The organism is Nonomuraea sp. NPDC052116 (genome assembly GCF_040680035.1).
Classification (GTDB): domain Bacteria; phylum Actinomycetota; class Actinomycetes; order Streptosporangiales; family Streptosporangiaceae; genus Nonomuraea; species Nonomuraea angiospora_A.
Map to the genome: position 1 here is coordinate 337,218 of NZ_JBFAWA010000009.1, position 44,257 is coordinate 381,474.

At 70.3% G+C, this 44,257-nt stretch carries 45 protein-coding genes (1 of these 45 running past the window's edge); 17 read left to right on the forward strand and 28 right to left on the reverse strand.

What is annotated here, in order from left to right; translation table 11 throughout:
* Window positions 1-170: the end of a spermidine synthase gene (locus AB0L65_RS20110; RefSeq protein WP_355192399.1), read on the forward strand. The gene continues 1,867 nt to the left of window position 1, outside the view; 170 of the gene's 2,037 nt are visible here — the last part of the coding sequence; the start codon falls outside the window, past its left edge; its stop codon occupies window positions 168-170.
* 42 nt (window positions 171-212) lie between these two features.
* On the opposite strand, the gene AB0L65_RS20115 is transcribed toward AB0L65_RS20110, so the two are convergent.
* Entirely contained in the window at window positions 213-1,622 is a 1,410-nt protein-coding gene (locus AB0L65_RS20115; protein WP_364247342.1) for an LCP family protein, read from the reverse strand.
* Window positions 1,623-1,934: 312 nt separating this feature from the next.
* Entirely contained in the window at window positions 1,935-2,951 is a 1,017-nt protein-coding gene (locus AB0L65_RS20120) for a neutral zinc metallopeptidase (protein ID WP_364247345.1), read from the reverse strand.
* A gap of 577 nt (window positions 2,952-3,528) precedes the next feature.
* Between AB0L65_RS20120 and AB0L65_RS20125 the strand changes: the two genes are divergently transcribed.
* Window positions 3,529-4,398 (forward strand): LysR family transcriptional regulator, encoded by an 870-nt coding sequence (locus AB0L65_RS20125; RefSeq protein ID WP_364247347.1) that lies wholly within the window; start codon window positions 3,529-3,531, stop codon window positions 4,396-4,398.
* A 45-nt stretch (window positions 4,399-4,443) separates the two neighbouring features.
* Here the strand turns inward: AB0L65_RS20125 and AB0L65_RS20130 are convergent, their stop codons facing one another.
* Both AB0L65_RS20130 and AB0L65_RS20135 read right to left on the reverse strand, forming a co-directional pair.
* On the reverse strand, window positions 4,444-5,790 hold the full coding sequence (locus AB0L65_RS20130) for an ATP-binding protein (protein WP_364247349.1): 1,347 nt from the start codon (window positions 5,788-5,790) through the stop codon (window positions 4,444-4,446).
* Complete coding sequence (locus AB0L65_RS20135) at window positions 5,783-6,457, reverse strand: response regulator transcription factor (RefSeq protein ID WP_364247352.1); 675 nt, start codon at window positions 6,455-6,457, stop codon at window positions 5,783-5,785. The genes AB0L65_RS20130 and AB0L65_RS20135 overlap by 8 nt, the downstream gene beginning before the upstream one ends.
* 127 nt (window positions 6,458-6,584) lie before the next feature.
* Here AB0L65_RS20135 and AB0L65_RS20140 point away from each other — a divergent pair, with 127 nt between their 5' ends.
* The 3 genes from AB0L65_RS20140 to AB0L65_RS20150 are packed head-to-tail and all read left to right on the forward strand — an operon-like array spanning window position 6,585 to window position 9,740.
* Entirely contained in the window at window positions 6,585-7,751 is a 1,167-nt protein-coding gene (locus AB0L65_RS20140; protein ID WP_364247353.1) for a DUF2092 domain-containing protein, read from the forward strand.
* Window positions 7,748-8,746 (forward strand): ABC transporter ATP-binding protein, encoded by a 999-nt coding sequence (locus AB0L65_RS20145; protein WP_364247355.1) that lies wholly within the window; start codon window positions 7,748-7,750, stop codon window positions 8,744-8,746. The genes AB0L65_RS20140 and AB0L65_RS20145 overlap by 4 nt, the downstream gene beginning before the upstream one ends.
* Window positions 8,733-9,740 (forward strand): ABC transporter permease, encoded by a 1,008-nt coding sequence (locus AB0L65_RS20150; protein ID WP_364247358.1) that lies wholly within the window; start codon window positions 8,733-8,735, stop codon window positions 9,738-9,740. The genes AB0L65_RS20145 and AB0L65_RS20150 overlap by 14 nt, the downstream gene beginning before the upstream one ends.
* Window positions 9,741-9,791: 51 nt before the next feature.
* Here AB0L65_RS20150 and AB0L65_RS20155 read toward each other — a convergent pair whose 3' ends face one another.
* Together AB0L65_RS20155 and AB0L65_RS20160 are read right to left on the reverse strand one after the other, a co-directional pair.
* Window positions 9,792-10,517, reverse strand: coding sequence for a YcnI family protein (locus AB0L65_RS20155; RefSeq protein WP_364247360.1), 726 nt, complete (start codon window positions 10,515-10,517; stop codon window positions 9,792-9,794).
* Window positions 10,518-10,565: 48 nt separating this feature from the next.
* Window positions 10,566-11,135: an MFS transporter gene (locus tag AB0L65_RS20160; RefSeq protein ID WP_364247362.1), complete on the reverse strand. Its 570-nt coding sequence runs from the start codon at window positions 11,133-11,135 to the stop codon at window positions 10,566-10,568.
* Window positions 11,136-11,255: 120 nt separating this feature from the next.
* Here AB0L65_RS20160 and AB0L65_RS20165 point away from each other — a divergent pair, with 120 nt between their 5' ends.
* A complete protein-coding gene (locus tag AB0L65_RS20165) occupies window positions 11,256-11,738 on the forward strand; it encodes a hypothetical protein (RefSeq protein ID WP_364247364.1) in 483 nt (160 codons plus the stop codon).
* 7 nt (window positions 11,739-11,745) lie between these two features.
* Here the strand turns inward: AB0L65_RS20165 and AB0L65_RS20170 are convergent, their stop codons facing one another.
* The 4 genes from AB0L65_RS20170 to AB0L65_RS20185 form a co-directional block, all read right to left on the reverse strand.
* Window positions 11,746-12,492 (reverse strand): ATP-binding cassette domain-containing protein, encoded by a 747-nt coding sequence (locus AB0L65_RS20170; protein ID WP_364247367.1) that lies wholly within the window; start codon window positions 12,490-12,492, stop codon window positions 11,746-11,748.
* A gap of 2 nt (window positions 12,493-12,494) precedes the next feature.
* Window positions 12,495-13,283 carry an ABC-2 family transporter protein gene (locus tag AB0L65_RS20175; protein WP_364247370.1) on the reverse strand — a complete coding sequence of 263 codons (789 nt, stop codon included), beginning with the start codon at window positions 13,281-13,283 and terminating at the stop codon, window positions 12,495-12,497.
* A complete protein-coding gene (locus tag AB0L65_RS20180; protein ID WP_364247469.1) occupies window positions 13,276-14,061 on the reverse strand; it encodes an ABC-2 family transporter protein in 786 nt (261 codons plus the stop codon). The genes AB0L65_RS20175 and AB0L65_RS20180 overlap by 8 nt, the downstream gene beginning before the upstream one ends.
* A 125-nt stretch (window positions 14,062-14,186) precedes the next feature.
* Window positions 14,187-14,582 (reverse strand): hypothetical protein, encoded by a 396-nt coding sequence (locus AB0L65_RS20185; protein WP_364247373.1) that lies wholly within the window; start codon window positions 14,580-14,582, stop codon window positions 14,187-14,189.
* 106 nt (window positions 14,583-14,688) lie between these two features.
* Here AB0L65_RS20185 and AB0L65_RS20190 point away from each other — a divergent pair, with 106 nt between their 5' ends.
* The 3 genes from AB0L65_RS20190 to AB0L65_RS20200 all read left to right on the forward strand — a co-directional run bounded on the left by AB0L65_RS20190 (window position 14,689) and on the right by AB0L65_RS20200 (window position 18,326).
* The gene (locus tag AB0L65_RS20190; RefSeq protein WP_364247376.1) at window positions 14,689-15,666 is read left to right on the forward strand and encodes an alpha/beta hydrolase; all 978 of its coding nucleotides are present in this window, start codon (window positions 14,689-14,691) and stop codon (window positions 15,664-15,666) included.
* A 112-nt stretch (window positions 15,667-15,778) separates the two neighbouring features.
* Window positions 15,779-16,615: a siderophore-interacting protein gene (locus AB0L65_RS20195; protein ID WP_364247379.1), complete on the forward strand. Its 837-nt coding sequence runs from the start codon at window positions 15,779-15,781 to the stop codon at window positions 16,613-16,615.
* Window positions 16,616-16,826: 211 nt separating this feature from the next.
* Window positions 16,827-18,326 (forward strand): protein kinase, encoded by a 1,500-nt coding sequence (locus AB0L65_RS20200; RefSeq protein ID WP_364247381.1) that lies wholly within the window; start codon window positions 16,827-16,829, stop codon window positions 18,324-18,326.
* Here the strand turns inward: AB0L65_RS20200 and AB0L65_RS20205 are convergent.
* Window positions 18,313-19,509 carry a hypothetical protein gene (locus AB0L65_RS20205; protein WP_364247384.1) on the reverse strand — a complete coding sequence of 399 codons (1,197 nt, stop codon included), beginning with the start codon at window positions 19,507-19,509 and terminating at the stop codon, window positions 18,313-18,315. The two genes, AB0L65_RS20200 and AB0L65_RS20205, sit on opposite strands and share 14 nt — an antisense overlap.
* The gene (locus tag AB0L65_RS20210) at window positions 19,506-20,006 is read right to left on the reverse strand and encodes a SigE family RNA polymerase sigma factor (RefSeq protein WP_364247386.1); all 501 of its coding nucleotides are present in this window, start codon (window positions 20,004-20,006) and stop codon (window positions 19,506-19,508) included. The genes AB0L65_RS20205 and AB0L65_RS20210 overlap by 4 nt, the downstream gene beginning before the upstream one ends.
* A gap of 135 nt (window positions 20,007-20,141) precedes the next feature.
* Here AB0L65_RS20210 and AB0L65_RS20215 point away from each other — a divergent pair, with 135 nt between their 5' ends.
* A complete protein-coding gene (locus AB0L65_RS20215) occupies window positions 20,142-20,345 on the forward strand; it encodes a hypothetical protein (protein WP_364247387.1) in 204 nt (67 codons plus the stop codon).
* A gap of 249 nt (window positions 20,346-20,594) precedes the next feature.
* Here the strand turns inward: AB0L65_RS20215 and AB0L65_RS20220 are convergent, their stop codons facing one another.
* The 4 genes from AB0L65_RS20220 to aceA form a co-directional block, all read right to left on the reverse strand.
* On the reverse strand, window positions 20,595-21,182 hold the full coding sequence (locus AB0L65_RS20220; protein ID WP_364247390.1) for a maleylpyruvate isomerase N-terminal domain-containing protein: 588 nt from the start codon (window positions 21,180-21,182) through the stop codon (window positions 20,595-20,597).
* Window positions 21,183-21,296: 114 nt separating this feature from the next.
* On the reverse strand, window positions 21,297-22,130 hold the full coding sequence (locus tag AB0L65_RS20225; protein WP_364247393.1) for a hypothetical protein: 834 nt from the start codon (window positions 22,128-22,130) through the stop codon (window positions 21,297-21,299).
* Window positions 22,131-22,179: 49 nt separating this feature from the next.
* Window positions 22,180-22,689: a hypothetical protein gene (locus AB0L65_RS20230; protein ID WP_364247396.1), complete on the reverse strand. Its 510-nt coding sequence runs from the start codon at window positions 22,687-22,689 to the stop codon at window positions 22,180-22,182.
* A gap of 171 nt (window positions 22,690-22,860) precedes the next feature.
* Complete coding sequence (aceA, locus tag AB0L65_RS20235) at window positions 22,861-24,147, reverse strand: isocitrate lyase (protein WP_364247399.1); 1,287 nt, start codon at window positions 24,145-24,147, stop codon at window positions 22,861-22,863.
* A 279-nt stretch (window positions 24,148-24,426) separates the two neighbouring features.
* Here aceA and AB0L65_RS20240 point away from each other — a divergent pair, with 279 nt between their 5' ends.
* Window positions 24,427-25,866, forward strand: coding sequence for a helix-turn-helix domain-containing protein (locus tag AB0L65_RS20240; protein WP_364247402.1), 1,440 nt, complete (start codon window positions 24,427-24,429; stop codon window positions 25,864-25,866).
* A 33-nt stretch (window positions 25,867-25,899) separates the two neighbouring features.
* A complete protein-coding gene (locus tag AB0L65_RS20245; protein ID WP_364247405.1) occupies window positions 25,900-26,853 on the forward strand; it encodes a glucosyl-3-phosphoglycerate synthase in 954 nt (317 codons plus the stop codon).
* Here the strand turns inward: AB0L65_RS20245 and AB0L65_RS20250 are convergent.
* Window positions 26,825-27,409, reverse strand: a complete 585-nt coding sequence (locus AB0L65_RS20250) for a TetR/AcrR family transcriptional regulator (RefSeq protein WP_364247408.1) — start codon at window positions 27,407-27,409, stop codon at window positions 26,825-26,827. The two genes, AB0L65_RS20245 and AB0L65_RS20250, sit on opposite strands and share 29 nt — an antisense overlap.
* Before the next feature lie 86 nt (window positions 27,410-27,495).
* On the opposite strand from AB0L65_RS20250, the gene AB0L65_RS20255 reads away from it, so the two are divergent.
* The 3 genes from AB0L65_RS20255 (at window position 27,496) to AB0L65_RS20265 (ending at window position 30,666) form a co-directional block, all read left to right on the forward strand.
* Entirely contained in the window at window positions 27,496-28,698 is a 1,203-nt protein-coding gene (locus AB0L65_RS20255) for an MFS transporter (protein WP_364247411.1), read from the forward strand.
* Window positions 28,699-28,744: 46 nt separating this feature from the next.
* On the forward strand, window positions 28,745-29,953 hold the full coding sequence (locus AB0L65_RS20260; RefSeq protein WP_364247413.1) for an acyl-CoA dehydrogenase family protein: 1,209 nt from the start codon (window positions 28,745-28,747) through the stop codon (window positions 29,951-29,953).
* Between the two features lie 338 nt (window positions 29,954-30,291).
* On the forward strand, window positions 30,292-30,666 hold the full coding sequence (locus tag AB0L65_RS20265; protein WP_364247415.1) for a hypothetical protein: 375 nt from the start codon (window positions 30,292-30,294) through the stop codon (window positions 30,664-30,666).
* Here the strand turns inward: AB0L65_RS20265 and AB0L65_RS20270 are convergent.
* The 3 genes from AB0L65_RS20270 to AB0L65_RS20280 all read right to left on the reverse strand — a co-directional run bounded on the left by AB0L65_RS20270 (window position 30,630) and on the right by AB0L65_RS20280 (window position 32,040).
* Window positions 30,630-30,914, reverse strand: coding sequence for a hypothetical protein (locus AB0L65_RS20270; RefSeq protein ID WP_364247418.1), 285 nt, complete (start codon window positions 30,912-30,914; stop codon window positions 30,630-30,632). The genes AB0L65_RS20265 and AB0L65_RS20270 overlap by 37 nt on opposite strands.
* Window positions 30,911-31,192: a hypothetical protein gene (locus AB0L65_RS20275; RefSeq protein WP_364247421.1), complete on the reverse strand. Its 282-nt coding sequence runs from the start codon at window positions 31,190-31,192 to the stop codon at window positions 30,911-30,913. Before AB0L65_RS20275 ends, AB0L65_RS20270 begins: the two co-directional genes overlap by 4 nt.
* Before the next feature lie 203 nt (window positions 31,193-31,395).
* Window positions 31,396-32,040, reverse strand: coding sequence for a CAP domain-containing protein (locus tag AB0L65_RS20280; RefSeq protein WP_364247424.1), 645 nt, complete (start codon window positions 32,038-32,040; stop codon window positions 31,396-31,398).
* A 189-nt stretch (window positions 32,041-32,229) separates the two neighbouring features.
* On the opposite strand from AB0L65_RS20280, the gene AB0L65_RS20285 reads away from it, so the two are divergent.
* Window positions 32,230-32,640, forward strand: a complete 411-nt coding sequence (locus AB0L65_RS20285) for a hypothetical protein (protein WP_364247427.1) — start codon at window positions 32,230-32,232, stop codon at window positions 32,638-32,640.
* 170 nt (window positions 32,641-32,810) lie between these two features.
* Here the strand turns inward: AB0L65_RS20285 and AB0L65_RS20290 are convergent, their stop codons facing one another.
* The 6 genes from AB0L65_RS20290 to AB0L65_RS20315 form a co-directional block, all read right to left on the reverse strand.
* On the reverse strand, window positions 32,811-33,173 hold the full coding sequence (locus AB0L65_RS20290; protein ID WP_364247430.1) for a nuclear transport factor 2 family protein: 363 nt from the start codon (window positions 33,171-33,173) through the stop codon (window positions 32,811-32,813).
* A gap of 281 nt (window positions 33,174-33,454) precedes the next feature.
* Window positions 33,455-34,984, reverse strand: coding sequence for a sugar ABC transporter ATP-binding protein (locus AB0L65_RS20295; RefSeq protein ID WP_364247432.1), 1,530 nt, complete (start codon window positions 34,982-34,984; stop codon window positions 33,455-33,457).
* Complete coding sequence (locus AB0L65_RS20300) at window positions 34,981-35,979, reverse strand: ABC transporter permease (protein WP_364247435.1); 999 nt, start codon at window positions 35,977-35,979, stop codon at window positions 34,981-34,983. The genes AB0L65_RS20295 and AB0L65_RS20300 overlap by 4 nt, the downstream gene beginning before the upstream one ends.
* Window positions 35,976-37,037: an ABC transporter permease gene (locus AB0L65_RS20305; protein ID WP_364247438.1), complete on the reverse strand. Its 1,062-nt coding sequence runs from the start codon at window positions 37,035-37,037 to the stop codon at window positions 35,976-35,978. The genes AB0L65_RS20300 and AB0L65_RS20305 overlap by 4 nt, the downstream gene beginning before the upstream one ends.
* On the reverse strand, window positions 37,034-38,119 hold the full coding sequence (locus AB0L65_RS20310; RefSeq protein ID WP_364247440.1) for a mandelate racemase/muconate lactonizing enzyme family protein: 1,086 nt from the start codon (window positions 38,117-38,119) through the stop codon (window positions 37,034-37,036). Before AB0L65_RS20310 ends, AB0L65_RS20305 begins: the two co-directional genes overlap by 4 nt.
* Window positions 38,120-38,146: 27 nt before the next feature.
* On the reverse strand, window positions 38,147-39,205 hold the full coding sequence (locus tag AB0L65_RS20315; protein ID WP_364247443.1) for a sugar ABC transporter substrate-binding protein: 1,059 nt from the start codon (window positions 39,203-39,205) through the stop codon (window positions 38,147-38,149).
* Window positions 39,206-39,328: 123 nt separating this feature from the next.
* Between AB0L65_RS20315 and AB0L65_RS20320 the strand changes: the two genes are divergently transcribed.
* Window positions 39,329-40,003, forward strand: coding sequence for a GntR family transcriptional regulator (locus tag AB0L65_RS20320; protein WP_364247446.1), 675 nt, complete (start codon window positions 39,329-39,331; stop codon window positions 40,001-40,003).
* 49 nt (window positions 40,004-40,052) lie between these two features.
* On the opposite strand, the gene AB0L65_RS20325 is transcribed toward AB0L65_RS20320, so the two are convergent.
* Window positions 40,053-42,650: a ThuA domain-containing protein gene (locus AB0L65_RS20325; protein ID WP_364247448.1), complete on the reverse strand. Its 2,598-nt coding sequence runs from the start codon at window positions 42,648-42,650 to the stop codon at window positions 40,053-40,055.
* A gap of 6 nt (window positions 42,651-42,656) precedes the next feature.
* Window positions 42,657-44,257, reverse strand: a 1,601-nt coding sequence (locus AB0L65_RS20330; RefSeq protein WP_364247451.1) for a carbohydrate-binding protein, incomplete at its 5' end; no start/stop codon positions are given.

Genomic DNA, 44,257 nt, shown 5'->3' on the forward strand with positions numbered 1-44,257 from the left:
AGACGGCCGACGCGACCACCTCCTTCGGCGCGAACCTGCTGGGGGCCATGGTGGGCGGCTGCCTGGAGTACGCGGCGCTGGTGATCGGGTACAAGGGGCTGCTGATCGTGGCGGCGGTGCTCTACATCGGGGCGATGGTGCTGCTGCCCCGGAAGTCGGTCACCGCCTGATGGCACCGGCGGCGGGGGGATTCCCCGCCGCCGGCGCCGTGGTCACAGGCCGCAGAGCTCGTCGAGGGACTTGGCGCCCTTCTGGGTGTTCCTGGTCGGCGTCTGCGTGGGCGCCGCCGCCTGGCGCGTACGGGTCGGCGTGGCCGAGGACGTGACGCTCGGGGACGCGCTCACGTTGGCCGTCTGGGCCTGGCGGGCGGGCCGGCCGGAGTCGGCGATCGCCTTCCTGGAGGCCACGCGGATCTTCGCCCAGTCGGGCCGGCCCGAGTAGAACTCCGGCGGCACGAACTGCAGGCTCGTGATCCGGGCGTCCTTGACCTTGACGGCCAGCTCCACCAGCGGCTGCACCAGGTGCTGCGGGATGTTGGTCTGGGCCAGCCGCTTGGCCGCGCCGGCGATCCTGGTGAAGTTGGTGAGGATCACGGTGGGGGTGGCCTGCTGGGCGAAGGCGCCGATGACGCAGCGCTGGCGGGCCATGCGGGAGAAGTCGTCGCTGTTGACCCGGGAGCGGCCGTACCAGAGGGCCTGCTCGCCCGACAGCTTCCGGTAGCCCGCCTTGATGGTGCCCGCTGTGCCGAAGTGGCCGCCCCACTTGACGTCCTGCTCGACCCGGATCTTGAGGCCGCCGATGGCGTCGACGAGGTCCGCGAAGCCGTACATGTTCATCAGCATGTAGTAGTCGATCTTGAGGCCCAGCGTGTAGCCGATGGCGTCCATCAGCGCCCGGGGGCCCTTGTTCTTGCCGCCCATGAGCTGCGGGTTGTCGTTGGCGTACTGCCAGACCTCGTTGAGCAGGCCCCCGTTGGGGAGCTCGGCCATGTAGCCGTTCGGGAACTGCTTGTGCAGCGGCGAGGTCGGCGGGAAGCGCACGTGCTGCAGGTTGCGCGGCAGGCTGAACAGGACGGTGTTGCCCGTCTTGAGGTCGATGCTGGCCACGTTCATGCTGTCGGTGCGCACGCCGGTGCGGTTGCCGGCCGCGTCGCCGCCGATCAGCAGGAAGTTCACGCGGTCCTTGCCGCCCCACGGGTCCTCGCCCTCCTTGACCGGGGCGGGGGCCTCGGGGTCGGGCGTCGAGGGGAAGATCTGCTTGATCGCTTCCCGCGCGGTCAGCACGTAGTTGGCGGTCAGGGCGAACGGCGACATCACCGCCACGCACAGCACCCCGACGACGATGCCGGTCAGCACCTGGCCCTGCTGGTTGAGGCGGTTGGGCCCGAGCGCGACGTACGAGGTCACCAGCACCGCGAACCACAGCAGCGCGAGGACCGAGGCCACGACGACCACGGTCATCATCATCCCGTCGCCGGCGAACGCGGTGAGGTTCTGCATGTTCCGGGTCAGCCCGAAGGCCAGGGCCGCCAGGAGCAGCACCGCGTACACGCTGAGGAGGATCAGCCCGGTACGACGGCGCCCGGCGCGCAGATGTGCGGCGCCGGGCGCGATGGCGGACAAAGCGGTCCACCCGAGTACGGATCCGGTCGTCAGGGGCTTGGCGAAGCGAGGGGAGGAGGAGCCAGGGCGCGGACGGCGAACGGGCCGCCGTTTCTTGTTGCCCCCTGGCACGTTTTCTGCCCCATCGCGATTGCTCACACCCGGCTCCTTACACGCCTACCAGGCAAAACTGTCGTTGCCCCCCGTTGGGCACAAGATTGCCAGGATTCTAGTCCCCATATCTGGACATCAGAGACATGTGCCCAAGCTGAGATGAACACTACGTGCACGATGGGCCGCGTTTATGGGGTTTTGGGTAGGTCGTAACTTTTTTCAGGAGACGGTCGAGGACGGCGCCATCCAGGTGTTGCACTGGTACGTCTTGTCCCGCTCCCAGCCCTGCCGGAACCACCGGTTGTTGTTGGCGGGCGTGCCGTGGTCGCGCGGCCACCCCGGATAGTCGCCCACCTGGGCGTAGAACGAGAACAGGCGGCTGCGCAGGGACGTGCTCACCGGGTACGTCGCCGCCACCGACCGCATCCACATGGCGCCGAAGCAGGTCGCCTGCAGCTCGAGCCGCCTGCTGAGCGCCAGCTTGCCGCTCTGGCCGGAGGAGTCGAGGGTGGCGCGCCACCAGGAGTCCATCAGGCCGGTGATGTTCTGGATGTGGTGGCCGTACTCGTGGGCCATCATGCTGATGATGCCGCCGTGCCACTGGATGATCTGGCCGTACCCGCGGGCGTTGCCGTTGCCCCGGGACATCGCCGAGGTGGAGGCGTAGATCGTGTTGTTGCGCGGGCAGTAGTACGGCACCATGCTCCCGGCCGACGGATAGTCGCCGCACGCGCCCCGGCCCCGCTTGGCGGCGATGGCGTAGTTGGGCGCGCTGAACTGGATGCCCTGCTTCTCCAGGATCGGCCCCCATGCCCGGTCCATGCACTTGCCGGTCTTCAGGATCAACGCCTTGAGCTGACTGTGGTTGAAGATGTTGGCGCTCCCGCCGGAGCAGCTCAGCCTGGGCAGCGAGCCCGCCCGGTACATGGTGTTGCTCTTCAGGCTCGTGTTCAGCGTCACCCTGGGAGGCTGCGTCGGGGTCGTCTCCGGCTCCTGGGTCTCCTCCTGGGTGGGCTGCTGCGTCGGCGAGTCGGACTCCGCCGGGGTCGGCTGCCGCGTGCGGGTCGGGAACGGGTCGCTGGTGGCGCGCTCCGAAGGCTCATATGTCGGGATCGCGACCGGTGTCGTCGTCTCCGATCTCGACGCGCTCTTGAACAGCGCCGACGCGATGACGATCAGCACGAACAGCGCGGCGATCCCCCCGAGCACGCCGCCGATCACGCCGAAGACGCCCATGCCCGACTTCCTGCGCTGCGGCGGCCCCCACTGCGCCGGCGGCAAAGGGGGCGGCGGCGGTGGCGGTGGAGGCGGGGGCGGCGGTTGCCGGTATTGCTGCTGCTGCCCGTAGGGTGGCGGCGGTGGCGGGTACTGCGGGCCGCCCTGGGGATAGGCCTGCTGCGGGTACGCGGGCCCCTGAGGCGCCTGCTGGTACGGGTTCCCCTGCGGAGGCGGCGGGGGAGGCGGTGGAGGGGGCGGCGGAGGCGTCGGGTACGGTTGCCGGCTCGGCGGCTGCGGCTGGCGGTAGTTCGGCGGCGGCCACGGCAATGAGGGAGGCCTCTGTGGCTGCCCTGGCCCCTGTGGCGGGGGTGGATAATGCCCGTTCCCTGTCACCGTGTCTCCCCGTTCGCCCGGTTGTCTGGAATCGATGGCTTTGCGCCGCGACTTGCCGGACCCTTGCCAAATTTGGGGCAAAAGCATACTCATTTCTCACCCGTCACGGATGTAGCAGTGATCGGTTACGGTCCGAAATCATTCGAGGTGATCTCGGTTATCTCCCGGTCCGCGCGGCGGGCGTTGCCCTAGCTTCTTTGGCATGAATCTCCAGCAGCTCCGCTATGTGGTCGCGACTGCGGAGCACCGCACCATGACCGACGCGGCAAGATCGCTTTACATCGCGCAGCCTGCGCTGTCCCGCGCGATCCGCGATCTGGAGCGGGAGCTCGGTATGACGCTCTTCGCTCGTTCAGGCCGTGGCGTGGTCGTCACCGCGCAGGGCCGTCGCGTGGTCAAGCTGGCGAGGGAGGCACTCGATGCCGTTCGCGAGATCGAGGGCCTGGCCAACCACAGCGGCGTCACGGAAGCGGAGCTCCGCATCGCGTCCACGCCCAGCCTCGAACCCGGCCTGGCCGGGCGGCTGCTCCCGGCTTACGCGGCCGAGCATCCGGGAGTACGCGTGCACATCGTTCGCTGCGACGGCAGAGACGGCGTCGTCAGCGCCATCAGAGATCAGCGGGCCGACCTCGGGCTCACCGATCTCCCGGTCCCCACGGACCTGATCACCCATCCGCTCGAGCGCCAGGAGATCGTGCTGATCTCCCCGCCTGGGCTCGACCTGCCCAACCCGGTGCCGATGGGCAAGCTGCACGGCATGCGCCTGGCGCTGCCGGCCCGCGGCAGCATGCGGCGCAGGGAGCTGGACGCGATGTTCGGCAAGTACTCGGTGAGCCCCGTGGTCGTGCTCGAAACCGATGAGCGCAACGGCTGGCTCAACGCGGTACGCACGGGCCAGGCGTCGTTGCTCTGGTACCGCGGCCTGGCGGAACAGGCCAGTCGCGCGGGCCTGATCGTGCGCTCGCTCGAACCCGCCGTGCGGCGCGTCATCGCCGTCGTGCACGCCCGCCGCCGCCTGCCGCTGATCGCCCAGGACTTCCTGTCCACGGCGGAAAAGGGGACAGCGGCCTGACCCGATTAGGAACGATCCAGACCGGCGCTCCCTCACCCGAACCCCCTACCGGGAGACCGGCAACCGCACCACTGCTCGCAGTCCAGGCGCGGCGTCCTCCAGGACGACCGTGCCGCCGTGCGCACGCACGGTCTCACGTACGATCGCCAGCCCCAGCCCGGCGCCGCCCTCATCACGGCTGCGCCCGGAGTCCAGCCTGGTGAAGCGGTTGAAGACGCGCTCGCGATCCTGTTCGGGGATGCCGGGCCCGTCGTCGCTCACCGTCAGCACTCCGTCCGCGGTCAAGGCCACCTCGACCTTGGAAGAGGTGTGGCGTACCGCGTTGTCCATCAGGTTCGTCAGCACCCGGCTCAGGTCGAGGGCGTCTCCGCGCACCACGACCGGGTCGCACACCGTCAGGCGCGCCTCGGCGTACCTGTCGACGGTCTGGCGGACCACCTCGTCCAGCTCGACGGGTTCCCGCCTGGCGGGCACGCCGCCGCGCTCGTCCAGCCTGGCCAGCGCCAGCAGGTCCTCGGCCAGCCTGGACAGCCGCATCGTGTCCTCCAGGACGCCCTCGGCGGTCTCCCGCCAGTCCTGACCCTCCGGGTGTCCCAGCGCGACCTCGAGCTGCAGCCTGATGCTGGCCAGCGGGCTGCGCAGCTCGTGCGCCGCGTCGGAGACCAGCGCCCGCTGGCGCTGCTCGGCCTCCTCCAGCCTGGCCAGCATGCCGTTGAGCGTGGTGGCCAGCGAGTAGACCTCGTCACGCGACTGCGGCACCGGCAGCCGGCGCGACCTGGCCGTGTGCGTGATGTCCGCCGCGCCCCTGCGCAGGGCCGCGATCGGGCGCAGCGTACGGCCGATCATGAGCCAGCTCGCCACCGCGAGCAGCACGATCAGCGCGGGCGTGCCCACCAGCAGCACCCGTCCGGCCGTGACCAGGCTGGTCTGGATCTCGCTGATGGGCCGGGCCGCGATCACGGTCTGCCCGCGGTCCGCGCTGAGCACGATCACCCGCAGGAACCCGGGGACCGCGTACGGCCGCCCGTCCAGGAGCGTGGCCTGCCCCCGCTTGAGCACTTTGTCCCGGGCCTTGGCGTCCAGCAGCGGGACCAGCCGGTCGGTGCCGTACGTCACGTGCGTGATGCGCCCGCCGGCGTCGATGACCTGCACGATCGTGCCGTCGTGCGTGGTGATCGGGCTGGTCAGCGTCCCTGCGTCGGCCGCCACGCGCACGGCCTGCGCCGTCTGCCTGGTGGACTCGTCCACCGTGTCCATCAGCGCCCGTTCGAGCACGCTGACCAGCACCGACGCCGACACGGCCAGCGCCAGCGCGAGCACCGCGGCGGCCGCCACCGTGAGCCTGAACCGCAGCCCCTGCCGCCGCCACCAGACGAGCGGGGAGTCAGCCACCGTCGCCCGCCAGCCGGTAGCCCGCGCCGCGCACGGTCTGGAGCGCGTTCCTGCCGAACGGGGCGTCGATCTTGCGCCGCAGGTAGCCGACGTACACCTCGACCACGTTCGGGTCGGTGTCGAAGGTGTCCCAGACGTGCTCCAGGATCTCCACCTTCGACACGACCTCGTCCCGCCGCCGGATCAGGTACTCCAGCAGCGCGAACTCCCTCGGCGTCAGCTCGATCGAGCTCCCGTCCCGCTCGACCCTGCGCCGGGCAGGGTCGAGCGACAGGTCGCCGGCCACCAGCACCGACGGCCGCCGCCCCGCGTCGCGCCGCAGCAGCGCCCGGAGCCTGGCCACCAGCACCACGTACGAGAACGGCTTGGTCAGGTAGTCGTCGGCGCCCAGGTCGAGCCCGTCGGCCATGTCGTATTCGCCGTCCTTGGCCGACAGCATGAGGATCGGCACCCAGTTCTCCTCCGCGCGCAGCTGCTTGCACACGTTGTAACCCGAGAGCCGGGGCAGCATGATGTCGAGCACCACGATGTCGTAGTCACCCTGCCTGGCCGCGTGCAGGCCCTCCTCGCCGTCGTGGGCGAGGTCCACGGCGAACCCCTCAGCCTGGAGCCCCCGCTGGAGTGCGGCGGCCATCCGCCGCTCGTCCTCGACGACAAGTACTCTCATGTGGCAATTCTCCTGTTCCTGCCCTGAGACAACGCTGAGAAGGCTGAGAGCCGTCTCAGACAGTCTCAGGTCCGCCTAAGGATGCATCACGCAGGCTCTGAACATCGACATACCGTTAAGGAGTGAGATGCGCAGAGGCACGTTCGTGAGGTGGGGAGTGCCGATCGCGGCAGCGGCCGTGATCGGAGCCGCGATCGGCGCCGGCCCCGTCATAGCCGCGGTGAGCGGCGCCCCCGTGCTGCCGGAGCGGTCGGCACAGCAGTTGCTGGCCGACGCCGCGGCGGCGACCGGCAAGGAAGGCGGCATCGCGCCGATGTCCGGCACGGTGCAGCAGACGGCCTCGCTCGGCCTGCCGGCGCTGCCGCAGACCGGTGAGGCGTCGCCGCTGAGCCTGTTGTCCGGCTCGCACGAGGTGAAGGTCTGGTACGGCGGCGAGGGCAAGATGCGGGTGGCCCTGCCGACCCAGCTGAACGAGACCAACCTGATCGTCAACGGCGACACCGGCTGGTACTGGGAGAGCGCCACCAACACGGCCACCAAGCTGACCATCAAGGGGGAGGCCGGGCAGCACAAGCAGGGCCTGCCCACGCCGCGGCCGACCGACGTGACGCCGCAGCAGGTGGCCGAGCGGCTGCTGGCCAACGCCGACCAGCACACGGCGGTTCGCGTGATCAACACCGCCGAGGTGGCGGGCCGGCCGGTCTACCAGCTCGTGCTGGCGCCCAAGGACGCGGGCTCGCTCGTCCAGGAGATCCGCATCGCCCTCGACGGCGAGACGTACGTCCCGCTGCAGGTGCAGGTGTTCGCCAAGGGGTCGGCCGAGCCGGCGTTCCAGGTCGGGTTCACGCAGGTGACGTTCACGCCGCCGGCGGCCGAGAACTTCACCTTCACCCCGCCCGCGGGCGCCAAGGTGGAGGAGAAGACCCTCGGGGCCGACATGGAGCAGGACGTGGCGGCGGATCGCGCCGAGCACGCCAAGGACGTCGCGGAGCGGGCGAAGGTCGTGGGGCAGGGCTGGACGACCGTGGCGGTCGTGCCGTTCTCGCTGTCGGACCTGAAGACCGCGACTCCGTCGGACGGGCGCGAAGGACGCGGCCCTGGTGGTGGCGCGGGTGCCGACCCGAGCGCGCTGATCGACAGCGTGCTGAAGTCCGCCACCCCGGTGAGCGGCACGTGGGGCTCCGGCAAGCTGATCAAGACCAAGCTCGTCACCGCCCTGCTGACCGACGACGGCCGCCTTCTGGTCGGCGCGGTCACCCCGGAGGAGATCACCAAGGCGGCGGGCACCAAGTGACCACCGTCACGCAGGAAGCAGGGGCGCCCTCCGGGGCGGCCCTGCCCCCGGGGGTGCCCCAGGGGATGAACGCGGGGGAGTTCGCGATCGTCACGGAGGGCCTGACCAAGCGCTTCCGCGGTGGCCAGGTCGCCGTGGACACGCTGGACCTGGCCGTGCCGCGCGGCTCGGTGTTCGGCTTCCTGGGGCCGAACGGCTCGGGCAAGACCACCACGATCCGCATGCTGCTCGGCCTGATCGCGCCGACGTCGGGTGGATACTCCGTGCTCGGCCTGCCCCAGGCCCAGGCCCTGCCCAAGGTGGGGGCGCTGGTCGAGGGGCCGGCCTTCTACCCGTACCTGTCGGGCGCCGCCAACCTGATGCGCTTCGACTCCGCCGACCCGACCGCGCCCCGCGCGAGCGCGAAGCGGCGCATCGCCGAGGCGCTCGACCGCGTGGGCCTGTCGGCCGCGGCCGCCAAGCGCTTCCGCAACTACTCGCTCGGCATGCGCCAGCGCCTGGCCATCGCCGCCGCCCTGCTGGGGCCGCGCGAGCTGCTCATCCTGGACGAGCCCACCAACGGGCTCGACCCGCAGGGCACCCGTGAGGTCCGCGCGCTGGTCAAGGAGATCGCCGCCGACGGCACCACGGTCTTCGTCTCCTCCCACCTGCTGGCGGAGGTGGAGCAGATGTGCACGCACGCCGCGATCATGCGTACCGGCAAGCTCGTGGCGCAGGGCACGATCGCCTCGCTGAACGGCGGGCTCGTGACCCGCGTCCGGGTGGAGACGCCGGACGTGGCGGACGCCGCGCGGGTGCTCGGCACGCTCGGCCTCGCCGACGTGCTGACCTCGGGCGGGGAGGTCACGGCGGAGCTCGGCGGCCACGCGCCGGAGCGCGTCAACGCCGCGCTGGTGGGGGAGGGCGTGGCCGTTCGCGGGCTGGCCGTGGTGCGGCCGAGCCTGGAGGACGTGTTCGTGGGACTGACAGGGGAGGGCTTCGATGTCGACGGCTGAGTCGACCGCTGAGACGGCGACCGCTGAGACGGCGACCGCTGAGACGGCGGGGACCACGGGGGCGGAGACCCAGGAGGAGCGCCGCACGCCCGGGCTGGTGCCCGTCGCGGAGTCCATGCGCACCACCGAACGCCGCCCGCCGGAGCCGTCCGCTTCCGCTCCCGCCCCCGCGGCGGGGAGGGTGTGGGCGTTCTGGCGGCTGCTCGGCTCCGAGCTGGGCCTGACGTTCCGCAGACCGCGCAACCTGATGATGCTGGCCGTGCTCGGCGTCGTGCCGATCGTCATCGGCGTGGCGCTGCGGCTCGTGGCCTCCGAGGAGGGGATGGGCGGGCTCGTCCAGGACGTCGTGGGCAACAGCCTGATGCTGACGTTCGTGTCGTTCTCGTTCCTGGTCCTGCTGCTGATGCCGGTCGCCGTCAGCGTCGTGGCCGGCGACTCGATCGCGGGCGAGGCCGGGGCGGGGACCCTGCGCTACCTGCTGGCCGCCCCTGCGGGGCGCACCCGGCTGCTGCTGGTCAAATACCTCAACGCGGTCGTCTTCGCGTACGCGGTCACCGCGGTGGTGGCCCTGACGGCGCTGGTGACGGGCCTGATCCTCTTCCCGGCGGGGTCCGTGACGCTGCTGTCCGGCAGCACGATCTCGATGGCCGACGGGCTGCTGCGCATCCTCATCGCCGTCGGGTACGTCGGCGCCGGGATGGCCGCCCTGGCCGCGGTCGCGGTGGCGCTGTCGACGTTCACCGAGGTGTCCATCGGGGCCATCGCGGCCACCATGGTGCTGGTCATCGTCTGCCAGGTGCTCCGGGCGATCCCCGAGCTGGGCTCGATCACGCCCTACCTGCTGCCGTCCAAGTTCACGAACTTCGACGCCGTGCTGCGCAGCCCGATCGACTTCGGGAGCCTGCGGGACGGGCTGCTGGCGTTCGGGGCGTACATCGTGCTGTTCGGCTCGATCGCCTGGGCGCGCTTCTCCGGCAAGGACATCACCTCCTGACAGCGGCGGCGCCCCGACCGCGGACGGCCGGGGCGCGGGACGCCGGGGACGTCAGGCGGCGGGACGGCGGCGCAGGCCGAGCGCGCCGATCACGACGCCGATGACGCCCACCACGAGGCCGGCGCCGCCGAGCAGGCGGGCGGTGCCGTCGGAGGCCGACGTGGCCGCCACCGGCGTCACCGAGGGAGCGGCGGCGGCCGGAGCGGCCGAGGCCGGCGCCGAGGCCATGCCGTGCTCGTCGGCCCCGCTCGCGGGGACCAGCTTGAGCGTCGGGGCGGGGTGCTCCGCCTCGGTCCCGTCCGTCTTGGGCGCGTCCGACCAGTCCACGACCTCACCCTTGGAGTAGGTCTGCTTCGTCGGGAACACCAGCGAGTCCGTGTCCTTGGGCAACTGCCCCATGGACACCTCGAACTCCTGGAACTCGCCCGGGTTGATCTTGCCGCCGGACCACACGACCTTGGTCACGGCCTCTTCGAGGTCGCCGTACTCGGTCTTGACCGGCTTGGGCAGCTTGCCCTGCGTGACCTTGACTTCCCAGCCCGGCAGGGGCTTGACCGACACGAAAGCCAGCGGATGGTCGACGGGGAAGGAGACCTCGATCTTGGTGGTCGAGGCGTCGTCGCGCTCATTCGGCACCCGGAACGCGACCTTGGTGAATCCGCCCTGCTCGGCGGTGCCCGGCTGGATGGTGACATGGGCCAGGGCCGGGATGGCGAGGCCGACGGTGAGGGCGGTGGCGGCGGCGAGCACGGTCGCCGCACGGCGTGCGAAGGACATGCGGAAACTCCACTTGGTGTACGGGGATGAACAAGGGGTGTCAGACGGTCAGGCGGGAAGTGGAGGACCACGCCTGGCCACGCTGTGCCGGAACTCCGGCTGGAGCGGGACGACCCTCGCCCGGACGATCGGCGCGGCGGGCCGCGCGAACGGCGGCACGGCGACCGCCGGGAGCAGCAGGAGACGGCGGCCGACGAGGCGCAGCAGCGACCAGAGCACGACCTCGCCGCGCGCCAGCCACAGGCCCGTGATCAGCGTGGCCGTCACGTGCGTGAGCAGCATGCCGGTGTTGACCGCCAGGCCGCCCTGGCCGTGTCCGTGCGCCGCGGCCCCCAGCTCGAACAGGCCGCGCACGGAGAAGTAGGCGGCGCCGTCGCCCGCGAACAGCTCGTGCAGCGCCAGCTGCGCCCCCACCAGCACGACGTTGATCGTCGCCGCGGAGCGCTCCTTGCCGCACAGCGCCAGCCCGAGCGCGGACACGCCCGCGAGCCCCAGTCCGGCGACCCACGGCGCGGGCGCCGAACCGCCGCCCAGCACGTGCGCGAAGGCGGCGAGAGCCACGCAGACGGCGGCGAAGGCGGCCGTCCGCGCGAGTCTGAAGGGAAGGTGCGCACGCATGGGTGTGCCCCATGCTCTCACGGGGCAGTGAGTCATGAGACCCGAAGTCCGAAGCCGCACAGTGGCTGGTCCAAAACGGGCATTTAGGGCTAGGGTCGTGCCGACCGCGTTGACATTGAGGTGAGAACGTTGCGGCACTTGGGTGGTTTCCTCATCGGGCTGGTGGTGACGGCAGCCGTGCTGGCGGGCGGTGGCTGGGCCGTTCAGCAGGCCGTCGGCAACGCCGCGGCGGCACCACCGGACAATCAGAAGATGTGGATCGCGCTGGGCGCGATGGCCGCCGTCGGGCTGGTCGTCGGACTGGTGGTGGCGGGCCGGGTCTCGCCCATGGCGACGTTCGTGCCGTCGCTGGTCCTGCTGGCCTGGACGGTCGTGTACGCACTCGACGTGAACAGGGCGATCTCCCTCATTCCGAGCGCCCCGTCGGTCAACCAGATCATCCTGGACGCCGGTCTCGGCGCCAAGACCCTGCTCACGTCGGGCGTGTTCGCCCTGCTCGGCGTGGCGCTGTTCATCCCCGTCCTGATGCCGTCGCGCTGGTCGCGCCAGTACGACGACGTCGACGAGGACTACGAGGCCACGCCGGAGGGCAGCTACTACTGAGCTGTCCCTACTGGGCCGTCCCCGTGTAGAGGCGGGTCACCACGTCCTCGATGCTCGACTGGCCGGGAGAGGTGGCCATCAGGTCGTCGAGCGTGCCGTCGAACGCCAGCCGCCCGTGGTCGATCACCATGACCCGGCGGCACAGGCGCTCGATGTCGCCGAGGTCGTGCGTGGTCAGCAGCACGGTCGTGCCGCGCTCGGCGTTGACCCGCTGCAGGAACTCCCTGATGCCGGCCTTGCTGACCACGTCCAGCCCGATCGTCGGCTCGTCGAGCACCAGCACGTCGGGCGCGTGCAGCAGCGCCGCCGCGAGGTCGCCCCGCATGCGCTGGCCCAGGCTGAGCTGGCGCACCGGCGTGCGCATGAACTCGCCCAGGTCGAGCGTCTCGGTCAGCTCGTCGAGCCGCGACCTGAACGTGGCCCGGTCCACCCGGTACAGGTGGCGGATCAGCTCGAAGCTGTCGACGAGCGGCAGGTCCCACCACAGCGTGGTCCGCTGCCCGAACACCACCCCGATCCGCCGCGCCAGCGACGTGCGCCGGCGCGAGGGGTCGAGCCCGGCCACCCGGACCCGGCCGGACGTCGGCGTCAGGATGCCGCAGAGCATCTTGATGGTGGTGGACTTGCCGGCCCCGTTGGGCCCGAGGTAGCCGACGAACTCTCCCGCCGACACGGTGAACGACAGGTCGCTCACGGCGTGGACGACATTCTTCTTGATCTTGAACGAGCGTCCGGCCCTCTCAAGTTCGATCATCCTCAACTCCCCGTGGATCGGTAGTGCCTGATGCCCTGCCGCCAGGCCAGCCCGGCCAGTAGAGCGAGGACCAGCGCGGCGACCGGCGCGGAGAACCGCAGGAACTCCGGCGTGCCGAACGGGTCGTCCCTGCCCAGCACGTACAGGCCGGGCTGCCAGTTGACGAAGGCCAGCGGGAGCACGTACGTCACGCCCCTGACCAGGTCGCGGCCGTAGATGCTGAGCGGGTACTGGTTGAGCTGGGCGCTGCCGTAGGTGAAGGCGTTGGACACCTCGGGGGCGTCGGTCAGCACGAACTGGACCGCGCCGCCGAGCGTCCAGATCGCCCCGAAGATGATGATCCCGCTGACCAGCATGACGGGGATCATCCAGGCGCGCCTCAAGTCGAGGTCGAGCGCGGCGACGCCGTAGCCGAGCACGACGCACGCCTGCAGGATCCGGCCCACCCTGGCGGGCACGAACCGGTCGGTGGCGAGCTGGATCCACGGGCTGACCGGCCTGATCAGGAACGTGTCGAGGGTGCCCGCCTTGATGTGCTGGCTGATCCGGTCGATGTTGCTGACGAACGTGTCGCAGATGGCGAACGACACGCCGGCGGCGCCGTACAGGAAGAGGACCTCGTCGCGGGAGAAGCCCGCGAGCGTGGTCGTGTTGGCGAAGACGATCAGGATCACGGCGACGTCCACCGCGGCGATGAGGGCGCCGAACAGGGTCATCAGCGCGAACGACACCGGGTACGCCGCCGCGGCCCGGGTCCAGGTCCACAGCAGCAGGAAGTAGGTCCTAACCACCCTGGATCACCACCTTGCGGCGGATCGCCATGGTGGCGAGCGCGCCCAGCCCGAGCAGGATCGCCGCCCAGAGCGATTGGAAGGCGAGCGTCTCCAGGACCGGGGCCTTGCCCAGGTAGAGGTCGGTCGGGAGCTGGACCATGGCCGCCCAGGGCATCGCCATGACCAGGTCGCCGAACCAGCCGGGGAACAGGTGCAGCGGCACGAGCATGCCGGAGAAGAACGTCGTCAGGAGCATCGACACGACCGCGACGCCGCGGTCGTCGAGGAGCCAGCAGACCGACAGCGCCACCAGGTAGCGCCAGCCGAAGCCGACCACCACCGCGACGGCGAAGCCGGCCAGGAACGCCAGCCACTGCCCCGGCCCGGCGGGGACCGTGATGCCGAACACCACCGCGCCGACCAGCATGGGCGGGATGCCGCGGACCAGGAACAGGTACGCGGCCCTGCCCAGGTCCTCGGCCAGCGTCCAGAGCTGGAGCGAGGCGGGCCGGACCAGGTCGAGCGCGATGTCGCCGCTGCGGATGCGCTCGGGGATGCCGAGCCCGCCCCCGAACAGCTGCAACGGGCCGATGAACGCCTGGGTGATGAAGCAGAACGTGACGGCGTCGGTCACGTCGTAGCCGCCCAGCCCGGGGCGGGCCTGCCAGAGCGCGATGAGGATGTAGGCGCGAAGGATGCCGAAGACGCTGTTGGTGAAAGCGCCGGCGATCGCGCCCCAGACGTAGGTGGCGTGCTTGCGGAAGCCGTACCGGACGAGCCGGGCATATAGGGGTATGGTTTTGCACCTCCGGAGAGTGAGGACACGGTGACCAACCGTGTACGGACCCGCGCACGGGTCTGCCGATGGAAAGCATGGAATTATCCGTTGCGGGCCGTGGGCCCCGCAACGCAATTAATCGTTCAACGGTCGGCGAGACGGTAGACGAAGCGCAGGCCCGACCACGTGTCGTCGATCGCGGCCACCTTGTTGTCCACCAGGCCCATGGACAGGCCGTAGTCGCGGACGGGGTTCTCCGAGAGATCCGTGGGCACCTTGCTCGCGCGTTTCGGCCAGCAGACCCACAGGCCGCCGCTCTTCGCCAGCAGGGCCAGGGCGGATGGGAACGCCCCGTGAAGGGCGGCCGAGTCGGGGCAGAAGACCAGTATGACGTCGTACGGCCCGCCGGCCGGGGTCCGATGCACCTCGGCGCCGGGCTCGCCCAGGTCGAGGCCATCGGGGGCATCGATGGCGAGGACCTGGTGCCCGGGCTTGACGCCGAGCTTGCGCGGCAGCGGTGTGCCCGAGTATCCAGCCATGGAGGACAGCGTGTCACAGCGCCGAAATATCCAGGTAAGAGATGAGATACTTACTGGCCGGTAGAAGGATCTTCATTCGGGGAAGGAGATTCATCGGAGGGCCGATATGCAGATCGACCGGGACGTGCTCCCCGACTATCCCTTGAGCTGGCAAGCCCGCGCCCTGACCAGTCTGATGTGGGGCACCCTGAAGCCGGCGTCCACGGTGCTGATGCGCCATCCGCTGGCCCTAATCTGCGCGGCCCGGCTCGGGGAGCTCGGCCGCCTGGTACGCGTACCCCAGCCCGAACACGTCATCATCGAGCCCGCGGAGTTCTCGGCGTGCGGGGGCGAGTGGGTGCACGGCGGGCCGGGGCTCGACGAGGGCAAGGCGGTGCTCTACTTCCACGGCGGCGGCTACTTCTCGGGCTCGCCGCGTACCCATCGGTCCATCACCTGGCGGCTGTCGGTGGCGGCCCGGCGACCCGTGCTGGCGCTCGACTACCGGCAGGGGCCCGTGCACAAGCTGTCGGACTCGCTGACCGACGCGCTGGACGCGTACGACTGCCTGCTGCGGCGCGGCCACGCGCCCGGGGACGTCATCCTGGCGGGGGACTCCGCGGGGGGCCACCTCACGCTGGCGACGCTGCTCGCGCTGCGGGACCGGGCGCTGCCGATGCCGGGCGCGGCGATCTGCCTGTCGCCGTGGGCCGACCTGACCGACATCCCGCGGCACGCCAACCGCTGGCAGGACCCCATGCTCCCGGCCGGGCGGGTGCGCTGGCTGGCCCGCCGGTGGACCTCGGGCCTCGACCCGAGCGACCCGCTGGTCTCCCCGGTGCTCGGGGACTTCACGGGGCTGCCACCGCTCATGATCGTGACCGGCTCGACCGAGGTGCTGCGGGACGAGGCCAGACGGGTGGCCGAGCGGGCGCGCCAGGCCCGGGTGCCGGTACGGTACGAGGAATGGAACCGGATGCCGCACGTCTTCCCGATCCTGGCGGACGTGCTGCCCGAGGCGCGGCTGGTCTTCCGGCACATGGCGCACTTCCTGCGAGCCGTGGCCGCCCGCCGCGCGTCCAGAGGCGACATCGCGGCGGCGTGAGATTTCGGCCCTGCAGTTTTGGCACTGCCCTTTTCGAGGTTCCCGGCGTACGCTGTCAGCTTGAAGAACGTGTAAGGTTAGGTATACCTAACCTGAAGTCAGGGGGCTGTGCATGACCGAGAAGCCCACGGATCACCATCGTGGCGTCGTCCTGCGGACCGAGTGGATCTCGCGGCACATGGTCCGCGTCGTGGTCGGGGGCGACGGGCTGGCCGACTTCGCCACCACCGGCCTGACGGACCACTACGTCAAGCTGGTCTTCCCCTACGAAGGGGTCGAATACCCCACCCCGTTCAGCGTGAAGGCCTGCCGCGAGACGATGCCGCGCGAGTTCTGGCCGCGGCTGCGGACCTACACCGTACGCGCCTGGGACCCCGACAGCCGCGAGCTGACCCTCGACTTCGTGGTGCACGGCGACGAGGGCCTGGCCGGCCCGTGGGCCGCCCAGGCCGCTCCCGGGGACGTCGTGCTCATGCTCGGCCCCGGCGGCGGCTACGCGCCCGACCTCGAGGCCGACTGGCACCTCCTGATCGGCGACGAGAGCGCGCTGCCGGCCATCGGGGCCGCGCTGGAGGGGCTGCCGGAGGGCGCGCAGGCGCACGTACTGGTCGAGGTGGACGCGCCCGAGGACGAGCAGAAGCTCGAGACGGCCGCCGACGCCCGCGTCGCGTGGCTCTACCGGAGCGGCCGTCCCGTGGGCGAGAAGCTCGTGGCGGCGGTGCGGACGCTGGAGTTCCCCGAGGGAAACGTGCACGCGTTCGTGCACGGCGAGGCCGGCTTCGTGAAGGAGCTGCGCCGCCACCTGCGCGTCGAACGGGGCATCGGGCTGGACCGGCTGTCCATCTCCGGATACTGGCGCTCCGGGGCCGACGACGAGGCGTGGCGCGAGATGAAGCGCGACTGGAACCGTCAGGTCGAGGCCGAGGAGGAGTCCGCGATCGCCTCCTAGGCTCCCCAGGCACGCCAGGGCCGAAACACCACTTCAGACCACTGAACCCCAGCACTTACTGACCCCAGAGGAACGAACGCCTTACCTGCAATACCCCTTATGACAGACATGCGGAAAGCCTCCGCGGATCCGGCCACAGTGTGCTTTGCCGAGTCCCGGATCAGAGAGGCGAAACCGTATGGCGCGTGGTGCTGGCGACATGCCTCCTGGCGTGCGGCCGCTTACGGTGGGCGACCCGGTCATCATCGGCCGATACCTGCTCCTCGGCCGCCTCGGCACGGGCGGGATGGGAGTGGTGTATCTGGCCGAACACCCTCGGGGTGGCCTGGTCGCGCTCAAGACGCCGCATGCGGTGCATCTCAACGATGCCACCTTACGCGCGCGCTTCGCCGAGGAAGTGACTTTCTCGCGAAGACTGGTGCCGTTCTGCACGGCGGCGGTCCTGGAGGACGGCGCCGACAAGGACCGCCCGTACCTGGTCACCGAGTACATCCCGGGTCCGGCGCTCTCCCAGATCGTCGCGGCCAAGGGGCCGCTCACGCCCGATCTCGCGTACGGCGCGGCGCTCGGCGTGGCCGCCGCCCTGGTGGCGGTGCACGAGTCGGGGCTGGTGCACCGGGATCTCAAGCCCGGCAACGTGCTGCTGTCCACGCGGGGGCCGCGCGTCATCGACTTCGGCATCGCCCGCGACGTCGACACGCTGGCCGCGCACACGCAGGCCGGACAGGTCATGGGGAGCCCCGGATGGGTGGCTCCCGAGCGGCTGACGGGTGGCCCGGCGCTGCCCGCGTCGGACGTGTTCGCGTGGGGGTGCGTGGTGGCGTTCGCGGCCACGGGGCACCACCCGTTCGGGAGCGGGGAGGCGGATGTGCTGACCCGGCGCATCCTGTTCGACCCGCCGCGCGTCGCGGGCGTGCCCGCCATGCTGCGGCCCGCCGTCGAGGCGGCGCTGGCCAAGGATCCCGCCGACCGGCCCACGTCCGCCGACCTGCTCCGGGCGCTGCTGGCCGCGGGGGGCGTCGGCGAGCCGTGGGACCTGCGGCAGGCGGTGGCCGGGGTGCTGGAGGAGATCTGGACGCCGGTGCCCTATCCGCCCGGCGGCGGGCGGGTACGTCTCGCCTCTTCGACCGGCGAGTCCGGGACGCCGGAGGGGGGTGTGGAGCGTTCCCGTGCGCGCAGGCGCCGGGCCAAGGCGGGGGCGCATCTGTCGCACGCCAGCTTCGCCGCCCTGGCCACGGTGTCCATCGCGGCCCTCACGGTGATCGCGGCGGGCGGCGACGGCACGAGCGTCGGGGGCGGCTCGCTGCTGCCGGGCGACCCGTCGATCGTGCGCTCTTACGGCAGCGCGGACTCGACCGTCCGCCCCTCGTCCACGCCCGCCGCCACCCTGCCGCCGACGAAGGCCGCCGCCCCGCTCACGCCGGCGAGGACGCCCACGACGTCCGTCCCGCACACCCGAACCAAGGCGCCGTTGACGGTGCGCAGCCCCTCGCCCGGCCGGCAGGACACGTTCGGACCGGCCAACAGCAGCGGACCGGGCGGAGAGGACCCCGCCGACTGCGCGAGCCCGGTGCGCAGGCGCGGCAACGCGGTCAGGAGGGACTGCCCGCAGCCGTCGCAGTCGATCAGCACGATCCCGCAGGACGGGCCCGGCGAGTCGCCGGACCCGTCCGTGTCCGTCCCGGAGACGCCGACGGCTACCGGATCTTAGACAGGTCGATCAGGTAGAGGTCGTCCCCGAGCGTGTAGCTGTAGACCCTGCCGGTCGAATCCAGGGACGGCATCCGGATGGACATGCCCTCCCCTGGGATGCCCAGGTCGCCCGACTTGCCGGTGTCCAGGTCGTAGAGTCCCACACCCGCGGGCTTCTCTTCGGCGTATGCCGAGACGTAGAAGCGGTCCTGCGTCGGCGGGTCCGCACTGTGCACGGAGCCGGGCACGTTCTTCTGCGACGAGCCGTCCCGATGCCGGAAGAAGGTCGTGCCTTCCGCGGTCCTGCCCAGGCAGATGGTCACACCGCAGAAGCGCAGCTCCTCGCCGGGGTTGGTGACGGCCGTCCGGGTCTCCCCGGTCTCCACGTTCTGGATCCGGGCGTACTCCGTGCCGTGGGGCTCGCCTCCGCTCCCCGGCGTGCCGATCCACGGCCAGGCCAGCAGATGCATCCCGGCGCCACCCTGGACCGGCTCCACCGTGCCGCCCCCGAGGGGAACGGTGAAGACCCCGCCGGTGTACAGCGAGAAAACGATCTTGTCGTTGACCACGGTGAGCCCGTCGATCCCGCTGCCGTCGTCGGCCGTGTCGAGGCGCTGGTCGGCGACGATCTTCGGGGTGCCGCCGTCCAGCGGCACCGTCCAGAGGTGTGCGACGGAGTCCTTCGTCCCGGTCCACCAGGCCACCTGGCCGCCGCCCACGGCGAAGCCGTTGCCGAAGCCCACCGTGCCCTCGGGGGCCGGGACGTCGGCGATCTTGCGCGGCGTGCCGGAGTCGAGGTCATAGGCGTAGACGGCGTTGACCGATCCGGATTCGCCTCCCTGGGCCTCCATGAGCAGCGTACGGTCGTCGACGAACGTCTGAGGTCGCCACGGCACCCCGTCGGGGGACTTCGCCGAGACCTTCCGCACCGCCTCCGGCCAGACCTTCTCCACCTGTTCGGCCGGTGCCTCGGTGTCCCGCCCGCTGGCGGGGACGGCCGTGATGGTGTCGCCGCCGCGCAGCACGGCCGTGGCCCCGGCCCCGACCAGCACGACCGCCGCGGCGGCCAGCGCGATCCGGGCGCGCTGCCTCCTGCGCCGGTGGATCCGCTCGAGCCGCTGGGGCAGCAGGGCAGGCAGTCCCGGCGCCTGCTCGGCGGCGTGGCCGAGCGTCCTGCGCAGCGTCTCCTCAACCTCGGTCATCGTACGTTCCCCCTGCTCATCGGCTTACTCGGGAGGCCCGCGCGCAGTTTGTCGAGCGCGCGGGAGGCCTGGCTGCGTACCGTGCCGCGGGAGATCCCGAGCACGGTGGCGATCTCGGCGTCGTCGAGCTGCTCGTAGTAGCGCAGCACCAGCACCGCGCGCTGCTTGCGCGGCAGCCCGGCCAGCGCCTGCCACATCCTGCGCTCGTCGCCGCTGGGCAGCAGGTCGTGGTGCTCGCCTTCCGGCAGGTCCCAGGCGAGCAGCTCACGCCTGCGCAACCGCCAGGTGGCGATGTGCAGCCTGGCCATGGTGGTGCGCGCGTAACTCTCCGGATTCTCCTTCAGCCGCAGCCGGGACCAGGCGCCGCGCAGTTTCAGCAGCGCCTCCTGGACCAGGTCGGCCGCGTCGTGCGGATTGCCGGCCAGCACATAGCCGTAGCGCAGCAGCGCGTCACCGCGTTCGGCGACGAACTCCGCGAAACGGGGATCACCTTCCAACAGTCCTCGCCCTTCGTCGTTCCTTCACCTCCGAGAGGAACAAGGTGCGAAAACTGTTGCACGCCGCGCCTGAGGCGACGTGCGCGGCGGGTTACGCTCGGAGGTGGATCAACTCTTCCGTGAAAGAGGATCATCATGAGTACGAGAGCGTTCCCGCTCACGCTGCGCGTCACGGTGAGCGGAGCGACGCCGGACGAGATCAGGGAGAAGGCCGTGGCCCGGGCGCACAGCTTCTTCGGTCCCGGCGCCGAGCTGGACGTCACCAGCGCCGAGGCCGAGCCCGACGCGGAGGCGGAGGGCCGCTACCGCGCCACCGTGCTCTTCCGGAAGGTCGGCTGACGAACCGGGGGCTCGTGATCCGGCGGCGTGCGTGCGGCGAATATACGGTGATCGCCAGTCGATGACAGGAGGCGTGCGATGACACGTTGGCGCCGGTTCGTGCTCACCCTGACCGTCGCGATGTTCACCGTGGTCGCGGCGGCATCGGCCGCGGCCGCCGGCATCCAGGGCAGCGGCCTGAACTGACCACCGCCACGCGACACCGGAACGGCCGGTTCCGTCCTGGCCGTTCCGGCTCCCTGGCCTGACCTACTGGGTCGCCTCCTTCAGCAGGTACCGCAGCCGTTTCACCAGCTCGGGGTCGCCGTCGAAGGTCAGCCCCGCACCGTCGCCCCGCCCCCACAGCCACAACAGCACGTCCTGGGGCGCGCCCGAGATCGACGCCTCCGCGGTGGAATCGTCCCTGGAAACCTCGACGCCCGAGGCGGCCGGGCGGACGAGCCGGCGATCCGTTCCCACGGAGATCGACACCGCGCGTCCGTCCGCACCGGCGAGTCCGTCACCGAAGTCCTCCGGCCACTGACGGGAGGCGAACGCGAGGAAGGTCACGAGGATCTCGTCGATGCCGTCCACGGCCAGGTCGGCGGGGATCGGCATGACGGGCTCGCCGGCCGCGAGCTCGGCGTCCACCCGGTGCGCCACCGCCTCCAGCGACATCCTGCGGGCCCAGAAGCCGACGGTCTGGTCGGGGTCGTACCAGGTGAGTGCCTTCTCCTCCGGTTTCCGGGGGGTGAGCTCGCCACGCAGCTCGGCCATGGCGCGGTCCAGGTACGCCGCGGTGAGGTCCCGGGTGGCCGTCTCGCGCATTCGTGCGTAGTTCTGCTCGATCAGTTGCAATTACCGGCGCTGATCCATGCGCCAAGTCAAACACAGTTACGCGATCGCCCCGTTACTTGACGACCTGGAAGATGCAGTCGGTGGGTGACGGCACAGCCGGACTTCGGCCCCGAACTAACGACCTGCGGCCCAGGGCATCAGCTCGGCGACGATGCTCTTGCTCCACGGCCGGACGAGAGAGCGCAGCTCCTCGCAGGGCTCGGCGCCGAGCGCGGTGTACGGTGCCATCCCCATCCGGTCGGTCGCCTCTTCGATCTCCTCACGCCATCCGCGCCCTTCCTCGGTGAGAGATCCCTCGAAGAGCCAGCCACGCTCCTCCAGCCCCTGTACGGCGGCAGCCCAGTCGGCCTCGGGCCACCCCCGCGTGCTTCGGAGCACCTCGGACGTGACGGCGCCGGTGGCCGCGTGGGTGACCAGGGCTTCGATGCCGCTCAGGCCGGCGGCCAGGAGGGCGGCGAGATGGCCGTCGCCGCGATACTCGCGCAGCAGGGTCTGGGCATGCCAGAGCATCAGGTGGGGAGCCTCGGGCCAGGGCAGTGCCGCGTGCGCGGCGTACAGAGGCCGCCCGCTGAGCTCTCCCGCGACGGTCTCCGCCGCCCGGCGGGCCAGCGCTGCCGCCCGCGCCATCTCCGGGGAGTCCACGGCATCGCCCAGTACGCGGCGCAGCGTGGCGTCGGCCGATGCGAGCCGGGCGGCCAGGATGTCGGCCGGCGAGGCGATCTGCCAGGCGGCCGGGATCGCCTGCCGTACCAGATCGGGGTTGAAGTTGTAGAAGGTCGCGATCACCGTGGCGGCGGGCACCGGACCGAGAGCGGCGGCTCGGGAGGCGAAGTATCCCATCCGTCCGCTCAGCCCGAGCTTCTCGTAGGCGGCGCTCGCCTCGGGGGAGAAGTAGATCATGCCGTGCAACGGCTCCAGGGTGCGCCAGGTCCGGCGTTCCAGCGTCATGCTGGGAAAGATACCGACCAGTCAGTTTGGGTGTCCACCAACTCTTGGATCAGCGAAGCCACGCGTATAAGGCTCCGGTTACCGAGATGGCGCAGGCAAGGACGAACATGACCAGGGAAATCGGCGTGGTGAACGTGCGGTGCGGATTGCGTCGCACAAGACGGAGCGAATCCATGTTCAGGGTCGCAGCCAGCCGATCCTGAATCTCCGCTATCGGCTGCAAGGCCAATCGGGCAAGACCGCGGCTGCGCCAGCCCGCGAGTGCCGCCGCGACAGAGACCAGCGCCGCTACGAGCCCGACGGCGCCGGCCACGGCGTCAAGCTTCGCCTGGAGGGCGGCGACGTAGGCGGCGGAATTCACAGCGGTCGATACGAGATAGAAGTTGAGGACCTGAAGCCCTTGGCTGATGCGGTACTCATACCAGCGTGTGGCATGTTCGAGGGCGGCCACCAGCGCCTCGTGATCATTTGGCCCGGGTGGCGGCGGACTCGGGGCGACGCGGCGGCCAGGGATCCACTGAGTGATCGCGGTCCGGACAGAGGAGATCGTCTTGCCCACCAAACCCTCCGTTGAAGGTCAGCCCACTTCTCCAATGACAGCACACCACCCCATGAAAAGGGCTTTGCCGTGCGGCGTCGCATGAAAGTGGGCCGCGCCAGTGCTGGGGGAGACTGGCGCGGCCCGTTTCGCCGGGGAACCGCCGCATGCCCGGAGGGCGGTCCGGCGAGATCAGTGGGCGAACTGCTCCTCTTCCGTCGACCCCCGGAGCGCGGTCGTCGAGGAGTCAGGTGCCACGGCCGTGCTGATCAGGTCGAAGTACCCGGTGCCGACCTCGCGCTGGTGCCTGGTCGCGGTGTAGCCGCGCGACTCGGCGGCGAACTCGGCCTCCTGCAGCTCCACGTACGCCGTCATGCCGTCCGCGGCGTACCCCTGGGCCAGGTCGAACATGCCGTAGTTCAGCGAGTGGAACCCGGCGAGCGTGATGAACTGGAACTTGTACCCCATGTGTCCCAGCTCCCGCTGGAACTTGGCGATGGTGGAGTCGTCCAGGTGCTGCTTCCAGTTGAACGACGGTGAGCAGTTGTAGGCGAGCATCTTGTCCGGGTACTCCGCCTTGATGGCCTCGGCGAACTCGCGGGCCACGTCCAGGTCGGGCGTGCTGGTCTCCATCCAGAGCAGGTCCGAGTACGGCGCGTACGCCAGCCCGCGGGCGATGCACGCCCCCAGCCCGTTCCTGACCCGGTAGAAGCCCTCCGGGGTGCGCTCGCCGGTGGTGAACGCCTGGTCGCGCGGGTCCACGTCGCTGGTCAGGAGCGTCGCGGCCTGTGCGTCGGTCCGCGCGATGATCAGCGAGGGGACTCCGGCGACGTCCGCGGCGAGGCGGGCGGCGGTCAGGGTCTTGATGTGCTGGCCGGTTGGGATGAGCACCTTGCCGCCCAGGTGGCCGCACTTCTTCTCGGAGGCGAGCTGGTCCTCCCAGTGCACGCCCGCGGCGCCGGCCGCGATCATGCCCTTCATCAGCTCGAACGCGTTCAGCACCCCGCCGAACCCGGCCTCGGCGTCCGCCACGATCGGCGCGAGCCAGTGCGGGGCGTCGGTGTCGCCCTCCGACCAGGTGATCTGGTCGGCGCGCAGCAGCGCGTTGTTGAGGCGGCGCACGACTGCGGGCACGGAGTTGGCCGGATACAGGCTCTGGTCCGGGTACGTCTGCCCGCCCAGGTTCGCGTCCGCGGCGACCTGCCAGCCGGACAGGTAGATCGCCTTCAGTCCCGCCTTCACCTGCTGGACGGCCTGGTTGCCGGTCAGCGCGCCGAGGGCGTTGACGTAGTCGTCGGTGTTCAGCAGGTCCCACAGCCGGCCGGCGCCGAGCCGGGCCAGCGTGTGCTCCTCCTGGACGCTGCCGCGCAACCTGATCACGTCTTCGGCGCCGTACGTGCGCTCGACGCCCTCCCAGCGAGGGTCGTTGTCCCATTCGTCCTGCAGCTGCTCAGCAGCTCCCTTGAGGCGATCGATCATTGTTCACTCCCTTGTCGTCCCCTGGGGCTCACAGCCGAGTGTGTGCCCTGGGAGAGGCCGCCCATAGTCATGAGTCGAGAGAAGAACGGCGAAAGTTTCCATGCCATGCATTACTGGCGGGTATTCAACAGTGAAGAAATCGATAGTTTTCCTGTTGGCCTAGACCAATCCGAGCGACACGGCAGTCTGGCTCCGACCTGTTCAGGAGACTAGAAAATGGGCCGAATTTCTGTCTAAGATGCCGACATGGTGCCCTTGCTAGGCGAAGAACCGCTGTCTTTGACGCAGGAGCTTGACCTGATCGCGTTCGGCCAGCGCCTCCGGCACCTGCGCAAACAGCGCGGCCTCACCCTGTCCGACCTGGGCTCGCGCGTCGGCAGGGCGCCGAGCCAGCTGTCGCTGCTGGAGAACGGCAAGCGCGAGCCCAAGCTCTCGCTGCTCAAGGGGCTGGCCGCCGCGCTGGGCGTGCCCATCGAGGAGCTGCTGCGCCGCCAGCCGCCCAACCGCCGTGCCCAGCTGGAGATCGCGCTGGAGGAGGCGCAGCGCGACCCCATCTACGCCGGGCTCGGGCTGCCCCGGCTGAAGGTCTCCGCCCGCGTCCCGAACGACGTGCTCGAACACCTCCTCGGTCTGTACGGCGAGCTGCGCGCCCGGCAGGCCCGCGGCACCGCCACCCCGGAGGAGGCCAGGGCCGCCAACGCCGAGCTGCGGCGCAGGCAGCGCGAGGTCGGCAACTACTTCGGGGAGATCGAGGAGGCCGCCGCCAAGGCGCTGGCCGCGGTCGGCTACCGTACGGGCGCGCTGTCGCAGAGCATGATCCAGAGCCTGGTCACGCACTTCGGCTACACCGTGCACACCGCGCAGGACCTGCCCCGGTCCGTACGTTCCATCACCGACCTCCGCAACCGCCGCATCTACGTCAAACACGAGCAGCTCGGCATGCACACCCCGCGCACGATCCTGCTCCAGACGCTCGGCCACCTCGCGCTCGGCCACGACAAGCCCCGCGACTTCGCCGACTTCCTGCGCCAGCGCACCGAGGCGAACTACTTCGCCGCCGCCGTCCTCGTCCCCGAGAAGGCCGCCGCGCTCTACCTCCAGGAGGCCAAGGCCGACCGGGCGCTGTCGGTGGAGGACCTGCGGGACGTGTTCGCGGTGTCGTACGAGATGGCCGCCCACCGCTTCACCAACCTCGCCACCCACCACCTGGGTCTCGTCTGCCACTTCGTGCGCAACGACGCCGGGGGCACCATCTACAAGGCGTACGAGAACGACGGCATCGTCTTCCCGGCCGACGAGCAGGGGGCCATCGAGGGGCAGCGGATGTGCCTGCAGTGGTCGGGGCGGCAGGTGTTCGCCTCGCCCGACCGGTTCTCGGTGTACTACCAGTATTCCGACTCGCCCACCGGGACCTATTTCTGCGTGGCGCACGTGGATCCGTCGCGGGAGCGGGACTTCGCCATCACGCTGGGGGTGCCGTACAAGGAGTCGCGCTGGTTCAGGGGCCGGGAGACCACCAGCCGCACCAAGTCCGACTGCCCCAACGGCGACTGCTGCCGCCGTCCGCCCGCCGAGCTGTCCGAGCGCTGGGAGGGCTACGCCTGGCCGTCCGCCCGCGCCAACTCCCACGTCCTGGCCGCGCTGCCGCCGGGCTCGTTCCCCGGGGTGGACGAGGCTGACGTGTACACGTTCCTGGAGCGTCACGCCGCCACCGCATAATCTGAAATGTGGGGATACGGGGGGAGGGGTCGCATGCTGCCTGAAGTGCGAGGATGGTTGCGGCACCGTACTTCGTCCGCTGAGGACTGGCCGCTCCGGGACCTGAAGGCCGCCAAGGGGGAGACCACGGTGAGCGTGGTGCTCCCCGCCCGCGACGAGCGGGAGACCGTGGGCCAGATCGTCGGCGTGATCCGGCGCGAGCTGGACGGGCTCGTCGACGAGATCGTGGTGATCGACTCGCGTTCCTCCGACGACACCGCGCTGGTGGCGCGGCGCGCGGGGGCCTGCGTGCACGCCCAGGACGAGATCCTGCCGCAGCTCAAGCCGATGGACGGCAAGGGTGAGGCACTGTGGAAGTCCCTCGCCGTGACCTCGGGGGATGTGCTGGTGTTCGTGGACGCCGACATCCGGAAATTTCGTGCTTCTCTGGTATTCGGCCTGCTCGGGCCGCTGTTCGCGGACCCCACCGTGGTCTACACGAAGGGTTGCTATGACCGGCCCTTGCACGGCACCGCCAACGGCGGCGGCCGCGTCACGGAGCTGGTGGCCCGCCCGCTCATCAACCTCCACTGGCCGCACCTGGCCGGTTTCGTCCAGCCCCTGGCCGGGGAGTACGCCGGCCGCCGCTCGGCCCTGGAACGCGTGCCGTTCCTGACCGGTTACGGCGTGGAGCTGGGGCTGCTGATCGACCTGCTCGAACTGGCCGGGCTGGACGCGTTCGCGCAGGTGGACCTGGGCTCGCGCGAGCACGCCCCGCAGTCGACCGAGGCGCTCGGGAGGATGGCGTCCCAGATCATGCTGGCCGCCTGGTCGCGCCTGCTGCGTCAGGGCAAGATCGAAACCTGCCACGAGCCGTCCGTCCGGCTGGCACAGTTCCGGAGGGGGCCGGACGGGCACGACATCCTGCTCCGCGACATCGGGATCGGCGAGCGCCCACCCATGATCACCGTGAACGCGATCACCGTGGCTCCGTCAAACCCGACGTGACGAACGCGGCGATCTGGTCGCGCATGGCCTCGTGGTCGTCCGCCGCGTCGCCCAGGATGATGCGCCCGAGCTGGCGCATCATCGAGGGGAACAGCGCCAGCCCGGTCATCATGAACAGCGTCCGGGCCACCTCCGGCGACGGCTCCACACCCAGACCCTTCGCCAGCGAGGCCGTCTTGCGGCGGCAGCGCTCCACCCGTACCTCCTGCCCGGCCGGCAGCCCCTCCTGGTCCCGGTAGTTGAGCGCCTCCCACATCAGCAGCCGCACCAGCTCGGGATGTGAGTGGTAGTAGTCCGTCAGCCGGGCCACGTAGTCACCGGGATCGGCGCCGGGGAGGGAGATCTGCGTCGTCAGGTCATCGAGCGCCTCCTTGATGACCTCGTCGAACAGCTTCTCCTTGCTGCCGAAATGCCCGTAGATGCGCTCTTTGTTGACGCCGGCCCGCTCGGCGATGCGATCCACGCGGGCGCCCGCCACGCCGTACGCGGCGAACTCCTCCCGCGCGGCCTCCAGCAGGGCGGCGCGCGTGGCGGTGGTCGAGACCTTGGGTGCCATGCCGCCCATGATAGCCACCAACCAGTTGGTTGTAATCCAACTGAATGGTTGACATCCAACTAGTTGGTTGGCTACCGTCCCGACACATGACGACCACCATTTCCCCCGCGCCGCACGACCTCGCGGCGACCTCGCCGGCCGGCTTGCCGTTCGGACGCACGCTGGCGGCCTTGACCCTCACCGCCGTGCTGGTCAGCGGCCAGCTGTACATCGTGATCCCGCTCCTGCACGACATGGCCACCGGCTGGGGCGCCTCGGCCGGCGGCCTGACCTGGCTGGTGACCGCGTTCGGCATCGGGTACGGAGCCGGTTTCCTGATCTTCGGCCCGCTGTCCGACCGGTACGGGCGCCGCCGGATGCTGATGATCGGACTGCCCCTGGCCGCGCTGACCTCGGCGGCGGTGGCGTTGAGCCCGAACCCCGAAGTGGCGCTGGCGTTGCGGGCGGTGCAGGGGCTGGCGGTGGCGATGTTCCCGCCCGCGGCCCTGGCGTACCTGGCGGAACGGGTCGAGCCGCGCCGCCGGGTGGGCGCGATCGCGGCGATCACCGGCGCGTTCCTCGCCTCGGCCGTGCTGCTCCAGGTCGCCGCCCAGCTGCTGGTGGACGTGATCGGCTGGCGCGGGCTGTTCCTGCTGTCGGCGGCCGGGTTCGTGCTGGCGTTCCTGGGCGTGCGGGCCGTCACGCTGCCCGACCTGCCGCGTGTGGGCGGCGGCTCGCCGCTGTCGGTCTACCGGGCGGTGCCGGGCCTGCTGTTCCACCGCGTCCTCGGCCTCCGGTACGTGGCCACGGTCATGCTGATGGCGGGCTTCGTGGCCGTTTACACCGGTCTGCAGATCTACGGCGTGACCTCGTCCTCCGAGCTTCTCGCGCTCCGCGCGGCGGGGCTCCCGTCGATCGTCCTGGTGCCGCTGCTCATGCCGTGGCTGGCCCGGATCCACGCGCCGATCAGGGCGGCGGCGTTCCTGGCGGCCGGAGCCCTCGCCCTCGCCGCCGTCGGCCTCACCGGGACGGCCGCGCTGGTGCTGCTGCTGGCCGTCTACGTCGCCGCCATCACCGGCGGCCTGCCCAGCCTGAACGAGGCGATCTCCGCCGGCGCCGGACCAGCCCGGGGGACGGCGCTGTCGCTGTTCTCCTTCGCGCTCGCGGTCGGCGGCAGCGTCGGCCCGCAGCTGGCCGCCGCGTTCGGGGGATTCACCCCGCTCCTGTACGGCCTCGCGATCGGCATGGCGCTGGCGGCCCTGGCCACTCTGCTCTCCGGGGTATTCCACCGCGTAGCTACTGACCGGTAAGGTGTTCTGTTACCACTGGTAACATCGGGTCGAGGAGAGTGCGCACATGACCGGCTTCTGCCCGGAGCCCAGCGACGACGTGGCCGAGGTGCGCGACTGGGTGCACGCGTTCGCCCGCGACGTGATCCGCCCGGCGGGCGCCGAATGGGACGAACGCGAGGAAACCCCCTGGCCGGTCATCCAGGAGGCGGCCAAGATCGGCCTCTACTCCCTCGACTTCTTCGCCACCCAGTGGTTCGAGGACAGCGGGCTCGCGCTGCCCGTGGCGTTCGAGGAGATCTTCTGGGGCGACGCGGGCATCGGCCTGGCCATCGTCGGCACCGGCCTGGCCGCCGCCGCCCTCGCCGCGAACGGCACCCCCGACCAGATGGGGGAGTGGCTGCCGCAGATGTTCGGCACGGAGAACGACGTCAAGCTGGGCGCCTTCTGCGCCTCCGAGCCCGACGCCGGATCGGACGTCGGCGCCATCCGCACCCGCGCCGTCCATGACGGCGGCGACTGGGTGCTGGACGGCGTCAAGACCTGGGCCACGAACGGCGGCATCGCGAACGTCCACGTGGTCGTCGCCTCGGTGGACCCCTCACTCGGGACCCGGGGCCAGGCGTCCTTCGTCATCCCGCCCGGCACCCCCGGGCTGTCCATGGGCCAGAAGTTCCGCAAGCACGGGATCCGCGCCTCCCACACGGCCGAGGTGATCCTGGACGGCGTCCGCGTACCGGGCTCCTGCCTGCTCGGCGGCAAGGAGAAGCTGGACGCCCGGCTGTCCCGCGTACGCAACGGGGAACGGGCGGGGGAGCAGGCGGCGATGCGCACGTTCGAGACCACCCGCCCGTCGGTCGCCGCCATGGCCGTCGGGATCGCGCGGGCGGCCTTCGAGTACGCCCGGGACTACGCCCGCGAGCGGGAGCAGTTCGGCCGCAAGATCGGCGAGAACCAGGCGATCGCCTTCCTCCTCGCCGAGATGGCCACCCGGGTGGACATGGCCCGCCTGCTGACCTGGCGGGCCGCCTGGATGGCCCGCAACGGCAGGCAGTTCTCGCAGGCGGAGGGCTCGATGTCGAAGCTGGTGGCGGGGGAGACGGCGGTGTGGGTGACGGAACAGGCGATCCAGATCCTGGGCGGCGCCGGATACACCAGGGAGCACCCGGTGGAGCGCTTCCACCGTGACGCCAAGATCTACACCATTTTTGAAGGCACGTCGGAGATCCAGCGCCTGATCATCGGCCGCGCGGTCACCGGCCTGCCGGTCCGCTGAAGAACTTCGACACGCCAGCAGGGATGACGTGTCGCCGGTGGGGTCGCCGCGGCACATCACCCTGCCTACTGCGAGCGCACCGGGCTGGACCCGGTGGACATGTCGGTTCGGCACGCCGAGTTGTACGCCCGGTGGATGGTCGAGCCCGCGGGCGAGGACGAGGCGCATGCCATTCCGCGGACGGCGGGAAAGTCCGGGAAATGACCGGCGCATGCCCTGGTGACGGCGACTGCGCCCTGTGACGCTGACTGCAATCGCTCTGGCGAATTCACGGGGAGACCTCGATGCAGACAGCAGGAAAATCCCGGAAAGTACGGCCTACAGCCCGAGTCCTGGCGATGGCGACCGCGTTGGCGGTGGCTATGGCGACCACCATCTCACCGGCATCGGCTGCCGCAGGTGGCGCCCCGGCAGCTACTCGGCTCGCGCGTCCGGCCGGTGTCAGTGTCTGCCTGGGGCTATGGGCCGCGTACAACGCCATTCTGCTCAGGCACCTGGGAGACGGTTGCAGCCCAGCGGGCACTTACCACATCCACGTCTGGGGCGGTGGCCGCGACATGAACTATCCCACCTACACCTATAACCGCAGCAACCTCAGGGAATTCTCCTATACATGGCCGGTGCCCGCAGGCACCAACATCTGCGCGGAGCTCTGGTACCACAAGCCCGGCGGCGGTTATGAGAGCTGGGGCCTTCCCTGCGAAACGATGTGACTTCCCGCAAGGCCATTCCGCCGCCATCGCCGCCGCGATGGCGATGACGCCGGGATGTACTCGAAGCTGACCAGCTCGAGCCGGCGCGGGTCGAGCGTGTCCTTCTGCTGGTTCCACCGCTTGCCTCTGGTGTGGAGCTCGGTGGCGCGGGCCTGCCACCGCGGCGACCGGGCGCGGTAGAAGATCAGCGCCGGGTGGGACGACACCGACCGGTAGCGGTAGTCCTGGTCCGCGAGATGCTGCGTCACCCCCTCCGACATCCCTCGAGCGTCACCGCGACCAGATTCCCGCTGATCAGGCGATGCTCGACATCGCGGCCGCCGCCTTCGCCGGGATCGTGGTGGGCGACTTCGACGTCCTCATGCTCGAGTACGTCGTGTTGGACTTCACCGGGGCTGCTGATCTGCGCCAGGCCTCGGGTCGGCTGCGACGGACTGCTCCTACCTCTGGCCAACGGCGCGCTCGTCGCCCCAACGCCGGCAAAGAGCATCGCCGAGCCGCTGTCGGCAGCCTGACCTTCGCGCACACGGCGTCCATCCGGTTGAACCACTGGAGAGCTCGTTCACGGGGCAGAACGGCGTTGAGCAAGTGGGAAGGTGCCGCGGCGGGCGTCGAGGCGGGGGTGCGGTCGGGTCGTGGTAGCAGGTGGCCTGGAACGCACGCTGAATCAGGCCGAGACCGACGCCTTGGCGCTGTGTGTGCAGGCGAACGCCGGCCTGGTGCCCAGCCTCAACGACAGGAGCCGAACACCTCTGTCGTGAGCATGGCCACGTCGGTGAACAGGCGCGGGCGGGCCTTGCCGTACCTGACCGAGATGCCGGTCTGCTTCATGGCCGGGTCGAGAATGGCGGCTCGGTGCTCGTCGCTGTTCATCCACCAGCGGACGGCCGCGCGCGGCGTTGCGGTGCCGTCCCAGCCCGAGAAGACGTTCTCCTTGACCTGCCAGGTGCCGGCCGGGCAGTAGCCGGCCGCCCTGACCCGGACGCCGACGTCGGAGTGCGTCACCGGGTTGATGTGCCACTGCTTGTTCTTCGGGTCCTCCGGCCGGTCGATCCACCACTTGAGCAGCCTGGCCGCCTGCACGTGCTCGTCGGCCGCCTTGTACAGGCGGTAGCTGTCCTCCAGGGGCGCGACGCCGACGCGGGCGCGCTCGGCGTTGACCAGGCAGCGGATGGCGTTGGACGCGAAGCCCTCCATGAGGACGATCGCCGCCTTGCGCTGGCCTTCGGTCAGCTCGGGTTTGTGCTTCTTGAACCAGGGCTCGGTGCGGACGGGGTTGTCGGCGAAGTCGCAGTCGGCCCGCTGTGCGTGGGCGGGCGCGGCGGTGGCCGCCAGCCCGGTGGCCAGCAGCGCCGCTGCGAGGAAGGCTCTCATGTCTCGACTGTGCTTTGCACCGCGCGGCGCCGCATGAGTAAGGGATACTCAAAAGGAGGATGGTCGCCGCTACACTCTGAAACCGCTCGGCTGGGCGCGCCCCTGCTGGACGAGCACACCGCCCTTCGAGGCCGGGATCTGCACGAGTATCGCCAATCCCGGCTGCGGGCGGTCTGCTGGACGGGCGTCGTGCTCATCCCATTCGCCAGGACCGCACTGGCGGTGCTCATCTCCACCCACTCCGGCAGCCTCCCCGGCTGCTTCGCTCAGCTCGAAGGTCCGTGGGCGGAGGTCGCCGACCACCTGTCCAGAGCCACGGGCGCGGGCATCCTGGTCAGCATGGCCGCGATCGGCACGGTGCTCGGGGGCGGCGTGGCGGGGTCGGTCCTCACGGTCGTGCTGCTCGTCTCCGCGCTCTTCGAACCGATCGCCCAGCTCGCGACCTCTGCGCCGTACGACTGCTCCACCGTCCTTGGGCTCGTCGGCTGGCCCCACCTCGTCGCCGCGGGGCTGGCCCTGGCCACCTGGCTGTGCTCAACCGGCCAGTCCTGGCACCAACGCCGTTCAGTCAAGGAAGAGGACTGTTCGTCAAGCCCGTGAACAAAGCAGCGGCCGCCGCCCTCGTCGTCGCCGATGTCTTCGGCTACCACGACGGGACCACCGCCCGTCTTCTCAGGGAAGGCGGTGGAGCCTGGAGCCGCAAACGCCGCTGGGGAACACGGCGGCCTCACCAGTACCGAACCAGTACCGACGTCGTAGTAGACGTGGCTCTACGCCGCATAGACGGGCGCCAGGTCGACGAAGACGCGGTAGTCCGAGATCAGACCGTCGTCGCGGGTATGCCAGATCGACACGGCCACGACGCTGACGTCCTTGCCGTCGAGCCGCCGGTATGTCACCTCGGTCTCGGCAATGGTGTCGGCGTCGGCCTGCCACGTTCTGACGAGCCTGTGCGCGAGGCCCCCGATGGTCGCGAAGAATGTCCGCAGCCCCTCGGCGATGGCGTTGCGTCCCACCATGGGCTCGGCATTGCCGAACACCATCCTGGCGTCCTCCGCCAGCAACTGCACGAACTTGCCGGGCTCGAACGAGTCGACCACCTGGAAAACGCGCTGTGCCTCGTCGTCGGACATGCCGATCTCTCCTCCCATGGCGAGGGTCGCTGCTCGGGACGTTACGTGGCGGCGGGCAAGATGCAACCCCTTCTCAAAAACCAACTGACCGGATCGAGAAGGGCCTGGCCAGCCCTCGTAGCTTGGGCCGAGATTCCCTGATGGGCAGGGCTCGGGTCCGGCCCATCAGCCTGACCATCTTCACGCTGACCGCCCGGCGGACGTCGCGTTCCTTGACCCTGGCCGGGGTCGTGGACCGGCCGACCGCCTCGGGTTTGCCGTGCCCCTTCGAGGGCGTCGTCCTACAAGGCTTGATGCACCTGCCCCTCGGGCACCCGTTCCGTGTGGATCAACCGGATGATCGCCTGGCTCATCCGGGCGTAGTCGTGGTCGTTGACCAGCTCGCCGCGGAGGCTGAAGTCGTTCATCACCGCGATCCGGTCCGCGAGAGTGACGATCTCCGGCAGGTCCGAGGAGATCAGCAGCAGCGCCATCCCTGCTCCGGCCAGCTCGGCGATCAGCTCGTGGAACGCCGCCTTGGTACGCACGTCGATGCCGACCGTCGGCTCGTCCACGATGAGGATCTCGCATTCGGCGGCGAGCCACTTCGCGAGGCTCACCTTCTGCTGGTTGCCGCCGGAGAGCTGGCCCGCGAGCTGGGACGGCGACGAGATCCGGATGCCCAGCCGGTCGGCGTACCGGGCCACCAGGCGACGTTCCGCCCGATCGGTGACCAGCCCGGCCCTGGCCAGGCGCCGCCACACGGTGACGCCGACGTTGCGGGTGATCGGCTGGTCGAGGAAGAGGCCCTCTTCCTTGCGGTTCTCGGTCACGTAGCCGATGCGGTGGCCGCGGAGAGCCTCGCCGACGTCGCGGATGCGCACCGGACGGCCCCGCACCTCCACGGTTCCCGACGTGATCCGGTCGAGCCCGAGCAGCGCCTTGGCCAGCTCGCTGCGGCCGGCCCCGACCAGGCCGTACAGTCCGAGGATCTCTCCCGGGCGCACCGACAGGGAGACGTCGCGGTGGCCCCGCGCGGTGCACACCCTGTCCAGCCGCAGGGCCGGCGAGGTGACCGGGTCGACGTGCCGCTCGGCGAGGCGGACCGAGGAGTACGCCCGCCCGACCATGAGGTCGACGATCTGGTCCTGCGTGTAGCCGGCGAGCGGCTCGGCCTCGGCCACGCTGCGCCCGTCGCGCAGCACGGTGACCGTGTCCGCGACCGCGAACACCTCCTCCAGCTTGTGGCTCACCAGCACGACGGCGTGTCCGCTGTCGCGCAGCTTGCGTACGATCCCGTAGAGCCGGTCGGCCTCGTCCCCGGTGAGCGACGCGGTCGGCTCGTCGAGCAGGAGCACCTTGCTGTCGACGCTCAGCGCCTTGGCGATCTCGACCAGCTGCGCCTGCGCCACGGAAAGCCGGGAGACCGGGGTGCCCGGGTCGAGGTCCAGATCGAGCAGGTCGAGGCAGCGGCGGGCCTCGGCACGCATCCGCGCCCGGTCGACGAGACCGAAGCGCCGCGGCAGGTGGTGGAGCAGGATGTTCTCGGCGATGGAGAAGTCGGGGATCAGGTTGCGCTCCTGGTGCACCACGCCGATGCCGGCCCGCTGGGCGTCGAGTGGCCCGTTCAGGTGCAGCTCGGCGTCGCCGAGCGCGACCCGCCCGCCGTCCGGCCTGTGCACACCGGTGAGGATCTTGATGAGCGTGCTCTTGCCCGCGCCGTTCTCGCCCAGCAGGGCGTGCACGCTCCCCGCGGCGAGCCGCAGGGTGGCCCTGTCCAGCGCGCGGACTCCCGGGAACGTCTTCACCAGGTTCTCGGCGGTGAGCATCATGACGACCCCTTCGACAGCTTCTGGCGTACGGCGCCGAGCAGCACCGCACCGAGGACGACGGCGCCGACGATCAGGTCGATCCAGCGCGGGTTGATGCCGAACTGCGCCTGCATGACGTCCACCAGCCGAATCAGGAACGCCGCGAGGCAGGTGCCGGCGACGCTGACCACCCCGCCGGCCAGCGCCACCCCGCCGATGATCGGCGCGGCGAAGCTCTGCAGCAGCAGATCGTCGCCGATGCTGGAGTTGACGGAGCCGGAGGCGGCGACCGTGATGACGGCGGCGACGCCGGCGAGCAGGCCGCTGAGCCCGTGCGCGATGACGATCGACCGATCGTTGGAGATGCCGGAAAGCCGCGCGGCGAACGGGCTGCCGCCGGTCGCCAGCATCTGCCGGCCCACGACCGCGCGGCCGAAGAACAGGGCCACCAGGGCGGCCACCACCAGAGCGAGGACGAGGACGACCGGCAGCCCGAGCATCGAGGCGGTGCCGAGGCCGCGCAGCCATGGCGAGTACCCCTGGAAGGTGTCGGGGCCGTTGATCCCGTACCGCAGCCCCTCGATGATCGTCATGGTGGCGAGGGTCACGATGAACCCGTTGATCCGGGTGAACACGACGAGCAGCCCGTTGACCAGGCCGGCGGCGAGACCGACCCCGAGCGCGCCCAGCACGGCCAGCGGGGCGGGCAGGCCGGCTTCGAGCATGAGCCACGCCGCGACCATGGCGCACAGGCCCGTGAGCGTGCCGACCGACAGGTTCATCTGGCCGATGGCCAGGACGACCATCTGGGAGAGCCCGATGACGATCGGGACGGCGAGGAAGCGGAAGAACGCGTCCAGCGTGCCGCGCGAGAGCAGGTTGCCGTCCGTGGCCACGGCGAGCGCGACGAAACCGGCGGCCGCGAGCACCGCGAGGGTGAACTCCGGCCGGGCGGTGACATCCTTGAGCCGCCCGCCGAGTCCGGCGCGGGCGGCGGTCGTGGTGCCGGTGCTCATGCCCGTGCCCTCCTTCGTTCCGCGGCGACGTGGCGCACGCGATCGAGCGACAGCGCGCCGAGCAGCACCAGGCCGATGTAGAGATTGAGCTGGTCGAGCTGGAACTGCAGCAGGTTCAGGCCCTTGTAGATGACCTGGGTGAGCGTCGCGCCCAGCACCGTGCCGAGCACGCTGACGGCGCCGCCGGCCAGCAGCGTGCCGCCGAGCACCGGGCCGAGGAAGGACGGCAGCAGGAACGCGTCGCCGATGCGCGCCGAGAACGCGCCGTTGTTCGCGGCGAGCAGGAAGCCGGCCAGCCCGGCCAGTAGCCCGCTGAGCGCGTGGGCCTGCACCACCCGGCTCCGGACGGGGATGCCGGACAGCTCGGCCGCCTTCTCGTTGGCGCCGGTCATCAGGATCTCCCGGCCCAGCCTGCCGAAGCGGAACAGCAGGCCCACCGCCAGCACCGCGACGAGGGCGAGTGGCACGACGAGGGGGATGTGCGGGCCGCACAGGTCGCCCATGCAGTAGTCGGCGAACGTGTCGTTGCGCAGCGCGTCCATGCCGGCGGGCCGGCTGCTGAAGGCGACGCCGTCGGTGAACCTGGTGTAGAGGATGGTGATGAGCCCCACCAGGGCGAAGTCCATCGCCAGCGTGACCACGAACGAGTTGACGCCGGTACGCGAGATGATCAGCCCGGCCAGCGCGCCGAGCGACGTGCCCACGATCAGCCCGATCACCAGGCCGACGAGCAGCGACACGCCGAGCCGGTCGTAGGCGAGGCCCATGGCGAACGCGCTCATGGCCGCCATCCGGCCGACGGCCATGTTCATGTGCCCCAGCGACAGGACCGCCAGCTGGGAGAGGCCGACCACCGCGTACACGCTGATGTCCGACTGCAGCGGCACGAGCGTGAGCGTGGTGTCCATGAACGCCGGCCGCAGCACGGTGAAGATCGCGACCAGGGCGATCAACAGGATGAGCAGCCCGAGGCGCGGGTTCGCCCAGAGGGGCATCCCCGACGGCTCGCGCGGTCCCGCCGCGGGGATCTCCGGCGGCGTCGCGGTCCGCGTGCTCATGCGACCCTCCGGTCGTCGATCGCGTCGCGGTCCCACTCGATGCCGAGCCCGGGGGAGGCCGGCGCCAGAGCGTGCCCGTCGGCGATCCCGATCTCCCGCCGGGTGATCGCCCTGAGCTGGGGGATGTGCTCCAGGTAGCGGCTGTTCGGGACCGCACAGCAGAGGCTCACGTGCAGCTCCATGAGGAAATGCGGACAAACCGGCACGTTGTACGCCTCGGCCAGGTGCGCGACCTTGAGCCACGGCGTGATGCCGCCGATGCGTGCCACGTCCACCTGCACGATGCCGGCCGCCTGCCGGTGCAGGTACTCGCGGAACTGCGCCACGGAGTAGAGCGACTCACCCACCGCGACGGGGATCGAGGAGGCCGCGGCCAGTGCCTGGTGCCCGGCGACGTCATCGCCCGGCAGCGGCTCCTCGAACCAGTAGGGGTCGGACGGTTCGAGCAGCCGGGCCCGCCTGACGGCCTCCGCGGGGGTGAGCGACTGGTTGGCGTCGAGCATCAGGTCGAAGCCGGGCCCGACCGCCGCACGGACGGCGGCCAGCCGTTCCGCGTCCTCGACGGGGGAGCGGCCGATCTTGAGCTTCACGCCGGGCCAGCCCGCAGACTGACTGGCCTTGGCGCCGGCGATGAGCTCCTCGGTGGTGAGGTGCAGCCAGCCGCCCTCGGTGTCGTACAGCGGGATGCGGTCCTTCGCGCCACCCGCGAGGACCCACAGCGGCTGGCCGGCGTCGCGGCACCGCCAGTCCCACAGGGCCGTGTCGACGGCGGCGAGGGCCAGGGAGGTGATCGCGCCGACCGTGGTCGCCCGGGTAGCGGCGAACAGGTCGTGCCACACGGCCTCCACCCGGCGGGCGTCCGCGCCCGCCAGCCTGGGCAGCAGGTAGTCGCGCAGCAGGGCGAGCACGGCGGTGCCACCGGTGCCGATCGTGTACGTGTAACCGGTGCCGGTGCCGCCGTCGTCGGTCCGGATCTCGACGAAGACGGTCTCCTGCTTGATGAACGACTGGACGGCGTCCGTGCGTACGGTCTCGACCTCCAGGTCGACAAGATATGCCTCGGCGTGAGTGATCGCGGGCAAGGGAGGCTCCTCCTGGGGCTCGTCGGACTACTTGCAGGACAGGTACTGGCTGTCGAACGCCTTCTTCAGCTCGTCCGTCTTCGCCTGGCGGTTCGTGTCGTAGGTGTCGATGTCGTCCTTGGTCACGACGAAGGAACCGGAGTCGATGATCACTCCCGGTTGCGCCATCGTGCAGCCGCCCGCGAGCTTCATCAGCGCGTACGAGCCGACGGACGCCTGGCCGACCGGGTTCTGCAGCACGGTCGCGGCGACCGAGCCGTCCCTGAGGCCGGCGAGGATGGTCTTGTCGTCGTCGATCGCGACGACCTTGATCGGCAGCTTGGACCGCTCGACGCCCTCCGCGGAGGCCACCGCGGGGTTGTAGGCGGTGTTGACGATGCCCTGGATCTGGTCGCCCTTGGCGGCGAGGAGGTCGGCGACGGCCTTCTGGGCCGTCTGCAGGTCCTTGTCCACGTCGGTCACGGTCTGCAGGAGCTTGACCTTCCCGCCGGTCTCATCGACCGCCTTCTGCACCCCCGCGATGCGGCGCTGGGTGTTGGAATCCACCTTGTTGCCGGTCAGGTGCACGAGGTCGCCCTGACCGCCCATGGCCCCGATCGCGGCCTGCGCCGCCTTGTAGGCGGCCAGCTGCACGTCGGTGGACAGGCAGAAGTCCGCCTTGTCGACCTCGCCGGCCGGGCAGGACGCCAGCGAGGCGACCGGGAAGCCCTGCCGCTTGAGGTCCTCGAAGGTGGCGTTGATGTTCTCCGGGGAGACGCCGAAGACGCCGAAGGCGTTGTAGCCCTGCGCGGCGAGGGACTTCAGCACGTCGTTCTGCTTGGTCTGGTCCCAGTCGGAGGTCTCGTTGAAGCTGACGTCGCCGACGCCGAGATCGCTCTTCGCCTTGGCGGCGGCGTCCTTCCACGGCTGGAAGTAGGGATGTGCCCCGCCGGGGACCAGGGCGATCTTGACCTGGTCGGGCGTCCGGGTGGACGCGCCGGCCGGCGTCGTGTCGTCGCTCTTCCTCGTGCAACCGGCGGTGGCGGTGACGGCGAGCACAAGGACGGCAGCCAGCCCGCCGAGCCGGTTCAGTGATCGTTGATTCATGACAGCGCCCTCTCAGGATCATAGATCCTATAGGATGTTTCATGGAGGTATAGTTCCTGTCCGTCAGGACGTCAAGACTTGACCTTCCGGCGACACGTCGACTCCGTGGGAGGATTGAGCCCGATGGCATCCACCGAACCGATCCGGCTCAGGCGGTCGACGCTCGGCGACGACGTCTACGACGTGCTCAGGGCGCGCATTCTCGAGCACAGCATGCGGCCCGACGACCGCGTCAACATCGACGCGCTGGCCCGCGAGCTTGAGGTGTCCCAGACGCCGATTCGCGAGGCCCTGGCCCGCCTGGAGTCCGACGGGCTGGTCCGCAAGCGCCCCCTCGTGGGCTACACGGTCACCCCGCTGCTCACGCGCGCCGAGTTCAACCACCTGTTCGAGATGCGGCTGCTGCTGGAGTGCGCCACCGCGCGGTGGGCCGCCGAGCGGGCCACCTCAGCGCAACGCGAGTCGATCATCGCGGAGGCGGCCACCTCGATCGCGCAGGAGCCGGACGACCCCGAAGGCTGGCGCTGGCACGCGGCCTTCACCGCCCACGACGCCCGCTTCCACGATCTCATCGCCGAGGCGTCGGGCAACCCCCTGCTCCGCGACGGCCTCGAGCGCCTGCATGTCCACCTTCACCTGCACCGGAGATACTTCCCCTACACCCATGCCGGCACGACGATCGAGGAGCATCAACGCATCGCCGCGGCCATCGGGGCCGGGGACCCGGACGCGGCCGAGGCGGCGACGCGAGGACACCTGAGCGCGGCGCGTGAGCGGCAACTGACGGCATTCGACTGACGCCCGCCCGCCGACCGGCCCGTGCCGGGCGGCGGGCGGGGTCAGGTCGTCAGCCGGCGTTCGCGAACCGGTTGACCCAGGTAGCGGTGCGGTCCAGATAGGCGGTCTGGGCCGAGGCGCCGGTGCGCCCGTAGGCGCCCTCGAAGCTCTGATACCCGGTCCGCACGACCGCCGGCTCGATCACGCTGCCCTCGTGCCACTCGTTGAAGGACGTGATCGACACCCAGGTGGGGTTGGTCTGGAGGGCGTTGGACCACTCCTTGTCGTAGGTGGCTCCGTTGTCCCTGGAGAGGGTGGGCGTGGTGTTGCCGGGCACCGCGCGGTCGTCGATGTAGCCGGGGCCCACCGACGGAGCCCACACCAGCCCGCGCTGGCGCGCGTAGTCCGCGGCCTGCTGCCAGCCGGGCGCCGTGGCGCCGGCGATCGCGTCGTAGGTGTACATGCCGTTGAAGTTCGCGATCTTCGTGGTGTCGGTGGTCTGGGCGAGGATGACGTTGCTCTGGTTGACCTGGCTCAGGGCCGACCAGTCGGTGATGCGCAGGCTCTCGAAGACGTAGAAGGCGTTGCGGAAGGCCGGATGCGAGCCGTAGGTCTGGTTGATGTAACGGATGTCCTCCACGGTGGAGGCGGCGGTGCGGCCGGAGTAGGGCTCCAGGTGCCAGGCCACCTTGAGCCCTTCCTTCGCCGCGGCGTCCATGACGCCTCTGGCGAGGTTGTCCTCATAGCTGCCGCGGCCCCACCAGCTGAGCACCAGCACACCGACGCCGGCCTGTTTGATCCACTTCATGTGCTGGGGCACCGCGCCGGCGAAGTCGCCGGAGTCGTAGGCGCCCAGGGCGGGGTACAGGTCCGCGCCGACGTCGTCGGGCGGGGTGTGCCCGCCCTGCGGCCAGTGCCGCCAGCTGCCGCTGACCTGCGGCGAGCCGTACCAGGGGTAGTAGAAGACGTGCACCTTGTCCGACAGCGCCGTGCCGCCGTTCGTCGAGCTCGTCAGGGTGAAGGTGTCGACGTCGAACAGAAAGCCGCTGCCGCCGGTGAAGGCCAGGAAGAGTGGTCCGGTGGCGGTGCCGGTCAGGGTGGTGGAGACGTTCTGGAAGGTCTCCCAGCCTCCGGTGGTGGGTACGGTGACCGAGCCGAGCAGGGTGCCGGTGGCCGATCCCGAGCGGATCTGGATGGTGCCGCCTGCCCCGGCGGAGGAGACGCGGGCGGAGAAGGTCTTGGCGCCTGTGGTGGTGACGCCGGAGTAGCCCGCCCAGTCGCCGTTCTCGATGAAGCCGAGTGTCTGGCCGCCGCTGGCGGGTGTGTGGCCGGCGATCTGCACCCCGGAGCCGGAGGTGTACGACTCGCCCTCGACCGTGACGCTGCTCCCGCCCAGCTCCTTGATCCGGATGTTGCGGAAGGCCACCTGGTCCGAGGCGCTGTGGTTCTGGATGCCGACGTACCCCTGGAGCAACGAGCGCCGCGGGTCGGTGTTGGTGAAGTCGTTGATCTTCACGCCGTTCAGGAGGACCTGCAGCCGCTCGCCCTCCACCAGCAGCTCGTAGGTGTTCCACTCGCCGGGCGGGTTCAGCGCGGCGTCGCGCGCGGCCTGGTCGGCGGCCTTGAAGCCGTAGATCGCCCCGGTCGTGCGGTCCGGGGTGTCGGTGGCGTCGATCTGCACCTCGTAGCCGTTGTCGATGGCCGACTGCGGATCGGACGAGGCGGGGAAGCCGACGAAGATCCCGGAGTTGCTGTCGCCGGTCAGTTTCCAGTCCAGCTTCAGCGAGTACGAGCCGAACTCCTTGGCGCTGTGCCACAGCAGCCCCATCCCGCCCTGCGAGGTCAGGGTGGCGTCGGCGTTGGCGAAGCTGCCCGGGCCGGCCTGGGACCAGCCGCTGGTGGAGCCGTCGTACAGCGTGGTGTAGCCGGTCTCCGGCCGGCAGTCGGCCTTGGCGACCCCGGCCGCGTACCGGATGCCGCCGAGGAGCACGTTACGGAAGGCGGGATCGGCGTACGACTCGATGGTGTGGCCGAGTCCGGTGTAGAAGGCTCGCCCCTGGCTCTGCGGGTGGCACCACGTGATGGGGTGGTCGCCCATGTCGCCGCCGCTGTAGGTGCTCTCGTTGAGGTTCTGCAGCACGCGTACGGAGGAGCGCGGGTTGGTGCGGTAGTTGTACCACTCGTCGGTACGCGTCCAGGTGGGGCCGAGGTGGGCGGTCGCCGGGTGCGCGCGGTTCTCGGTGCGTACGGTGGCCTGCTGGATGGCGGGGTGGCTCTTGAAGTAGGCGCCGGCCAGCTTCTCGTAGTACGGCCAGTCGTACTCGGTGTCGGCGGCGGCGTGCACGCCCACGTATCCGCCGCCGGAGTCGACGTAGGACTGGAAGGCGGCCTGCTGGGTGTCGTTGAGCACGTCGCCGGTGGTGTTGAGGAAGACGACGGCCTTGTAACCCGCGAGGTTGGCGCCGGTGAAGGCTCCGCCGTCCTCGGTGGCGGTCACGGTGAAGTTGTTGCCGCCGCCGAGATCGCGGATGGCCTGGATGCCCGCCGGGATCGCGTCATGGCGGAATCCGGCGGTCTTGGAGAAGACCAGCACCTGGTAGGCCGGGTCCGAGGGGGCGGCGGTCAGGCTCGCCGCGACGAGTACGAGGCCGAGGAGTTTGTGAATCATCGCCGCCTACCTGGTGATCGTGAAGGTGTCGATGTCGAAGAGGAAGCCGCTGCCGCCGGTGAAGGCCAGGAAGAGTGGTCCGGTGGCGGTGCCGGTCAGGGTGGTGGAGACGTTCTGGAAGGTCTCCCAGCCTCCGGTGGTGGGTACGGTGACCGAGCCGAGCAGGGTGCCGGTGGCCGAGCCCGAGCGGATCTGGATGGTGCCGCCTGACCCGGCGGAGGAGACGCGGGCGGAGAAGGTCTTGGCGCCTGTGGTGGTGACGCCGGAGTAGCCTGCCCAGTCGCCGTTCTCGATGAAGCCGAGTGTCTGGCCGCCGCTGGCGGGTGCGTGGTTCGCGATCTGCACCCCGGAGCCGGAGGTGTACGACTCGCCCTCGACCGTGGTGCCGGGCGGCGCTCCGGTGGTGAAGGTGAAGGCGTCCACATCGAACAGGTTGCCCTGCCCCGACACGCCCTTGAAGACCAGGAACAGCTTCGTCGTGCCGCTGGGGGCGTTGCTCAGAGCGGCGGAGACGTCGGTGAAGGAGTCCCAGCCTCCGGTGTTGGACACGGTGAGGGTGCCCAGCAGCGTCCCGGTCGAGGAGCCCGCCCGCACCTCGACCGTGCCGCCGGGGCCGCCGGAGGAGACCCGGGCGGTCACCCTGGTGGCCCCGGCCAGCAGGTAGGGCTCGAAGGAGATCCAGTCGCCGTTGTCGGTGAAGCCGACGGTCGCGCCGCCCTCGGCCCCGCCGTGGTTGGCGACCTGGATGCCCTGCTGGGCGCCGAAGTGCTCGGCCTGCCGGTGCGCCGGCTGCAGGGTGCGGACGCCGTGGCCGGTCAGCCCGCCCTTGTCGGTGTACTCGGCGTCGAAGACGCCGTAGAGGTTGGCCGCCGCGTCGTGCTCGCCGTCCGCCGGGATGGTGATCGATCCCTCGCAGCCGTTCTTGGAGGTGATCGCATGGGTGTGGCTGTCGTGGCCCACCAGGTACGTCACCTTGACGCCGGCGCAGTCCACGGTGCCGTCCTCGGGGTCGGTGACGGTGACCTTGAAGGGCACGGCCTGGCCGTAGGAGAAGAGCTGGCCGTCGACCGGGGTGGTCAACGTCACGGTGGGCGCGGTGTTGCCGACCGTGATCACCAGGCTGGCGGTCCCGGTCAGGCCCTGCGGGTCACGTACGGTCAGGGTCGGCCGGAAGGTGCCGTTGGCGCTGTAGGCGTGGGTCGGGTTGGCCTGCGTGGAGGTGGCGCCGTCGCCGAAGTTCCACGCGTAGGTGAGCGCGCCGCCCTCGGGGTCGGAACTGCCGGCCGAGGAGAAGGCCACGGTCAGCGGCGCCTGTCCGGAGGTCTTGTCGGCCGCGGCCTTGGCCACGGGGTTGCGGTTGGCGCCGGCGAGGTACTCGATCCGGTACAGCGCCTGGTTGCCGCCGCCGGTGCCGTAGTCCAGCACGTACAGGGCGCCGTCCGGGCCGAACTCCGAGTCGATGATCTGCGTGCCGTCCCAGGGGAAGTCCTCGATCACGCCGGGTGCGCCGTCGCTCTTGACCTCGATCGCCTTGATCCACTGGCGGCCGAACTCCATGGCGAAGTAGCGGCCGTCGAGGGACTGCGGGAACTTGACCGTCGAGGTCG

What these genes read in the sequence shown, in the direction of transcription:
- AB0L65_RS20120 (WP_364247345.1), bottom strand. Translation starts at nt 2,951, where the DNA reads ATGGGCGTCTTCGGCGTGATCGGCGGCGTGCTCGGGGGGATCGCCGCG.
- AB0L65_RS20125 (WP_364247347.1), top strand. Translation starts at nt 3,529, where the DNA reads ATGAATCTCCAGCAGCTCCGCTATGTGGTCGCGACTGCGGAGCACCGC.
- AB0L65_RS20135 (WP_364247352.1), bottom strand. Translation starts at nt 6,457, where the DNA reads ATGAGAGTACTTGTCGTCGAGGACGAGCGGCGGATGGCCGCCGCACTC.
- AB0L65_RS20140 (WP_364247353.1), top strand. Translation starts at nt 6,585, where the DNA reads ATGCGCAGAGGCACGTTCGTGAGGTGGGGAGTGCCGATCGCGGCAGCG.
- AB0L65_RS20150 (WP_364247358.1), top strand. Translation starts at nt 8,733, where the DNA reads ATGTCGACGGCTGAGTCGACCGCTGAGACGGCGACCGCTGAGACGGCG.
- AB0L65_RS20155 (WP_364247360.1), bottom strand. Translation starts at nt 10,517, where the DNA reads ATGTCCTTCGCACGCCGTGCGGCGACCGTGCTCGCCGCCGCCACCGCC.
- AB0L65_RS20160 (WP_364247362.1), bottom strand. Translation starts at nt 11,135, where the DNA reads ATGCGTGCGCACCTTCCCTTCAGACTCGCGCGGACGGCCGCCTTCGCC.
- AB0L65_RS20170 (WP_364247367.1), bottom strand. Translation starts at nt 12,492, where the DNA reads ATGATCGAACTTGAGAGGGCCGGACGCTCGTTCAAGATCAAGAAGAAT.
- AB0L65_RS20185 (WP_364247373.1), bottom strand. Translation starts at nt 14,582, where the DNA reads ATGGCTGGATACTCGGGCACACCGCTGCCGCGCAAGCTCGGCGTCAAG.
- AB0L65_RS20190 (WP_364247376.1), top strand. Translation starts at nt 14,689, where the DNA reads ATGCAGATCGACCGGGACGTGCTCCCCGACTATCCCTTGAGCTGGCAA.
- AB0L65_RS20195 (WP_364247379.1), top strand. Translation starts at nt 15,779, where the DNA reads ATGACCGAGAAGCCCACGGATCACCATCGTGGCGTCGTCCTGCGGACC.
- AB0L65_RS20205 (WP_364247384.1), bottom strand. Translation starts at nt 19,509, where the DNA reads ATGACCGAGGTTGAGGAGACGCTGCGCAGGACGCTCGGCCACGCCGCC.
- AB0L65_RS20215 (WP_364247387.1), top strand. Translation starts at nt 20,142, where the DNA reads ATGAGTACGAGAGCGTTCCCGCTCACGCTGCGCGTCACGGTGAGCGGA.
- AB0L65_RS20225 (WP_364247393.1), bottom strand. Translation starts at nt 22,130, where the DNA reads ATGACGCTGGAACGCCGGACCTGGCGCACCCTGGAGCCGTTGCACGGC.
- aceA (WP_364247399.1), bottom strand. Translation starts at nt 24,147, where the DNA reads ATGATCGATCGCCTCAAGGGAGCTGCTGAGCAGCTGCAGGACGAATGG.
- AB0L65_RS20245 (WP_364247405.1), top strand. Translation starts at nt 25,900, where the DNA reads ATGCTGCCTGAAGTGCGAGGATGGTTGCGGCACCGTACTTCGTCCGCT.
- AB0L65_RS20250 (WP_364247408.1), bottom strand. Translation starts at nt 27,409, where the DNA reads ATGGCACCCAAGGTCTCGACCACCGCCACGCGCGCCGCCCTGCTGGAG.
- AB0L65_RS20255 (WP_364247411.1), top strand. Translation starts at nt 27,496, where the DNA reads ATGACGACCACCATTTCCCCCGCGCCGCACGACCTCGCGGCGACCTCG.
- AB0L65_RS20260 (WP_364247413.1), top strand. Translation starts at nt 28,745, where the DNA reads ATGACCGGCTTCTGCCCGGAGCCCAGCGACGACGTGGCCGAGGTGCGC.
- AB0L65_RS20265 (WP_364247415.1), top strand. Translation starts at nt 30,292, where the DNA reads ATGGCGACCGCGTTGGCGGTGGCTATGGCGACCACCATCTCACCGGCA.
- AB0L65_RS20280 (WP_364247424.1), bottom strand. Translation starts at nt 32,040, where the DNA reads ATGAGAGCCTTCCTCGCAGCGGCGCTGCTGGCCACCGGGCTGGCGGCC.
- AB0L65_RS20290 (WP_364247430.1), bottom strand. Translation starts at nt 33,173, where the DNA reads ATGTCCGACGACGAGGCACAGCGCGTTTTCCAGGTGGTCGACTCGTTC.
- AB0L65_RS20295 (WP_364247432.1), bottom strand. Translation starts at nt 34,984, where the DNA reads ATGATGCTCACCGCCGAGAACCTGGTGAAGACGTTCCCGGGAGTCCGC.
- AB0L65_RS20300 (WP_364247435.1), bottom strand. Translation starts at nt 35,979, where the DNA reads ATGAGCACCGGCACCACGACCGCCGCCCGCGCCGGACTCGGCGGGCGG.
- AB0L65_RS20305 (WP_364247438.1), bottom strand. Translation starts at nt 37,037, where the DNA reads ATGAGCACGCGGACCGCGACGCCGCCGGAGATCCCCGCGGCGGGACCG.
- AB0L65_RS20315 (WP_364247443.1), bottom strand. Translation starts at nt 39,205, where the DNA reads ATGAATCAACGATCACTGAACCGGCTCGGCGGGCTGGCTGCCGTCCTT.
- AB0L65_RS20320 (WP_364247446.1), top strand. Translation starts at nt 39,329, where the DNA reads ATGGCATCCACCGAACCGATCCGGCTCAGGCGGTCGACGCTCGGCGAC.
- AB0L65_RS20325 (WP_364247448.1), bottom strand. Translation starts at nt 42,650, where the DNA reads ATGATTCACAAACTCCTCGGCCTCGTACTCGTCGCGGCGAGCCTGACC.